Source organism: Nocardia nepalensis, from assembly GCF_048910785.1.
Taxonomy (GTDB): Bacteria; Actinomycetota; Actinomycetes; order Mycobacteriales; family Mycobacteriaceae; genus Nocardia; species Nocardia nepalensis.
In genome coordinates, this window is the sequence record NZ_JBKBET010000037.1 from 229,992 (window position 1) to 287,317 (window position 57,326).

The 57,326-nt window shown below is 64.9% G+C and carries 52 protein-coding genes, 1 tRNA gene and 1 riboswitch (1 of these 54 only partly in view); of the genes, 21 read left to right on the forward strand and 32 right to left on the reverse strand.

Translation table 11 applies throughout. The features are described 5' to 3' along the window. The first annotated feature begins 68 nt into the window (after positions 1–68). Positions 69–1,349, forward strand: coding sequence for an alkane 1-monooxygenase (locus ACHQ4I_RS32695; protein ID WP_420775737.1), 1,281 nt, complete (start codon positions 69–71; stop codon positions 1,347–1,349). Here the strand turns inward: ACHQ4I_RS32695 and ACHQ4I_RS32700 are convergent. Beyond that, positions 1,297–2,181: an LLM class F420-dependent oxidoreductase gene (locus ACHQ4I_RS32700; protein ID WP_420775738.1), complete on the reverse strand. Its 885-nt coding sequence runs from the start codon at positions 2,179–2,181 to the stop codon at positions 1,297–1,299. The genes ACHQ4I_RS32695 and ACHQ4I_RS32700 overlap by 53 nt on opposite strands. Positions 2,182–2,302: 121 nt before the next feature. After that, positions 2,303–2,382: riboswitch (ZMP/ZTP riboswitch) on the forward strand. Positions 2,383–2,411: 29 nt separating this feature from the next. Here ACHQ4I_RS32700 and ACHQ4I_RS32705 point away from each other — a divergent pair. Further along, on the forward strand, positions 2,412–3,557 hold the full coding sequence (locus tag ACHQ4I_RS32705; protein WP_420775739.1) for a phosphoribosylaminoimidazolecarboxamide formyltransferase: 1,146 nt from the start codon (positions 2,412–2,414) through the stop codon (positions 3,555–3,557). 197 nt (positions 3,558–3,754) lie between these two features. On the opposite strand, the gene ACHQ4I_RS32710 is transcribed toward ACHQ4I_RS32705, so the two are convergent. Then, positions 3,755–4,372, reverse strand: a complete 618-nt coding sequence (locus ACHQ4I_RS32710; RefSeq protein WP_420775740.1) for a hypothetical protein — start codon at positions 4,370–4,372, stop codon at positions 3,755–3,757. A 478-nt stretch (positions 4,373–4,850) separates the two neighbouring features. Here ACHQ4I_RS32710 and ACHQ4I_RS32715 point away from each other — a divergent pair, with 478 nt between their 5' ends. After that, the gene (locus tag ACHQ4I_RS32715; RefSeq protein ID WP_420775741.1) at positions 4,851–5,849 is read left to right on the forward strand and encodes a zinc-binding dehydrogenase; all 999 of its coding nucleotides are present in this window, start codon (positions 4,851–4,853) and stop codon (positions 5,847–5,849) included. 67 nt (positions 5,850–5,916) lie between these two features. Next, the gene (locus ACHQ4I_RS32720; RefSeq protein WP_420775742.1) at positions 5,917–6,066 is read left to right on the forward strand and encodes a hypothetical protein; all 150 of its coding nucleotides are present in this window, start codon (positions 5,917–5,919) and stop codon (positions 6,064–6,066) included. A gap of 2 nt (positions 6,067–6,068) precedes the next feature. Here ACHQ4I_RS32720 and ACHQ4I_RS32725 read toward each other — a convergent pair whose 3' ends face one another. Continuing rightward, positions 6,069–6,500, reverse strand: coding sequence for a nitroreductase family deazaflavin-dependent oxidoreductase (locus ACHQ4I_RS32725; protein ID WP_420775743.1), 432 nt, complete (start codon positions 6,498–6,500; stop codon positions 6,069–6,071). A gap of 157 nt (positions 6,501–6,657) precedes the next feature. Here ACHQ4I_RS32725 and ACHQ4I_RS32730 point away from each other — a divergent pair. Continuing rightward, positions 6,658–6,731 (forward strand) — tRNA-Ile (locus tag ACHQ4I_RS32730). Positions 6,732–7,268: 537 nt separating this feature from the next. Here the strand turns inward: ACHQ4I_RS32730 and ACHQ4I_RS32735 are convergent. After that, positions 7,269–7,595, reverse strand: a complete 327-nt coding sequence (locus ACHQ4I_RS32735; RefSeq protein WP_420775744.1) for an EthD domain-containing protein — start codon at positions 7,593–7,595, stop codon at positions 7,269–7,271. Positions 7,596–7,634: 39 nt separating this feature from the next. After that, positions 7,635–7,814: a hypothetical protein gene (locus tag ACHQ4I_RS32740; RefSeq protein WP_420775745.1), complete on the reverse strand. Its 180-nt coding sequence runs from the start codon at positions 7,812–7,814 to the stop codon at positions 7,635–7,637. A 1,048-nt stretch (positions 7,815–8,862) separates the two neighbouring features. Between ACHQ4I_RS32740 and ACHQ4I_RS32745 the strand changes: the two genes are divergently transcribed. Beyond that, complete coding sequence (locus tag ACHQ4I_RS32745; protein ID WP_420775746.1) at positions 8,863–9,222, forward strand: hypothetical protein; 360 nt, start codon at positions 8,863–8,865, stop codon at positions 9,220–9,222. Positions 9,223–10,656: 1,434 nt separating this feature from the next. On the opposite strand, the gene fxsT is transcribed toward ACHQ4I_RS32745, so the two are convergent. Both fxsT and ACHQ4I_RS32755 read right to left on the reverse strand, forming a co-directional pair. Then, positions 10,657–14,013, reverse strand: coding sequence for an FxSxx-COOH system tetratricopeptide repeat protein (fxsT, locus tag ACHQ4I_RS32750; RefSeq protein ID WP_420775747.1), 3,357 nt, complete (start codon positions 14,011–14,013; stop codon positions 10,657–10,659). A gap of 879 nt (positions 14,014–14,892) precedes the next feature. Then, positions 14,893–15,543, reverse strand: coding sequence for a TetR/AcrR family transcriptional regulator (locus tag ACHQ4I_RS32755; protein ID WP_420775748.1), 651 nt, complete (start codon positions 15,541–15,543; stop codon positions 14,893–14,895). Positions 15,544–15,697: 154 nt separating this feature from the next. Between ACHQ4I_RS32755 and abc-f the strand changes: the two genes are divergently transcribed. Continuing rightward, positions 15,698–17,305: a ribosomal protection-like ABC-F family protein gene (gene abc-f / locus ACHQ4I_RS32760; protein ID WP_420775749.1), complete on the forward strand. Its 1,608-nt coding sequence runs from the start codon at positions 15,698–15,700 to the stop codon at positions 17,303–17,305. Between the two features lie 51 nt (positions 17,306–17,356). Continuing rightward, positions 17,357–18,004, forward strand: a complete 648-nt coding sequence (locus tag ACHQ4I_RS32765; RefSeq protein WP_420775750.1) for a CatB-related O-acetyltransferase — start codon at positions 17,357–17,359, stop codon at positions 18,002–18,004. Positions 18,005–18,087: 83 nt separating this feature from the next. Here the strand turns inward: ACHQ4I_RS32765 and ACHQ4I_RS32770 are convergent, their stop codons facing one another. Both ACHQ4I_RS32770 and ACHQ4I_RS32775 read right to left on the reverse strand, forming a co-directional pair. Continuing rightward, on the reverse strand, positions 18,088–18,945 hold the full coding sequence (locus tag ACHQ4I_RS32770; RefSeq protein ID WP_420775751.1) for a hypothetical protein: 858 nt from the start codon (positions 18,943–18,945) through the stop codon (positions 18,088–18,090). A 711-nt stretch (positions 18,946–19,656) separates the two neighbouring features. Beyond that, positions 19,657–19,935 (reverse strand): hypothetical protein, encoded by a 279-nt coding sequence (locus ACHQ4I_RS32775; protein ID WP_420775752.1) that lies wholly within the window; start codon positions 19,933–19,935, stop codon positions 19,657–19,659. A 744-nt stretch (positions 19,936–20,679) separates the two neighbouring features. Between ACHQ4I_RS32775 and ACHQ4I_RS32780 the strand changes: the two genes are divergently transcribed. Continuing rightward, a complete protein-coding gene (locus tag ACHQ4I_RS32780; protein WP_420775753.1) occupies positions 20,680–21,306 on the forward strand; it encodes a hypothetical protein in 627 nt (208 codons plus the stop codon). A 204-nt stretch (positions 21,307–21,510) separates the two neighbouring features. Here the strand turns inward: ACHQ4I_RS32780 and ACHQ4I_RS32785 are convergent, their stop codons facing one another. Further along, positions 21,511–24,063: a serine/threonine-protein kinase gene (locus ACHQ4I_RS32785; protein ID WP_420775754.1), complete on the reverse strand. Its 2,553-nt coding sequence runs from the start codon at positions 24,061–24,063 to the stop codon at positions 21,511–21,513. 700 nt (positions 24,064–24,763) lie between these two features. After that, positions 24,764–25,795, reverse strand: coding sequence for a pentapeptide repeat-containing protein (locus ACHQ4I_RS32790; protein WP_420775755.1), 1,032 nt, complete (start codon positions 25,793–25,795; stop codon positions 24,764–24,766). Positions 25,796–26,535: 740 nt separating this feature from the next. Here ACHQ4I_RS32790 and ACHQ4I_RS32795 point away from each other — a divergent pair. Further along, positions 26,536–27,057 (forward strand): glycine-rich domain-containing protein, encoded by a 522-nt coding sequence (locus ACHQ4I_RS32795; protein ID WP_420775756.1) that lies wholly within the window; start codon positions 26,536–26,538, stop codon positions 27,055–27,057. Here ACHQ4I_RS32795 and ACHQ4I_RS32800 read toward each other — a convergent pair. The 3 genes from ACHQ4I_RS32800 to ACHQ4I_RS32810 form a co-directional block, all read right to left on the reverse strand. Next, positions 27,050–28,822, reverse strand: coding sequence for an SDR family oxidoreductase (locus ACHQ4I_RS32800; protein WP_420775757.1), 1,773 nt, complete (start codon positions 28,820–28,822; stop codon positions 27,050–27,052). The two genes, ACHQ4I_RS32795 and ACHQ4I_RS32800, sit on opposite strands and share 8 nt — an antisense overlap. Before the next feature lie 64 nt (positions 28,823–28,886). Next, the gene (locus tag ACHQ4I_RS32805; RefSeq protein WP_420776072.1) at positions 28,887–29,978 is read right to left on the reverse strand and encodes a PDR/VanB family oxidoreductase; all 1,092 of its coding nucleotides are present in this window, start codon (positions 29,976–29,978) and stop codon (positions 28,887–28,889) included. 11 nt (positions 29,979–29,989) lie between these two features. Beyond that, positions 29,990–30,892 carry a metal-dependent hydrolase gene (locus ACHQ4I_RS32810; RefSeq protein ID WP_420775758.1) on the reverse strand — a complete coding sequence of 301 codons (903 nt, stop codon included), beginning with the start codon at positions 30,890–30,892 and terminating at the stop codon, positions 29,990–29,992. Between the two features lie 484 nt (positions 30,893–31,376). Between ACHQ4I_RS32810 and ACHQ4I_RS32815 the strand changes: the two genes are divergently transcribed. Continuing rightward, positions 31,377–32,774 (forward strand): WS/DGAT/MGAT family O-acyltransferase, encoded by a 1,398-nt coding sequence (locus ACHQ4I_RS32815; protein WP_420775759.1) that lies wholly within the window; start codon positions 31,377–31,379, stop codon positions 32,772–32,774. Here the strand turns inward: ACHQ4I_RS32815 and ACHQ4I_RS32820 are convergent. Next, positions 32,771–33,730 carry an alpha/beta fold hydrolase gene (locus ACHQ4I_RS32820; RefSeq protein WP_420775760.1) on the reverse strand — a complete coding sequence of 320 codons (960 nt, stop codon included), beginning with the start codon at positions 33,728–33,730 and terminating at the stop codon, positions 32,771–32,773. The two genes, ACHQ4I_RS32815 and ACHQ4I_RS32820, sit on opposite strands and share 4 nt — an antisense overlap. Before the next feature lie 79 nt (positions 33,731–33,809). Continuing rightward, positions 33,810–34,244 carry a MaoC family dehydratase gene (locus ACHQ4I_RS32825; protein ID WP_420775761.1) on the reverse strand — a complete coding sequence of 145 codons (435 nt, stop codon included), beginning with the start codon at positions 34,242–34,244 and terminating at the stop codon, positions 33,810–33,812. Positions 34,245–34,423: 179 nt separating this feature from the next. On the opposite strand from ACHQ4I_RS32825, the gene ACHQ4I_RS32830 reads away from it, so the two are divergent. Beyond that, entirely contained in the window at positions 34,424–35,167 is a 744-nt protein-coding gene (locus ACHQ4I_RS32830) for a glucose 1-dehydrogenase (protein WP_420775762.1), read from the forward strand. A gap of 210 nt (positions 35,168–35,377) precedes the next feature. On the opposite strand, the gene ACHQ4I_RS32835 is transcribed toward ACHQ4I_RS32830, so the two are convergent. Next, positions 35,378–35,950: a TetR/AcrR family transcriptional regulator gene (locus ACHQ4I_RS32835; RefSeq protein WP_420775763.1), complete on the reverse strand. Its 573-nt coding sequence runs from the start codon at positions 35,948–35,950 to the stop codon at positions 35,378–35,380. A 119-nt stretch (positions 35,951–36,069) separates the two neighbouring features. Between ACHQ4I_RS32835 and ACHQ4I_RS32840 the strand changes: the two genes are divergently transcribed. Together ACHQ4I_RS32840 and ACHQ4I_RS32845 are read left to right on the forward strand one after the other, a co-directional pair. Continuing rightward, the gene (locus ACHQ4I_RS32840; RefSeq protein ID WP_420775764.1) at positions 36,070–36,363 is read left to right on the forward strand and encodes a DUF2867 domain-containing protein; all 294 of its coding nucleotides are present in this window, start codon (positions 36,070–36,072) and stop codon (positions 36,361–36,363) included. A 75-nt stretch (positions 36,364–36,438) separates the two neighbouring features. After that, the gene (locus ACHQ4I_RS32845; protein ID WP_420775765.1) at positions 36,439–36,831 is read left to right on the forward strand and encodes a DUF6463 family protein; all 393 of its coding nucleotides are present in this window, start codon (positions 36,439–36,441) and stop codon (positions 36,829–36,831) included. Positions 36,832–36,877: 46 nt separating this feature from the next. Here ACHQ4I_RS32845 and ACHQ4I_RS32850 read toward each other — a convergent pair whose 3' ends face one another. The 6 genes from ACHQ4I_RS32850 to ACHQ4I_RS32875 form a co-directional block, all read right to left on the reverse strand. Beyond that, complete coding sequence (locus tag ACHQ4I_RS32850) at positions 36,878–37,558, reverse strand: TetR/AcrR family transcriptional regulator (protein WP_420775766.1); 681 nt, start codon at positions 37,556–37,558, stop codon at positions 36,878–36,880. Beyond that, positions 37,555–39,819 carry an MMPL family transporter gene (locus ACHQ4I_RS32855; RefSeq protein ID WP_420775767.1) on the reverse strand — a complete coding sequence of 755 codons (2,265 nt, stop codon included), beginning with the start codon at positions 39,817–39,819 and terminating at the stop codon, positions 37,555–37,557. Before ACHQ4I_RS32855 ends, ACHQ4I_RS32850 begins: the two co-directional genes overlap by 4 nt. 114 nt (positions 39,820–39,933) lie before the next feature. Next, positions 39,934–40,734 (reverse strand): N-acetylmuramoyl-L-alanine amidase, encoded by an 801-nt coding sequence (locus ACHQ4I_RS32860; protein WP_420775768.1) that lies wholly within the window; start codon positions 40,732–40,734, stop codon positions 39,934–39,936. Between the two features lie 39 nt (positions 40,735–40,773). Continuing rightward, the gene (locus ACHQ4I_RS32865) at positions 40,774–41,601 is read right to left on the reverse strand and encodes a hypothetical protein (RefSeq protein WP_420775769.1); all 828 of its coding nucleotides are present in this window, start codon (positions 41,599–41,601) and stop codon (positions 40,774–40,776) included. A 149-nt stretch (positions 41,602–41,750) separates the two neighbouring features. Beyond that, a complete protein-coding gene (locus ACHQ4I_RS32870; RefSeq protein WP_420775770.1) occupies positions 41,751–42,482 on the reverse strand; it encodes a hemerythrin domain-containing protein in 732 nt (243 codons plus the stop codon). Between the two features lie 21 nt (positions 42,483–42,503). Beyond that, positions 42,504–43,229, reverse strand: a complete 726-nt coding sequence (locus ACHQ4I_RS32875; protein WP_420775771.1) for a hypothetical protein — start codon at positions 43,227–43,229, stop codon at positions 42,504–42,506. 180 nt (positions 43,230–43,409) lie between these two features. Here ACHQ4I_RS32875 and ACHQ4I_RS32880 point away from each other — a divergent pair, with 180 nt between their 5' ends. Together ACHQ4I_RS32880 and ACHQ4I_RS32885 are read left to right on the forward strand one after the other, a co-directional pair. Then, positions 43,410–44,528, forward strand: a complete 1,119-nt coding sequence (locus ACHQ4I_RS32880) for a sensor histidine kinase (protein WP_420775772.1) — start codon at positions 43,410–43,412, stop codon at positions 44,526–44,528. Continuing rightward, entirely contained in the window at positions 44,525–45,181 is a 657-nt protein-coding gene (locus ACHQ4I_RS32885) for a response regulator (RefSeq protein ID WP_420775773.1), read from the forward strand. Before ACHQ4I_RS32880 ends, ACHQ4I_RS32885 begins: the two co-directional genes overlap by 4 nt. Before the next feature lie 260 nt (positions 45,182–45,441). On the opposite strand, the gene ACHQ4I_RS32890 is transcribed toward ACHQ4I_RS32885, so the two are convergent. Beyond that, positions 45,442–46,065, reverse strand: coding sequence for a LysE/ArgO family amino acid transporter (locus ACHQ4I_RS32890; protein WP_420775774.1), 624 nt, complete (start codon positions 46,063–46,065; stop codon positions 45,442–45,444). Between the two features lie 73 nt (positions 46,066–46,138). Between ACHQ4I_RS32890 and ACHQ4I_RS32895 the strand changes: the two genes are divergently transcribed. Further along, on the forward strand, positions 46,139–47,026 hold the full coding sequence (locus ACHQ4I_RS32895) for a LysR family transcriptional regulator ArgP (RefSeq protein WP_420775775.1): 888 nt from the start codon (positions 46,139–46,141) through the stop codon (positions 47,024–47,026). A 4-nt stretch (positions 47,027–47,030) separates the two neighbouring features. On the opposite strand, the gene ACHQ4I_RS32900 is transcribed toward ACHQ4I_RS32895, so the two are convergent. From ACHQ4I_RS32900 to ACHQ4I_RS32920, 5 genes are all read right to left on the reverse strand, one after another. Then, entirely contained in the window at positions 47,031–48,266 is a 1,236-nt protein-coding gene (locus tag ACHQ4I_RS32900) for a cytochrome P450 (RefSeq protein ID WP_420775776.1), read from the reverse strand. A gap of 106 nt (positions 48,267–48,372) precedes the next feature. After that, entirely contained in the window at positions 48,373–48,540 is a 168-nt protein-coding gene (locus ACHQ4I_RS32905; protein ID WP_420775777.1) for a hypothetical protein, read from the reverse strand. Beyond that, entirely contained in the window at positions 48,537–49,973 is a 1,437-nt protein-coding gene (locus ACHQ4I_RS32910; RefSeq protein ID WP_420775778.1) for an amidase, read from the reverse strand. Before ACHQ4I_RS32910 ends, ACHQ4I_RS32905 begins: the two co-directional genes overlap by 4 nt. Before the next feature lie 76 nt (positions 49,974–50,049). After that, entirely contained in the window at positions 50,050–50,490 is a 441-nt protein-coding gene (locus ACHQ4I_RS32915; protein WP_420776073.1) for a MerR family transcriptional regulator, read from the reverse strand. Between the two features lie 2 nt (positions 50,491–50,492). Next, a complete protein-coding gene (locus ACHQ4I_RS32920; protein WP_420775779.1) occupies positions 50,493–51,509 on the reverse strand; it encodes an NADP-dependent oxidoreductase in 1,017 nt (338 codons plus the stop codon). Positions 51,510–51,691: 182 nt separating this feature from the next. Here ACHQ4I_RS32920 and secY point away from each other — a divergent pair, with 182 nt between their 5' ends. Beyond that, positions 51,692–53,011, forward strand: coding sequence for a preprotein translocase subunit SecY (gene secY, locus ACHQ4I_RS32925; protein WP_420775780.1), 1,320 nt, complete (start codon positions 51,692–51,694; stop codon positions 53,009–53,011). Between the two features lie 14 nt (positions 53,012–53,025). Further along, a complete protein-coding gene (locus ACHQ4I_RS32930) occupies positions 53,026–53,895 on the forward strand; it encodes a LuxR C-terminal-related transcriptional regulator (RefSeq protein ID WP_420775781.1) in 870 nt (289 codons plus the stop codon). Positions 53,896–53,974: 79 nt separating this feature from the next. Here the strand turns inward: ACHQ4I_RS32930 and ACHQ4I_RS32935 are convergent, their stop codons facing one another. Beyond that, a complete protein-coding gene (locus ACHQ4I_RS32935) occupies positions 53,975–54,436 on the reverse strand; it encodes a hypothetical protein (RefSeq protein ID WP_420775782.1) in 462 nt (153 codons plus the stop codon). 219 nt (positions 54,437–54,655) lie between these two features. On the opposite strand from ACHQ4I_RS32935, the gene ACHQ4I_RS32940 reads away from it, so the two are divergent. After that, positions 54,656–55,099 carry an SRPBCC family protein gene (locus tag ACHQ4I_RS32940; RefSeq protein WP_420775783.1) on the forward strand — a complete coding sequence of 148 codons (444 nt, stop codon included), beginning with the start codon at positions 54,656–54,658 and terminating at the stop codon, positions 55,097–55,099. 78 nt (positions 55,100–55,177) lie between these two features. Here the strand turns inward: ACHQ4I_RS32940 and ACHQ4I_RS32945 are convergent, their stop codons facing one another. Further along, complete coding sequence (locus tag ACHQ4I_RS32945) at positions 55,178–55,873, reverse strand: TetR/AcrR family transcriptional regulator (RefSeq protein ID WP_420775784.1); 696 nt, start codon at positions 55,871–55,873, stop codon at positions 55,178–55,180. A gap of 121 nt (positions 55,874–55,994) precedes the next feature. Here ACHQ4I_RS32945 and ACHQ4I_RS32950 point away from each other — a divergent pair, with 121 nt between their 5' ends. After that, complete coding sequence (locus tag ACHQ4I_RS32950) at positions 55,995–57,026, forward strand: aldo/keto reductase (protein ID WP_420775785.1); 1,032 nt, start codon at positions 55,995–55,997, stop codon at positions 57,024–57,026. Positions 57,027–57,133: 107 nt separating this feature from the next. On the opposite strand, the gene ACHQ4I_RS32955 is transcribed toward ACHQ4I_RS32950, so the two are convergent. After that, positions 57,134–57,326, reverse strand: partial view of an APC family permease gene (locus ACHQ4I_RS32955; RefSeq protein ID WP_420776074.1) — the end only. Its footprint extends 1,670 nt past the window's final position; 193 of the gene's 1,863 nt are visible here — the last part of the coding sequence; its start codon lies beyond the right edge, outside the window — the gene reads right to left on this strand; its stop codon occupies positions 57,134–57,136.

Genomic DNA, 57,326 nt, shown 5'->3' on the forward strand with positions numbered 1-57,326 from the left:
GGCATTTTCACAAGATCGCCAGTGTGCCGCGAAGAAACGACTATTCTGTGCCTACAAGATCTACAAGGTTGAGCGCATCCGTTTTCGGCAACCGCACTCCAGATGGGGTGCTGTTCTGTTGGACCAGCGGGACGACTATGGCGATCTTTAAAGATACGGAAGCTCGCGACCCTAAGCGCTACCTTTGGATACTGGGTTTGATTGCCCCGGGTTGCGCATTGCTTCCGTCACAACTGGTGGCCCATACGGGCCTGACACTCTTCTGGTGGATCGGTCCGATCATCGTGTTCGTGGTGATTCCGCTGCTGGACTTGGCGGTTGGCGATGACGGAAGCAGTCCGCGAGATGAGGACTACGAGGCATTGTCCAACGATCGTTATTATCGTTGGTGCAATTACCTTTTCCTGCCGATGCAGTTCATCGGGCTGCTGATCGCGGGATATCTGTGGGCACGAACCGAACTGAGCCTAACCGATAAGCTCGGATTGGCCGTGACGCTGGGAGTCGTGTCAGGCATCGGAATAAACGCCGCCCATGAACTCGGCCACCGGGCCGAGCACCTCGAACGGTGGCTGGCGAAAGTCGCGCTGGCGCAATCCGGATACGGGCATTTCTTCGTCGAACACAACCGCGGTCACCACGTCCGCGTCGCCACCCCGGAAGACCCGGCCAGCGGCCGATTCGGCGAGTCACTGTGGGAGTTCCTGCCGCGCAGCATGTGGGGCGGCTTTCGTTCGGCGCTCGTCTTGGAACGCGAACGCCTGTCCCGCAAGGGAAAACGCTGGTTCAGCCCGGAGAACCATCTCCTGCAAGCGTGGTCGATGAGCGTCGCGTTATTCGGCACGATGATCCTGGTCTTCGGACTCGCCATCATCCCGTATCTGGCGATGCAGGCGCTGATCGGTGCGGGATTGCTGGAGACGGTGAACTATATCGAGCACTACGGGTTGCTGCGCCCGCGCCGCGCCAACGGCCAGTACGTGCGGTGCTCGCCACGCGACAGTTGGAACAGCGACCGTCTGGTCACGAACATCTTCCTGTTCCACCTGCAACGCCACAGCGACCACCACGCAAATCCCGGCCGTCGCTATCAAACCCTGCGCCACTCCGAGCAGGCACCACAACTGCCCGCAGGCTACGCCACCATGGTCGTGCTCGCCCTCGTGCCGCCATTGTGGCGCGCGGTCATGGATCACCGCGTGCTGGATCACTACGGCGGCGACATCACACTCGTCAATACGAAATCCGGGGCCGGGCGTCGCCACATACTGCCCCCGGCCCAGCCGGAGATGCCACTCAGTAGTCGAACGCGGGTTCGCCGTGCGCCGAATCCTCGTCGAGCTGGGTAAGGACGCCGCCACCCACCAGATAACGGTCGGCCACCTCGGCGATTTCATCGAGGGCGCGCAGCGTTTCCGATTCCGGGAGGGTCGGCAGGCTGAAGACCAATCGCTGCACTCCGGCCTCGGCGTAGCCGTCGATCAGGGCAGGATCGGCCGCGGCGAACGCGACTGTGACCGGCAGGTCGTTTCCGTCGAGCTGGGCCAGCTGGGCCGGTATCGCGGCGGGATCGGCCACCGCGGCGGGAAGCCAGCCGACACCGTGCCGGATCGCACGTTTGGCCGCCGCCTCGCCGCCACCGATGAAAATCGGCGGGTGCGGGGTTTGCACGGGTTTCGGCCAGGCGTACATCGGGTCGAAATCGATGAAGCGGCCGTGGTATTCGGCGAGGTCGTTGGTCCAGATCGCCCGGATGGCTTCGAGTTGCTCGTCGAGCAGCGCGCCGCGGGTACGTGGGTCGGTGCCGTGATCGGCCATCTCCTCGCGATTCCAGCCCGCGCCGACGCCGAATACGAAGCGCCCCTGCGAGATCAGGTCGAGCGTGGCGACCTCCTTCGCGGTGTGGATGACATCGCGCTGGATCAGCAGCGAAACGCCGGTTCCGAGAATCAACCGCTCGGTGACGGCCGCGATGGCGCCCAGGGTGACGAACGGATCCAGCGCGCGGTAGTACACCCGCGGCAGCTCGCCTCCGCCCGGGGCGGGCGACTTCCGGCTCGCCGGGATATGCGAATGCTCGGGCAGGAACAACGATTCGACCCCCCGCTCCTCCAGCGCCACACCAAGTTTCGGACCGCTGATCCCTTCGTCGGTAACGAAGGTGGTGATACCAATCTTCATGTCCTGAATGCTCGAACATTCACATCTATGTGAAGGTCAATCTGGGCCCTTATGAGGTGGAGCACATCTGCTTCGGAGAAGTGTCCGAGCGATCGCGGTTCTGGTTTCTGTCGATTAACGTGGGACATACCGCGACTGGCGTCACGTGGGCAGACCACGAGGAAGCGCAGTATCGGAGCGTCGTCCGCCTGGGTGCTCCTCATCTCGATCACGGGATAGGAAGTACCGCAATGGATTTGCGATATGGCATGAACCCGCACCAGCAGGCGCGCATCCTCGGCGGCAGTGATCATGTCAGGGTGCTGCACGGGTCGGCATCGATGATCAACTACCTCGATGCGCTCAATGCCTGGCAACTGGTTGCCGAAGCCCGCCACGCTACCGGCATGGTCACCGCGGCATCGTTCAAGCATGTCTCCCCCGCAGGCGTCGCCGTCGCCGGGAAACTCGACGAAACAATATGCCGGACATGGGGATTGGCCGACAATTCGGTCGGCCCACTGACCGCGGCGTATGCGCGGGCCCGCGACGCCGATCCCCGTTCGTCCTACGGGGACATGATCGCGGTGTCCGAACCGGTCGATCTCGAACTGGCCGAACTGCTGGCCACAGTTGTCTCCGACGGCATCATCGCCCCCGGGTACGCACCGGGAACCGTTGCCGCCCTGGGCCGCAAGAAAGCCGGCAGATTCGTCGTCTTCGAGATCGATCCGGCTTACGAGCCGCCGAGCACCGAACTCCGCACGGTCTTCGGTGTCACCCTCGAACAGGACCGCGATCGGTTGCCGGTCACCGCGAACATGTTGCAAGCGGTCGAAGGACAACCGATCGGCCCCGCTGCGACTATCGACGCACTGCTGGGGATGGTGACGGCCCGCTACACACAGTCCAACACCGTTGTGTACATCCGCGACGGCATGAGCATCGGAGTCGGCGCCGGTCAGCAATCACGTGTCGACTGCACCCTGCTGGCCGGAGCGAAGGCCCGGACCTGGTGGGGTCGGCGACACCCCGCGATCCGAGACCTACCGCTGCCCGCGACGACACCACGTCAGCAACGGTTGAACTGGCAAATCGCGACCGCAGCCGGAACCCTCACCACCTCACAGCGCGCTGAGCTCGACACCCTCCTCATCCGATCCCACGACCTCCCCGACGACGCCGAACGGACCGCATGGGCCCATCGACTCAGGGATGTCACGCTGGTCTCCGACGGCTATCTGCCCTTCCGCGACAACATCGACGTCGCCGCCGAACACGGAGTCTCGGTCATCGTCGAGCCGGGCGGTGCACTACAGGCGGATACCATCGCCGAGGCTTGCCGCGAACACCGAATCACCCTCGCACGCACGGGAGTTCGACTGTTCCACCACTGACATTCCGCACGAACGCATGTTCACCGCTGACCCGGTCGAGGAGCGGACCGGCCACCTATCGGGTGTCCGGCCCCGCGAGATGTGCTGAGGCTCAGGGCATCCGGGTCGGGGTATGCACAAGGCGACCCCCGCTCTCATGAGCGAGTGCCGCCTTGTGCATCAGCGCAGTTCACAGTCGGTTAGGGCCGATCTGCTGCTCAGTTCCATCCGTTGGGGAGGTTACCGCCGAAATTCGTCCGGACCCAGGTGGCAATGTTCTCCGTCTGAGCCGGCCAGTCGGTGTGCCATACCTGATTGCCGTTGATCAATGCCGCATCTTTCGTGCTCCACGGCAATTGCATGACCGCATCGATCTTGTCCCAGGAGGGAAAGTGACCGGTGAAGTTTCGCCCGACCCATTCCCCGATGGCTACCGATTGACCTGACCAGTCGGTGTGCCATACCTGATCGCCGTTGAACAAGGCCGCATTCTTTGCATCCCATGGGAGCTTGCAGGCAGCGTCGACGCGCGCCCAGTTGGGTAGCTTCCCCGTGAAGTTTCGGGAGGCCCAGTCCGAGATGCTCAGCGTCTGACCCGACCAGTCGGTGTGCCATACCTGATCGCCGTTGATCAACGCCACATTTTTCGTGCTCCATGGCAATTGCATCGCCGCATCGACCGCCTTCCAGGAAGGAAGGTGGCCGGTGAAGTTTCGCCCGATCCATTCCGAGATGCTCAGCGTTTGACCTGACCAGTCGGTGTGCCATACCTGGTCGCCGTTGATCAACGCCGCATTCTTTGCGTCCCACGGGAGCTTGCAGGATGCACTGATCATCTCTCCTCCTCTGAATCTGCCGGGGGTTATCGTTCCAATGACGCCTCGGACCGCACAGTAAAGGCTGAGCTGGATTTTCCTGATCATTCGATTCTTGATGAGCTCGTGTAGACATTCGCGGCAGACCGCCGCACGCAGCGCCTAAGTCCGATCGCCTTCATGATCGACCGTCTATTCCCAAAGTGGCTGGTCAGAGCACGTCTAGCGGGCCGCACCATCATCTTGGCGTTCGCGCTGAATCGAACGCCACGATCGTACCCTGGGGTCTCGGGGCTCCGGGGCTCGTTTCCGCAGATCGCTGCTCACGGGCCGCGGCGTGCTGTGGAGCAACCCGGCTAGTGACGAGCCCGCTGTGGGGCGCGAGTGGGAGAGGTATTTCCGCGCTCAGCGTAATCATCCCATTCGGCTTGACCTCAACTCGACTTCAGGTTCCAGGCTTGTCTCCGTCGGATCGAGCAAGGAAATATTGGAGGTTGTCATGCGCGCTGTGCACGCTGCGAAATTCGGTGGGCCCGAGGTTCTTTCGGTGCGTGAGGTGCCGGAACCAGTTGCCGGGCCGGGGCAGGTGGTTGTCGATGTGGCGGCGGCCGATGTGATGTTCCTGGATGTCCAACTCCGAAGTGGTTGGGGCACAGAGTTTTTCAAGGTCGAACCGCCGTATGTGCCGGGCGGCGCGGTTGCTGGGGTGGTGGCTTCGGTCGGCGCGGACGTCGATCCGAGTTGGGTCGGCAAGCGCGTCACCACCCAGACCGCCGCGAGCGGGATCGGTGGTGGGCTGCCGATCGGTGGGTACGCGGAGCGGGCCCTTGCCAAGGCCGAGACCCTGGTTCCAGTGCCAGATGGGCTGACTCTGTCGCAGGCGGTAGCGCTCGCGCATGACGGTAAGACCGCGCTCGCCGTCTTCGATCGGGCCACGATCCAGCCCGGTGAATGGGTGCTGATCACCGCGGCCGGCGGGGGGCTGGGCACCCTGCTGATCCAACTCGTCCGCGCCGCCGGGGCGAACGTGGTGGCCGCGGCGCGGGGCAGCGCCAAGCTGGAGCTCGCGTCACGTCTCGGCGCACATGCCGTCGTCGACTACTCCGAACCCGACTGGTCGGCGAAGGTGCGCGCCGCGACCGGCGAGCAGGGCGCACATGTCGTATTGGACGGGGCGGGTGGCGCATTGGGCGCGGGCGCCGCCGAGACCGCGGCGGACGGCGGCAGGTTCATCGGATATGGCGCTGCCGCAGGACAATTCGCCGACTACGACCGGGAAGCGTTGGCCGCGCGCGGGATCGGCGTGCTCGGATTGTTCGACCTGACCGCCAAGGACGATATCGATTGGCACGCATTGGCCGAACGTTCGCTCGCCGAGGCGGTGGCGGGACGGCTGGAAGTCGTTATCGGCCAATCCTTCCCGCTCGAGCAAGCCGACCGCGCCCACGCCACGATCGAGTCCCGAACGGCCATTGGACGCACAGTTCTTACGGTCTGAACGCCCTTCTGCGACAACCTGTCTCACCTACCTGCGGGTAATCCTGGTTCGGCGCTAGGGTGCCCGCGTGGAAACACTGATTGTCGTTGTCGTCGTCTTCGTCGTGCTCGGTCTCGTGGCTCTCATCGTGCAGCTGGCCAGCCGCCCGCCGCGCAGCCGATCCCAGTGGGACCGTGACGACGTCGACGACGACTACGACGGCTGGGAGAGCGACTGAACTCAGCCGACCGGCGTCAGCACCACCACCGCGATCGGCCGCTTGGTCATTTTCTGATACGCGCTGTAGCGCCCCTGGTTGACCTTGTCGACGATCGCCCACCGCCGCGCATAATCCGGATCGCCGGGCAACGTAGCCCGCGCGACCACCGCGATCTTGCGCCGCCCGACCTGAATCTCACACTCCGGCTTCGCCTTCACATTCGCCAACCACCCCGGTGGCCGCGGCGACCCTCCATTCGACGCGGTCACCAAATAATCCGCCCCATCCCGTCCGTAGGTCAGCGCCGAAGTCCGCCGCTGCCCCGTCTTGCGCCCCACCGTCCGCAACAGCAATGTCGGATTGCCGAACAGCAGCCGATGCCCCACCACCCCACCGCTGTTCTCATAAACCCACTGATGCACCTTCAGCACATTCGCGAACACACTCGCCACAGCCCACCCTCCAGCCCGGTTCCACGGTTACGCCCCCACCCTAATGGCACCACGACCACCACCCCGTCGCCCCGCCGCAACCTTCCGCGGCATCCGACTGGTGCCCACCCCCACCCACCCGGTACCATCCCCAACGCTGTCGGTATCCACCGCGCACGGGGCGGTAGCTCAGTCGGTTAGAGCCGTGGACTCATAATCCATTGGTCGCGGGTTCGAGCCCCGCCCGCCCCACAAACCCACTCTGAGCAGGGGTTTTTGTTTTTCTGGAGAGGTTTCGATCTCGTCCACGAATAGATTATCGCGGTAGTATCGGGCGGCTCGGGGATCGTTTCGCTGGACGACATCCGCGAGTTGCGCTACGACTTCGCGACCGAGCTGCGGCGGAAGAACCGTGCCAAGAAGACGATCGACGTCTACCTGGTCCACATCGGGTAATCTGCCGGACGCCCCGGACAAGCTGGTGCCGGTCCCGAGTATCGAGTCTTTGAAGACGCTGCTCGACGGGCGTTCGGGAACCGATTTCGAATCGCGTCGAGACAACGCGATCATCCGACTGTTCGCCGATACCGGTTGCCGCTGTGCGAGGGAGCCTGAAATTACACTCATCGGCATGTGCGGGCGTGCCACGAGATCGCTTGTACCTCAACTACCGTGGTTCGTCGAACGGCCGGAACGCGGCAATACCGGAAGTGCGCGCAGCGGTCCGACCGACCGGTGATCATGGCCAGCCGGACCCGACAGCAACTGGTCGTGATCGAAGGAACTCGGTCAGGCGGTGATGTGTTCTTCTACGGTGAAAGACCGTGTGCGAGAACGATCGAGGAAGGTGCACTCGTCCTCGGCGATCCCCGATCCCGGTGCATACATGACCGCCACCCAGCTCTCATACGCCGCACGGTCGGGAAAACCCAGCTCGGTGATGATGTCCACGTCTCCTGCGGCTGCATCGTCGGACACGACGTAGTTGCGCCGATAGCTCATAGGCGCCGGAGCCAGGCTGGTGACAAGCCGAACGTGATGGTTTTCGTAATGCTCGATCAACTCGTTCCTGCTCAAGCCGGGCTTTTTCACCAGCAGCGCGATGACCTTGAACATCGTGCTCAGTCTCCTTCCTCGACGGTCAATTCTCACACTTCAGTTGCGTGCCTGCATCCCGCCGACCACTCGGGCGACGGCATGCTCCCCGCCCGCGGACAGCCAGCTATGGCCGCCCGCGCGGGCGATATCTCGATCGACGTCGACTCCGGCCACGCCGCCACGCTCGCGCAGCCATGCCCGATCACCGTCCTCATCACATGCGCAGCCCGCTGACATCACGGCGCAAAACCCTGCCATCCGGTCGGAAGGACCGTTCACCATGTCCCGAATCTGGCGCATCCCGGCGACAACGACCGCGGATAGGAACCGTCGACGGTCATGGGTCGACCCCTCGGCAGGTCCGCGAACGGCTCGACATCCACAGTCCGACAACACCACTCGATGTAATACTCCCGAGAGCCTGGCATGGTCGAATACCTGGGCTACCGCCCCAAGATATACACTCTCGTCCTCAGCCGTGCCGCCGCCTTCACCAACGATTCGAGACCACCGGCGACGCACTACCGGGCGGGACAACATCCTGGATCGACATCCACAACACCGACGACGAACTTTCTCGCGACCGGCACGCCACGACCATCCAACCGACGGCAGTTGAGTATCTCATCGAGCCCTCCCGCACCCGACATGGTCGACGCGCTAGGCCGAGCTACCTACATCCTGTACCTGGCCTACCCTGGCTCCGGCTTGCCCTACTGCTGGTTCCGCGGGCCAATCGTCCGCGAGATGTAGCGCAGCACTCGGGTGGCATCAACCCTGTCCCCGCTTGCGTCAGATGACCTGCCGGACAACAGGGCTGAGAGCGTTCAGTGTGGACCGGGCTACAGCGACCGACGGTGAAGTAGCATATGGCGCGTCCCGTGCACCTGAACCGCGTCTTCTATAGCGGTGATCGAGTCGTGACCATAGACTCTGTCGCGTGAGCGAACCGCATCCGCCCACGGGGGGCACCCGTACAGATCATCCTGCACCACAGGAACCTTCGCGACGCGAAGGCTCGGAACCACCGCGCCGAGGAAGGATCAGCGACATCGGGCCCGCCTGGATTACAGCCATCGCCGCATTGATCGCCGCGCTAGTCGGCGCCGCAGGGTTCTTTGCAGGGCGAGTTGGTGCCCCAGAGACTCACACGGCCGCAAGCCCGACCTCTTCTGCGACTACAGCCCCGGCAGCGTCGAGAACGACCACGTCGTCGCCGACCAATAGTACTGAGGCGCCAGCAGGCGTAGAACCTACGAGCGTTCCGGGCGCAGCGGTTGGCGCAGTGCTCGTCCAGAACTGCGCAATTACCCTCGCTAAAGACTACCGATTGCCAATCGGCGGCGGTTCCGAATGTCCATTCCCGACAAAAGGAGACGCAATTGGCGTGTATTGGTGGTATGCGTATTCTCTGGACGCGAGCGGTAAGAACGTAACCCTCGCGAAACTGGAAAACTCGCCAGCCACTTACGAATCGTGCAAGAAGAGTACTAAATACGTCAAGGGGCTGACGTATCCGACACTCGGCGATGTGCTGTGCTATGTCGGAAATGGTGTCGTAGCGGCCCTTGCTTTCACCGCGAATTCTGAAGGCGGCACCTCGCCGGGCTTTGCGGAATTCAACCTGACAATCTGGCAGGGATAGGAACTCGGTCGCGGGTCGTTAGTCGGGGAAGTGGTTGCCGGTTCGGAACCGAGCGTTGACGATGAGCCTCTCGCCAGCTGCGCTTCTGCTTATTGCGGCGTCGTGGACGGTGCCGCACCAGAGGTGAGGAGGATCTGTTGACAGTAGATTGCTGCCCTGTCCGATACGTACGGGCCGACGCTCCAAGGCCGGTTATGCGGATTTCGCCGCCGTTGGCCCCAGTTCTGCTGCTCGGGCTACCCAGCGACTCCGGTCGTTCGGGTGTCGACCATGACGGGACGCGGCGTGATCGCAGCCCGGACGCCGAGATCTTGCGAAATGCCGGAGCAGGTGTTTGCCGATGCACATGTGGCTCCGGCCCGTTCGGGGTCGGACGAACATCCAGTCAGGCTGCCATCACGGCAATCGAGAACGACACACTGAGCACCCGCTGAGGCCAAACGTACTGACTGCGTCGAAACTGCTATGCCCGCTGATGCTCTCGGTGGTTCCGCAGCGGTCAGCGACGACCTGCAGCTTCTGGAGCTTCACCGGCAGTTCGACGTAATCCGGAAGACTGCGGCTGACAAGCGCCTTCTCCCGCTCGCGGAAATTCCGCATGCGCCAGCGTAGGTTGTCGAGAATCCTCGCGTTCCGTCGCGCCGGGTGCAGAATTCAATGTGCCATGGACAGTGGCTCAATCGATCCGCGGGCGAGCGTGAGCGGCGCGACCGTATGAAGTACGCGTCGATCGACGACAAGGGTCTTGAGCGCCTGAAGATTTGTCCGCGCCCTCTACCAGGCTGGCACGGACACTATGGGGAACCTGGTCGAGGTTGCTGTCCCGGTCGTCTCGGCTGAGAGCCGAACCCTCAGCGACGGGAATTCGCCTTTCGCACCTACACGTTCCATGAGCCGCTCGATGGTCGGACTGATCTTCTCCAACTGGCCGGTCCCCCATGGGGCCACCACCTCATTCATTGGGAACGGACCAGAACCGATTGAGTAGCAAGATGGTTGCTCATCTGCGTGGATCAAGAGCGGGGTGGATATGGATCGGCGCCTGAACGTTGATGTTCGACCTCCGACAGGCATCCAGGTGGTCAGCATTTACTCTCTATTTTCATCCGAATACGATCGAAATCTATAGAACGTCAACATATCCCAGGCTCTCACCCTCTTGGAATATTCGACCAGCTAAACCGGTGAAATCGAATGTAATCGAATCCGGTCGAATCGGCTGGTGAGCCGTAGACTGCGAATCCATTGGTCGCGGGGTCGAGCCCCGCCCACCCCACAAATCCCTGTTCAGCGATCCGGCGGAATGTGGGAGCCTGCCCATTGGGTGTCCCGTCGAGGTCGTGAAAGAGGGGCTTTGTGCGGTTGGTAGGCCTGCCAGTCGCGGCCAAAACTGATGTGACCGTGATCTTTTCGTGCTTGGCCGGGCTGAAGGGTTCACTTTCTAGATTCGTGACGATTGCGCAAGCGTGCGAGGTTGCGGCGGTAGATTTGAGTCTCGGGATGGTCGGGGCCCAGCACTCGTTCTGAAACGGTGAGGTTCTGCTCGAGCAGCGTGATCGCCTCCGCGATCCGGCCCATCGAGTGGTAGGCAACCGCGAGGTTGTTGCGAAAGATCAGAGTGTCGGGATGATCAGCGCCGAGCACCTGCTCGGGGTCGGTGAAAGTTTGTTCGTACAAGCTGATTACCTCTTGCGGGCGATCCGCCGCAAGATATGCGCTGGCGAGATTGTTCGCGGAGACCAGGCTGGCGAGATCCTCGGCGCCCAGCATTTGCTCGCGGGCTGTGAGGTTCTGTTGGTAGAGCGTGATCGCCTCTGCGTTCCTGCCTGCGGACTTGTAGGCGTCGGCCAGGCTCTCAGCCAAAGTCAGAGTCTGGGGGTGGTCGGGACCGAGCACCCGCATGTGGTCGGTGAGGTTCTGCTCGTAGAGCGTGATCGCCTCTGCGATGCGGCCTGCGGACTTGTAGGCATCGGCGAGGCTCTCGCTCAACGTCAGAGTCTCGGGATCGTCGGGACCGAGCACTCCCGCAGCGTCGGAGACGTTCTGCTCGTAGAGCGTGATCGCCTCGCCGAGCCGGCCCGCCGCCTCGTATGCGCAGGCCAAAGCGTGGCGGGCGGCCACGAAAGGATTGCGGTCGCGGCCGTACTCCCGTTCGACGTCGGTGAGGTTCTGCTCGCCCAGCGTGATCGCCTCCGCGATCCGGTCCGCACTGAGGTACGCGAGAGTGAGGTGGTAGCGGATTCGCAGAGCGTCGGCATGGTCGGGACCGACCACGCGCTCGGTGTCGGCGAGGTTCTGCTCGTACCGCGCGATTGCCTCTGCGATCCGGCCCGCCGACTCGTATTCGCTGGCGAGGTCGTTGCGGGAGACCACGGTGTCGGGATGATCAGGTCCGAGCACTCGCAGTGAATCAGCGAGGTGCTGCTCATACTGTGTGATGGCGTCCCCGATCCGGCCCACGGACTTGTAGGCGTCGGCGAGGGATTTGCGGGAGACCACGGTGTCGGGATGATCAGGTCCGAGCACTCGCAGTGAATCAGCGAGGTGCTGCTCATACTGTGTGATGGCGTCGCCGATCCGGCCCACGGACTTGTAGGCGTCGGCGAGGGATTTGCGTATGGCCATCGTGTCGAGGTGATCAGTACCGGCCATGTGTTCGGTGCGGATGAGGTTTTGCTCGTAGAGCGTGATCGCCTCGCCGATCCGCCCCGCCGCCTCGTACGCGTAGGCCAGACGGGTGCGGCAGCGCAGAGTGCTGCGATGCTCGGCGCCCAGCACCCGCACACGGTCGGCGAGGTTCTGCTCGTAGAGCGTGATCGCGTCCTCGATCCGGTCTGCGGACTTATAGGCGTCGGCGAGGCTCTCGCCCAAGGTCAGGGTGTCGGGGTGATCGGGACCGAGCACCCGCGCAGCGTCGGAGACGTTCTGCTCGTAGAACGTGATCGCGTCCTCGATCCGACCTGCTGCCTCGTATGCGCTGGCCAGGGCGTGACGGGCGGCCATGAAGCGGGGGTGATCAAGCCCGAACTCCTGTTCGACGTCGGTGAGGTTCTGCTCGCCCAGCGTGATCGCCTCTGCGATCCGGTCCGCTCCCAGATATGCGAGAGTCAGTGTGTAGCGGGTGGCGCGGGTGTCGCTGTGGTCGGCTCCCAGCACCCGCTCGCGGTCGGCGAGGTTCTGCTCGTGCAATGTGATTTCCTCGCCGTTCCTTCCCGTCATCCCGTAGGCGCGCGCGAGGTGGTGGCGCACCCGCAGGGTCTCGGGGTGATCAGGACCGGCCACGCGTTCGGTGTCGGTGAGGTTTTGCTCGTAGAGCGTGATCGCCTCCCCGGTCTGGCCCGCCCACTCGTATGCGTCGGCGAGGTTGGTGCGCGAGATCAGCGTGTGAAGGTGCTCGGCACCGAGGAGGTGTTCCCGGACAAAGACAGCACGCTCGAGATAGTCGATGGCCCGGGCATACTGGCCGTGGTAGGTGAGGAACACTCCCGTGGCGTCGAGGATGTCCGCGGTCGTAGCGGTGTCCACTGTGGTGTGGGCGGCGAGGGCGTCGATATGGGGGAGCAGGGCTCGCCAGGTGGGCCAGCTGATCGGTTCGTCGGAGGCGCCCTGGGGTAGCGCGTCGCGTAAGGCGGTCGTAGCGATGGAATGCACGAATTGGATCGCGTCGGGGCTGCGATCGGGATCAGTCGGGTCAGGGGTGCGGGCGACGGCCTGCACGAGCCTATGGACCGACACCGAATTGGTGACAGGGTCCGGGGTGATCATGCTGTAGGCGGCCAGCACCCCGATCGCTGCGTTGAGCGCAGGAGGATCAGCGAGGTACTCGCACAGCATGAGGGGGATGGCGTCGGGCCCGTACCAAGCCAGGGCGCGCAGCAGTTCGGCAGCGATCGGATCGATGGCGGTGATGCGGTCCAGGGTCACCCGCCAGATCCTGGCGATCGTGCGCTCGGAGTCGGTGCCGACAGCCGCCCGCCGGTACATCTCGCCTGGATGGTCGGCGAGCAGTTGTAGGTAGGTCCGCGGTGTGGTGAGCGGATTCTGCGCCAGATACGCACCGGCCTGCTCGATGGCCAGCGGCAGATGTCCCAGTTCGGCACACAATTCGGCGGCCCCGTCCTCGTCGCGGGGTCCTGCGGTGGTGAGGATGCCGATGAGCAGCCGCAGCGATTCGTCCGGCTCGAGCACTCCCAAGCGCACGACCGCAGTGCCCGGCTGCCAGCCCGAGGAGCGCCGGCTGGTGATCACAACGCGACCGGTTCCGGCTCGGGCGAGCACTTCGGCGATGTCGGTGAGGTTGTCGGCGTTGTCGAGGATCAGCAGCCACCCGGTGTGGGTGGCCAGCCACTGCAGCGCCTGTTCGGCCAGCTGCTCGGCCTTCAGCGCCTGCGCCAGCGCGGGCTGCAGCGCGGCGGCGAAGCCAGCCAGGCCCCGCTCGATGGTGGTGGTGGTGTCGGCGGTGATCCACAAGATCGGGGCATGCCCGTGGGAGCGCGTGGCGGCCCAGTGCGCGACCAGGGTGCTCTTGCCGATCCCGCCCAAGCCGTGCACCGCCTGCACCAGCACCTGCCCTGGATCGGCCAGTGCGGTATCGAGCCTGTCGAGTTCGGCCTCGCGGCCGACGAACTGGCCCGGCCGCACAGGCAGATTGTCGATCCCGGGTGGGGCGTCGACCTCGGCGATAGGTTTGAATGCCTCCGGCGGCAGCTGCACTACCCGAGAGTTGTCGCCGGTCTGGACCACGCCGGCATTCCCGCCGACGGCCGCCGCCCGATCGCCTGAAGCCTGCACGCCAGCAGGGTGCACAGCGCCGGCCGCCGAATCAGCCGGGACGTCGGATCGCTTGCGGCCCAAGCCGAACCATTTCACGCCGATGTCGGCCCGTGCTGGTCGCCGGTGGCGATGTCACCGCGTGCGTCTCTGCCGATGGCGACCGAGCGTTCCCCCTGCGCCGAAACCGACCTTGGTGCCGGGTCAGGCCCTGCCGGATCCTGCTGAGGCGGCAGCGGTAACGGTGGCGTAGATGCTCGGTTATCGCCGGTGCTGATCGAGCCCGCGTCGCGGCCAACCGCCACGCTTCGCGAACCCGACGCGGCGACCGAAGCCGACGGCGCGCGCGACGTGACGGACTGGCGCTGGTACTGCCACAGCGATGTCCCGGCACCAGCCACGGTCAGCACCGCGACCACCACCCACAGCCACCAGGGTCCGCCCCCGGTCGCCAAATTCACTACCACCGCCAACCCCGTAGCCACTACCGCCGCTACCGCGACAGGCGCCACCACCGGTACCAGCGAACCCGATCCCGAACTCATCGCTGCCTCCCCTACATCAGGCCGACCGCCAGCGAACCGCACCCTAGCCGAAACCCCGCTGGCTCACCGTCATTCGAATCAATGACAGCACACATGTGGTAGGGCTGGACGACCGAATCGCTCGAGTCGCTGGCGGTCGGATCTCCGCCGGTCTGCGGCGCAACAGAGTTCGATTCGACGCCGCGAAATAGGCGCGGTCGGCGATCACCACATCGGATTGCGTCGTGGGCCGCCGTCGAGGCGGGCAACCGCGACCGCGTCGAGCAGCGGTGAGTCGTTGGTCTGCCCAGGATGTGAGCAGCACGGCCAGGCCGTGACCGTGCCCGTCGGCGGCCAGATGCACTTTGGTCGTCTTCTATCCACTGCGCGTTCCAACGGGATCAGCTTCCGCCATCGGCGATTCGAAAGCACCGGCTTGTGCGGCCAGCACCGCCGCCGCGGCCGCGCGCTCCGGAAAACCGGCGTCGGCTGGAGTGCGCAGCAGCACCAATTGGTGATACAACGGCGCCGTAGCCGCGATAAGCAGTGCGCGCGTATCGGTTTCGGTCGGGATCTCACCGCGCCCGATCGCACGCTCCACCACGATCTCGCACTGCGTATAGCGGTCCTCCCACAGTTGCCGCAGTGCTCGCGCCGCGTCCTCCGAGCGGAAAGATACCGCGATCAGCGCCATCGCGATCGACGATTCCTCGGTGAAGGAATCCTGGATCTCGCGGTTCAATTCCGTGAGATCACCACCCAGTGAACCGGTGTCGGGTGGACGCCAATCCAGATCGCGTGCGGCGGCGAACACATCGGCGATCAGGCCTCCTACATCGCGCCAGCGGCGATACACGGTGGTGCGGTGCACGCCCGCGCGGGCAGCGACCGTATCGACGGTCAATGCGTCATAGCCGTTTTCGGTCAGTTCCGCCCCAACGGCCGCGAGGACCTGGGCGCGAATGCGGGCCGTGCGGCCGCCCGGGCGTGACCGCGGTGGGGCGGCGCTCTCTGTGACACGGGTCATGGGATGTATCCGGTTGCTCGGCGGGACATCATGTGCGATCATCCTAACGCAACATTCGTAGCACTAGTGAGGTCGCCAATGCTCATTCGAAGTGTTCACCAGGCTCAGCGGTCGCCCCTGATCGTGTCGTCCTCGAATGCTTCGGAGGTAGTTCGTGCCCACTCAGATCACCGCGCTCGCGGTCAGCAAGTCCTTCAACGGCCGCACGGTTCTCGATGCGGTCACCTGTTCGCTCGGCGCGGGTGAACGCACCGGGATCATCGGGGAGAACGGGTCCGGTAAGAGCACGCTGCTGCGACTGTTCGCCGGATGCGAGCAGCCCGATCAGGGTGAGGTCGTCGTACACGCCGAGGGTGGCGTCGGCTATCTCGCTCAGGACGAGCAACTCCCCGCGCACCTGAGCGTCCAGCAGATCATCGACCGGTCGTTGCACGAACTGCGCCGGATCGAGGATCGAATGCGCCATCTCGAAATGGAGATGTCTACCGGCGACGAGTCCCACCTGGGCGAATATGCCGAACTGGCAACGGTTTTCGAGCTGCGCGGCGGTTACGATGCCGATGCCCGCGTGGAGCGAGCCCTGCACGGTCTCGGGCTGGGGGTGGTTCCGCGGGATCGAGCGGTCGGTGGACTGTCCGGCGGGGAACAGGTCCGCCTGCGCATGGCGGCCCTACTCGCCGCGGCACCCGAGGTGCTGCTGCTGGACGAGCCGACCAACCATCTCGACGACGACGCGCTGACCTGGTTGGAGGACCATCTGCGGACTCGTCGCGGCACAACGGTCACCGTCTCCCACGACCGCACCTTCCTCGAGCGGGTGGCAACCACGCTGCTCGAAGTGGATTCCGATCGTCGATGCGTGGTGCGCCACGGCAACGGATACAGCGGCTACCTCGCCGAACGCGAGGCGGCGCGGCAACGCTGGGCCCAGGCTCATCTGCGCTGGCAGCACGAGGCCGACCAGCTGCGCGAAACCATCGCCACCACGGCACGGCGGGTCGCACCGGGGCGCCCGATGAAGGACAACAACAAGATGGCCTACGACCGGGCAGGTGGCCGCGTGCAGCAGTCGCTGGCAGGCCGGGTCCGCAGTGCCGAGGAACGCCTGCGGCGGCTAATGGCCGATCCGGTACCGCCACCGCCGGAACCGTTGCAGTTCAAGGCGGTTCCCCCGGCCGGACGCGCGCAAGGGGTCGTCCTGGATGTCACCGATATCGCGGTAGACGGCAGGCTCTCACCCACGAGTGTGCGAGTGTCCGCGGGAGAACGGCTGCTGATCACCGGCCCGAACGGCGCGGGCAAGTCCACACTGTTACGAGTACTGGCGGACGAGCTCACGCCCGACTGCGGCACGGTTGTCCGGCGCGGGCGGGTCGGTTATCTCGCTCAAGAACCGCGTCCCCCTGTACCCGGTCAGACCTTGCTGTCCGCCTTCGCCCAGGGCCGTTCGGGGCAGCCCGGCGATCACACCGAACGCCTGCTGTCACTGGGTCTGTTCACCCGCGCCCAGCTCACGAACCGGGTGGAGAATCTGTCCACCGGGCAGCGGCAGCGGCTCGAACTGGCACGACTGGTCAGCGAACCATCGGAGCTGTTGCTCCTGGACGAGCCCACCAATCACCTCTCGCCCGGACTCGTCGAGGAGTTGGAAGCCGCCCTGGCCGACTATCGAGGTGCTCTGGTAGTGGTCAGCCACGATCGCCAGCTCCGAGACCGCTGGCGTGGTGCCCGGCTCGATATGCGCGCACTGGCCGCGGCCTGATTCGATCATCGACCACAACCTTCGATCACTCACTCACAGAACGGATTCCACATGCCCGAACAGCCCCCGGTCACCGCGCCCACCTTGCTGCATCCGATGCCCGGACAGCCGCGCGTGGTACTGCTGAAACCCCTGGTCACCTCGCCGCTGATCGAGGTCGGCGAGTACTCCTACTACGACGACCCGGACGACCCCACCACCTTCGAAACCCGCAATGTCCTGTACCACTACGGTCCGGAGAAGCTGATCATCGGCAAGTTCTGCGCCTTGGCCACGGGCGTGCGATTCATCATGAACAGCGCCAACCACCGTATGGACGGACCGTCGACCTTCCCGTTCCCCACCATGGGCGGCGCGTGGTCGCAGCATGTCGATCTGCTCATGGACCTGCCGAATCGCGGTGACACCGTGGTCGGCAACGATGTCTGGATCGGATACGGCGTCACGGTGCTGCCCGGAGTACGGATCGGCCACGGCGCGATCGTCGGCGCCGGCTCCGTGGTGACTGCCGACGTCCCGGATTACGGCATCGTCGGCGGCAATCCGGCCGAACTCATCCGCCACCGCTACAGCGCGGACGACATCGATCGCCTGCTGGCCCTCGCCTGGTGGGACTGGCCGATCGAGCACATCGATGCGAACGTCCGCACGATCATGTCCGGCACCGTCGACGACCTGGAGAAGGCAGTGCCCGCGTAGGCGGTGTAGCCATCATGTGGCCGCGGTCCCGTTCAAGCAGATGCGGCAGCGCATCCTGCGCTTCCTGGTCGAACGCTGCGGATTCACCGTCCTGGCCGTACGGCTTCAGCGAGGGCTTTCCCCTCGACGCCTGGGCACAGGATGCGGGCACCGATGACGAGCTGGCGGCCCACTTGGCCGGGACAATCCCGGTGGGAGTCGACGAGCCGTTGCGCTGGATCCGTCGGCACAACGCCACGGCAGCCACGCCGGTGCGCTTCGCCGGTATCGGCGCTGGTGAGGGTTGTCTCGTCATCGCGCACGTCGAGCTTCAGGGCTCGAGCTACGGCGCGGATGGTGTCGATCGAGTGTTCGGGGTTGTCGATCAATCGGCTGTCGGATGCACACCGGCGGGGGTCACGTGACCACACGACACCACAGAAAGGCTCACTGCGGCGGTAGCGGCTGGTGCTGGCCGGGGTAGACGACGGGTGGTTGGCCCATCGGTGGCTGGGGCCACGAGATCGGGGGCTGGGGGGCGGCTCCTGCGGCGTGCTGCGGTCCCACGCTGGACGCTGCCACAAACAGCGCGCCGATCGCGATGAGCGCGATGAGCGTCGCTGGGATCGACAGCCAACCACCGTCTGCCAGGCACTGTGGAGGCCCCGGATGCGATCGAAGGCGCTGAAAACGTAGCTGATATTGGGGGCCAACATCATGCCGGCTGTGATCCCGCCGGCGACTCGGGCAGTCGCGGGCTTGCTCGTAGTGAGCAGCAGAATCGTGGCTGTCAGGGCAAGCAGGATAGTGATGATCAAAATGACGTCGGTCCAGTAGAACTTGTCGAACTGAAGATAGACCCAAATTCGGCGCACGAGATACAGGATCGCCGCCAGCGCCAATGCGGCCGCGGCTATCGCATCGGCCGCACCACGCCCGCCGCCAGACCGATAGCCCGGCATCGGTTGCCAGACGTGTGGGCCCGTGGGCGCTGCCCATCCCGGACTTGGTGACGGATTGTATGGCGGTGGTCCGGGCTGGAACGGTTGGCCCATTACGCGCAACTCCTTGCTCGCACTGCAACTGCGAGCAGCCTATGTGACACCGGCGGACCGGGCCCGGTTGATCGCGAAAGCAGCTCGAATGGCATCGGACTCGACGGATGGCCGCGCAGAAATTCTGTTGGTCCGAGCCCGGCGCGACAAACCCTCGCCGGGTTGCAGTTCCACCGATACGGAGCTGAGCTCGAGCAGATGCCCGCCGAGAAGCGACGGGCTATCCGATCACCCGAACGAGCATGACGTGCATAGCGATTCGCGGCACACTCGTTCCACCTATCCGCGCCAACGGCGACGGAGCTTTTACAGCTTGATCGCCCGCATGTGTGCGCGGGGCATCGACGGGGGAAGCGGGCTGTTGGGCGGAGGCTTGATCAGTGAGTAGGCGCCCAGCTGGTCTCTATCTTTCATCCGAAACAATCGAAACTGACTGAACGCCATCGCATCTCGACTCCGCATTCACTCGCCGCAGCTACTCGACACGGCGAATGACAGGTTTGATTCTGGCAAATTCACTGCAATAGGGCATGCTCGCCGATGCTCGGCGTAGCGGCACAAAAGAAATCCGGCGGCGAAGGGCCGATACGGACGAAGCAGTGATCTACCGAGACCGAATCAGGAGGCGGGCTTGGGCTGGTTCAGGTCCCTGACGCCGGTGATCGAATCGATGATGTTGAGGATGGCGGAGGTGCCGTGATCGACGGCCGAGCTGCCGGAGTCGAGCATGGCGGAACCGGAGGACGAGCCACCCGAACCCGAGGAAGAGCCGAAGTCGGCCGAGCCCGAGCCCGCGGAGCCGGTGGCGGCGGGGGCCGCGGAGGCCATCGCGACCGGGCCGAAGAACAGGGCGGCGGCGGAGACGGCAGCGGCGGCAGCGACCTTGCGAGAGAACATGTATGGAGCTTCCTTTCACAGATTGATAACGACGCCATCGCGTCGTGCACCACAATGTTATGAAGAAGTTATCTGCAAATCCACTTCCTCTTGCTGTGCAAATAATCACGGTTAACAATTGGCAAACGGCATATTTTGTCGAGGTAACACAATTTGATCTTTAATTTGATCTTCATTGCGGATGCGAATTCCATGATCAATTCGGTTGATTCTTCGACAGTGCCGCGTAACTGCATGCGGCGGACCCGATCTCGCAGCGGACCTTCGATCCAGACACGGCGAGACCTCGAGCCGGCGACACGCTCCGGGTCCTGCTGGCATGACGGCGATCCGGCGTTACCGGGCGAGCTGTCGCGCCGCGCGACGGCGCGACACCCTCAGGACCAGGGCTGCATCAACGACGGGTGAATCGTGTAACAGGTACAATCTGCGCTTCCGCCACCCGCATCGGGTTGCCCTCGCGTTCGCGCCTCTGGCCCAACCGCTGATCACCCTGCTCAACGAGGCCATCGCACGACGACGTCTTGCGCAAGCCGGCTGAGCGGCTCGCAGTCGACGGCCGGTACCGTACGACGCGATTTACAGTGGGCATTGCAGCTAAACTTCAGCAACTATCGGGTAGAACCAGTCACCATCAGGTAGAACCAGGTCAGGTCAGCAGCGCATCCAGGTGAACTCCTCAAGGAAGGCACCATCCCGCCCATTCAGCACACTGTCCGTTAACGCGCGGTCACTGCGGCGACGATGGCAGCCCTCGCATTGTCCAGCGTCGTTCTCCCCGCGTGCACTTCTGCGTCGATCGCGTCGGCGCAGGTGCTACACGCCTCGCCCGCCGCGACAGCGCAAACCGAGCTCTACACGGAGATGCGGACGCTATGGGGTCAGCATATGGGCGGGACCTGGTCGACCGTGGTCGCGTTCGCCGACGACCCCCTCGCACTGCCATCCAGTCTGACCCGACTGCTGCGCAACCAGGTCGACATCGGCAACGCGTTCGCGCCGTACTACGGCCAGGATGCCGCCCGGCAGCTCACCGGCCTGCTGACTATCCACATCTTGCAGGCGGTGCCAGTCCTTGCCACCACCAGGATCGGCTACAAACCGGCACTCGACACGGCAGTCGCGGCCTGGCATGCCAACGCTCGAGATATCGCCGACTTCTTCGCGGCGATCAACCCCAACTGGTCGCAGCAAGACATGCGTGAGGCGATGAGCATTCACATCGACCAGACGGTCGCTTACGCAGCCGCCGTCATCAGCGGCAACTACAGCGACGCGACCGCCAAATTCGACGAGGCCAAGGCACACATGATGGATCTCGCCGACACCCTCAGCCAGGGCATCATCACCCAGTTCCCGGACAAGTTCTAATTCCCGAACCTGCGGACGGGGCTCGTTTCAGGGCGATGGCGTCGAAGCGTTCACGAGCGTCGGGGCCGAGGTGAGTTCGCTGGACGTGGTGGCGAGGTGTGATTACCTCGGTGTTGCAACAGACTTCACAACCAGCGGACCGAACCTACGGGGGTCACGCCACCTACCTGCCGCTTGTGTCCTCGCCGCGGCGATCGCCAGTATTCACGACCAGATCCCGATGGCGGTCATAGATAGCGCGCTGGTCAGGACGAGCAGCGCGTAAACGATATATAGACCCCATGGTCGCCCGTCGGTTTTCGGTGGAGCGATAGATGTTTCCCGCGCCGGCCGTTCGTCAATGTGAGCGTTCAGGAACGGCAGCCACCTACTGACCATATGACCACGCTCGAAGTATTCGCTGTGGGCGAATAAGAAATGCTCCTGTTCGAATCGGGCGTGCTTGGCCGAGAATCCGACGACACCGGACGGTCCGGTGCCGGGCACAAACCATCCGACTCCACGTGTCCAGACATCCTCGCTGCCGTATTCGTTTCGCACCGCTTGCACTTGACCTCGCTCGATTATGAGGTCCCAGGGAAAGCGTGTAGGAAGGATGGATCCGCACAGCAGTACCTTGTTGAAACGAAGATACGGATAGCGGAGCAACGCGTTACCCAGAATGTAGGTTCCGAAGCTATGGGCGACGATTGACGGCTGCTTTTGTCCGGTGACGGGGGCGTCGTCGAACTCTTGTTGGTATGTTTCCCTGAACCATCGAACCTTTGCTAGGCGTGCCCACGGCATCAGGAACCGAAGCACTGAGAAGTAGCCGAAATTCCAGCGGTCTGCGTGGGCACCCATGCCTACTCTGCCGGCAACCTCTGAAAACGCGCGTTGCCAGGCGGCTTGAGTGCGTATCCCGTGGAGCGCAACGACGACGGCGCCTTCGGATAGAGGCTGGCGTTTAGATAGCGGAGCTAGTTGATCGTGTAGTTCGCCGATGCTGGCGTATCGGTGCCGGGGCTTCTTTGCTAGGCCACGTTCCAGGGCTGACCGCAGTCGTTCGGGTAGGTCGTCGAGTATTGCCGTATCGGGCTGCCAATCCGCTGGAAGGGCAAGCGGCAGTTTGGATTCGGTTATGAGCTCGTAGAGTATTGCCGCGACCGCGTAGATGTCTGCTCGCTGCCCGAAGCGGTGGCCCGCGATTTGTTCGGGCGCCGCGTAGGCGAGATCTCCGACAAGGTCTCCGGTCTTGGTGAACAAATCGACTGCCGGGTTCTCGTGCCGGGCGATGCCGGAGTCCAGCAACGTGACGTGCAGGTCTGCACCGGAAACAAGAATATTGCTCGGCTTGATTTCACGGTGTACGACACCGGCGCCGTGGATGTGTTTGAGCCCATCGCAGATTTGCATGACGATCCATATAATCTGCTCAAGGCTCAGATCGCGTTGGGCCGATAGCGTCCCGAGGTCGGTGCCGTCGACGATCTCGCTGACAATGTATGCGGGCTCGTGGCGGTACGCTTTCTGCACGTCGAAAACACGAACGACGTTGTGATGCTGCTCGATGTTCAGCCACACCCGTCCCGCGCGTTCGAGACGGCTGTGCATGTCTGGATTGTTTGTTCCAATGATTTTGACCGCAACCAGTTTGCCGCGCATCGGATCGTATGCTCTGTATAGGTCACCGGATAGGCCTCGTGCCATACGTTCCAGAAGGTAATAGCGGTCACCGATTCTTTGCCCGGTGCGGTCGCCTTCGTAGGTCGTTCCAGATGGCCATGCAGTTGCAGGGGGCTGTATTGCGGTCTCCGGCGGGGGTTGCCCGTAGGGTATCTGTGTGGGTGCTTGCTCGAAGGGAACATGCGTTGTTGCTGGAGTAGCCGGCATTGGCGTGCCGTCCCACACAACCGTTGTCGCTGAATTGAGCGCAGCTCGAGCTGCGTCGGCGAGTTCTCCGCAGGTCGAGTAGCGGTCATCGCGGTTTTTGGCGAGGGCTCGTTCGATGACTGTGTCGAGATCTTCGGGTACGCCGATGGCCTGCGCCGCGGGATGCAGGCTTGGGCGGGGGATCTCGCCATGGAGATGTCCGGCGATCTGTTGGCCCATACTGCCGGAGTAGGGGACTTCGCCGGTCAATAGGTGGTAGAGCGTGCAGCCGAGCGCGTAGACGTCCACGCGCTGATCCAGCTGATAACTCAGCAGCTGTTCTGGCGCGGCGTACTGGATGGTGCCTATTACCGTACCGGTTTGGGTTAGCGCGCCCAGCTCATCAGACGCCTTAGCGATGCCGAAATCGGCGAGCATCACACGTTCCGGCTGATTGTCCGTCATACGTGAAAGCATGATGTTGGCTGGCTTGATGTCGCGATGCAGCACGCCCTGGCTGTGAGCGTAGTCCAATGCCTCGGCGGTCTCGCTGATGATCCAAACTGCCCGTCCGGGCGGGATCGGCCCGTTGCGAACAACCGCGTAAGCATCGGTTCCGTCGACGTACCGCATCGCGATCCAGGGCTGACCGTCTTCGCCGCCGATATTGTAGACCGTGACAATGTTCGGATGATCCAACCGCGCCGCTATCGTCGCTTCCCGGGTGAAACGAACGAGGCTCTCGCGATCATGGAACTCTGTTTTCAGCAGCTTCAACGCAATCTGCCGTTGGAGCGCTCTGTCGGTGGCCAGGTACACCACGCTGGCGCCGCCCTCGCCTAGCGTTTTGACAATCTCATAGCCGGCGAAGACATCGCCAGGCTTGAAGGCCCACGTCCTCGACATCAACTTTCCTCACCTATGTGTTCTCGTTCTATCCAAGCACCAGCAGACCCCGTTATCGATGACGAACCGACGTTTGGTTTGATAACTCGTTGTTGCACAATCACAACATGAATGATTCAACGAGACCAGAACACAGCTGTTTCAGTCATTGATGATGGCGTCGATTAGAACACTCGATCCAACCATTGATTGCCCCGGGACTTGCAGCGTCATCTTCTTCAGTTTCATTACCCATTACGTCAATCCACGCTACTACCGTTGTCATCGAGCCGGATTGTTTTGTGTCAAAAGCAGGCCGCACGGCTGGTCTCTCTCTTCCCCCCGGATTGTCAGCTCAGCGGCTTGAAGCCGGCTCCCTGGCGGCGACGTCGTCGGGGAGGATGCGTAACCGGATCGAGCCGCTGAGCAGACCCAGGCCGACGGTTACGGGCCGTCGACCTCGACTATGCCCAAGCCCGGTGCGGGTTCCGGTCGGCCCAGTGCGACCGCGAGCGCCACACCGCAGGACCAGCCCACGAGTGTCGGCCGATTCACGCCGGTCGCCTGAACGTCTCGTGTCGTCGTTGTTTGGGAGCGAGGGAACGTGTGCAGAATTTGCTGCAAGCCGCCGTTTGCGAGCCGGGTGTGGGGCGACGGGTCCGCTCATATGGTGGAGCCGGATGCGATGCTGGTCCAAGGGGACCTGCTGTGAGCGGTCGGCTTATCGGGGAGCGTTCGGGGCGGCGGGGAAGGCGATGGGGCGGCTCGGGGGTGGTGTGAATCCGTCGGGCCAAAGTGTCGTGTTGTCGTAGAAGATATTCGTGAGATTTGCTTCCTCCAACTTGGCGCTGGTCAGGTTGGCGCCAGGGAGATAAGCATCGGTCATGTTTACACCGCGGAGAAGCGCACCAGTGAGGTTCGCATTTTCGAGCCATGCGCTGGTGAGATCTGCACACGTGCGCTTACCGTCCGACTCTATGATGCAATTGAACACTGCTCGCGTGAGATTCGCGCCAGCAAAGTTAACCATTGTGAGATCTGCACCGGTCAGCTCTGCATCAGTGAGGTCGGCGCATGTGGGTGACGGATCAGTCTCATAGACACAGCCGAGGTCCGCATCGCGAAGGTTCGTGCAGCTGATCGTGTTGTCAGGAAGCAGATCACATCCCAGGTCGGATTTAGAGAGACTAGCGCCTCGAAGATTCGCGCCATGCAGGTTCGCGCCGAGGAGAACGGCACTGGACAAATTCGCTAGACGGAAGTCTGCGCGTGCCAGGTTCGTACTGCGGGTCAGAATATCAGTGAGGTTCGCCTCGGCGAGTGTTGAATCAGCGAAATTGCCGAAGAGCCTCGCGTGGGCCAAACATGTTCCAGCCAAGTCGATCTCGTCAGGATCATTCATGATGTTCCGACGTCCGACCACGGTCAATGCGGCCTGGATGTCCGGCGGCGCCTTTTGAGTTGCGGCCCGCTCGACCGGAGCACAATCAGATCTGCTCGCATGCGTTCGAAGGAAGGCGGTCAGGACGCCGAAGATGACGGTGTGGTCGGGCGGCGAGTCCTTCGCAAGGCGTTCGAGCAAGTAGACGCCCGCTATGCGGGTATCCACCTTGTCCGAGGCAAGTTGCTCGACGGCTTTCTGGAACCGATCGGTAACCGCGACCTGTTGGGATAACCCGTACTGATCCCGCGTGGCTCGCAAGGATTCACTCGAGAACCACAGCGCTGCAATGGCGGCGACCGTCGTGGTCACCGCGGTGACCGTTGTCCAGCCGGACCAGGCGAAGATCCTACGGATAACACGGCTCAGCCGCTCGAGGCGAGGCTGTGGCGAAGGGGGCTCTGGTGATGGCGGACGTAGCGTCCGCCCGCGTCCAGCCACTTGACGGCGTGCTGGTGTAGACATGCCCCCCGACTTCCTGCCCCTCGAAACAATTGTGGCAGTGAGATTATCGCGTCAGACTGACATATCTCTTCGTGGTGCGTATACGGATGAGCTCACGAACCGCCTCCGCCGCAGCTGCTCCCGCCGCCACAGCTGCTGCCGCCACCTCCGCAACTGCTGCTACCGCCGCTACAACTGCTACCACCGCCGCAACTGCTGCCGCTGTCGTGCCCATGCCCATGCCCGTGGCCATGTCCATGACCCCCGCTACCGCTGCCGGGGTCATAACCACCGAAACTCCCCGACTCGAACCCTGCGGCCCCGTAAGTCCACGGGGAGCTGTCACTGTCGCCCGGCCCCCCGTAACCGCGCCGCCCCGGCGGCAATGGTCGTCTCGTCGCGCGCGTGATCAGGACCGCGATCAACGCCGCGACCCCACCCCCGATCACGAGAACCGCCAGCAGCACAACGAAGAAGACCAGCATTCCCGAATGGTATCGCCCGTGACCGACTCGGCGCCCGCTGAAAAGCACCCCCGCTTCGGCCGTTGCGCCCGCCGGGTCCTGCCTCCCGCAAGGAATTCCCAGATCGCCGTACAGTGAATCGTGGTGCTTTTGCGTCCTAGAAACCGTTCCCGCCGGATCGACCTCCGTGCTGTCGACAAGGCGGTAGCCGCACTCGAGTTCCCCGACGCGGTCTTCAAGACCAGCCCGTGGCAACCGCGCGAGTTGGTGGAGACCGGCCTGCGGCAATGGTTGCGCTGCTGCGGCGCCGCGATGCGTGACGGTCAGGTGATCGGAATGCCGTCACATGCGGTCGACGAGGCCTGGCACGGCTTCATTCTATGCACGCAGATGTATGCCGCGTTCTGCGCCGCCGCATACGGCCGGTTCCTGCATCACTTTCCGGAAGGCGTGCCGACACAGGGGATTTCGCACGGCTCCATGGCCGAACAGCTCGGCCGCACCGTGGTGGCCTGGTCGATTGTCGCCGCACCCGAAGAGATGTGTGTGCTCTGGGATCTCGACAGTCAGGTCGGCGTCGAGCATCCGTGGGGCATCGGCGCCCAGCGAGTGGCGGCCATCGAAGCCGAACTCGCCAGGACGCCTTCGGTGATTCGACTCAGGTGAGCTTCACCCGCGCGGCGAAGAACCGCACGACCGCCGGAGCGAACTTGTTGAACTGGTACTGCAGCCGCGCCTCCGGGGTGACCGGCACGATGCTGCGATCGCGTTCGACCGCCCGGACGATTTGCGCCGCCACCTTCTCCGGCCCATAGCGCCGCGCCCGGTACAGCTTGTCGTACTGCTCCTGCTTGCGCTTCTCCTCCGCCGCGCTGACACCGGAAAACCTGGTAGTGGCAACGATATTGGTGTGCACGATACCCGGGCAGATGGTGTGCACCGAGACGCCGCGACCGGCCAATTCCGCACGCAGGCAGTCGGAGAACATGAACACCGCCGACTTACTGGTCGAGTAGGCACTGAACCCTTGCTGCGGACTGTAGGCGGCCATGCTGGACAGGTTGACGATATGCCCGCCGAGTCCGCGCTCGGCCATCGCGGAACCGAAGGCACGACAGCCGTTCATCACACCGCCGAGATTGATCCGCATGACCCGGTCGAACTCCGCCGACGGCGTATCGAAGAACCCACCGGCCTGCCCGATTCCGGCATTGTTGATCAGAATGTCGGGCACACCGTGCGCGGCGAGCACCTCTGCAGCATGCGCGTTCACCTCGTCCTCGATGGAGACATCGAGCCGATAGGCATGCGCCACACCGCTTTCGGCGTTGATCAGCTTCACCGTCTCCTTGGCCGCGTCCAGATCGATATCCGACAGCACGATTTCCGCGCCGAGCCGCGCGAACGCCAATGCCGTCTCACGGCCGATGCCGCTACCGCCGCCGGTGATCACCACCAGCTGATCCTCGAACGGCATTCGGCTGCGGCCGATTTCGGCGCGGCGCAGACCACGCGGCGCCACATCGCCGTTGACCGCGTCGATGAGTTCGGTCGTCGCGGTGGCGAGCAGTTCCGGATGGGAGAACGGCATCCAATGCCCGGCGGGCACATCACGACGCCACAGCCGCGAAACCCATTTGCGCTCATCGTCGTAACCAGCGGGCCGCACCGCGACATCGCGTCCGGCGACGATCAGCTGCACCGGTACGTCGGTGCGGCGCTCACGCGGGGCGAGCAACCGCGGCAGGATATTGGCCCGGTAGATGAGCAGGCCCTCGACCGCGTCGCGGCGGAAGGTCGGGCCGAGAACGATATTCGACGGCGCGGTGTCGTTCATGATCGATACGATGCGCTGCCAGCGCTTTTCGTGCGCCACCACCCGGAAGACCTGGTTGAGCCCGGGCGTCATGGAGAAGACCGTGTATCCCGACGACAGCGCCTGGGTCAGCGGCTGCCACAGATTGCGCGGTGTCGGCCGGGACAGCCTGGCGCGCAACCACTTCGCGAGATGGTCGAGGTTCGGCCCGGAGACCGAGGTGAACGAGGCCACCCGCGCCGCAGCCTGCGGTTCGCATACCGCCTCCCACACCTGTACCGAACCCCAGTCGTGCGCCAGGACGTGCACCGGCCGGTCCGGGCTGACCGCGTCGGCGACGGCGAAGAAGTCGGTGGCCAGCGCGTCCAAGCGGAAGTCCTTTGCGCGCCGGGTGCGAGTGGACTCCCCGTGACCGCGAGTGTCGTAGGTGACGACGTGGAAGCGTCCGGACAGCAGCGGCACCACCGCGTCCCAGAGGTGATGGGTGTCGGGCCAGCCGTGCACCAGCACAATGGTTTCCGCACTCGGATCGCCGTATTCGAAGACGGCGATATCGAATTCGCCGCTGCGCACCGTCCGCCGCGTCACGGCCACGTCCAGGTCGGTCGTCGTCATTGACGTATCTCCTCGGGATTCCTACCCACAGGCGCGGTGCCCGTGGTTCGCTTGCTCCGGCCGCTCATAGATCCAGCACCAATCGACCACCCCGGGACCGCGATACGCAGACCAGCATCTCCCCCGCCGCGTGATCGGCGGCGGTGAGCACGGTCTCGCGATGCTCGGGTTCGCCGGACAGCACCCGCACCTTGCAGGTGCGGCAGAAGCCCTGACGGCACGAGTACGGCCGATCCGGGCGACTCTGCAGAATCGTGTCGAGCGCGGACTTATCCGCGGGCACCTCGACAACCGCACCGGTGGAGGCGAATTCGATCTCGAACGCGACACCGTTCACGATCGGTGGCGGCGAGAAGCGCTCGGAATGCAGCTCCACACCGGGCATTTCGCGCACCGCGGCGGCCACGGCGGTGGTCATCGGCACCGGTCCGCAGCAGTACACCGCGGTATCGGTGGTGACACCGGCGAGCAATGCCGCGGCGTCGGGCAATCCGTATTCGTCGTCGGTGCGCACGGTGACCCGGTCGCCGAACCCGGCGATCTCGTCGAGGAACGGAAGCGTGTCGCGGCTGCGCCCGGTGTACACCATCGACCACTCGATGCCGAGTCGCATCGCCAGCCGCGCCATCGGCAGAATCGGCGTGATACCGATTCCGCCCGCGATGAAATGCAAACGGGCGGCCGGTGATCCGTGACCGGGCACGGCGAACGGAAAGGCATTGCGCGGCCCACGCACTACGATGCGCGAACCGACCGCGAGCTCGTCGTGCACCTCGACCGACCCACCGCCGCCGTCCGGAATCCGGCGCACCGCGACACGATAGGCCCGGGTGTCGGCCGGATCACCGCACAGCGAGTACTGCCGCAACCGACCCGATGGCAGCTCCAGATCGAGATGCGCGCCCGGACGCCACGGCGGAAGTTCTTGCGCGTCAGGCGATTCCAGCCGCAGGCTGACCACATCCTGATCGTGCGCCTCGACGCGTCGTCCGGTCAGCACCAGCGACAGCCGGTGATCGTCGGCGCGCGGCGACAGCTCACGGCGGTTGACGATGGTGGTCCAGCGCATCCGCGCCGAGGCGACCGCGTCGAGCACCCGGACCGCCCGATCCTGATCACGCCTACCGAACAGGTCGGCGGGCACCTGCTCCGGCATCGGCCGCCAGGTCAAGACGCGACCGCCTGCGCCGCAGGGGATTTGGCCAGGTACGCCACGGCCTGTGCCGTCGAACCGACCGTTTCCGGGTCGTAGCCGGGCTTGAACGTCGTCAGCGCGCTCCACAGCAGCGACGGCACACCGGGCAGCGCACCGCGCCACATCGAACCGAATACCCGCGTGATCAAACGCGGATAGCCGAGGTCGGGCAGCGAAGGATCCTGGCGCACCATGAACTTGGTGCCACGCACCAACAGCGTGATGAAAATCGGGAAGACGATCGTCATGATGGCCGCGCGGCGCACATAGCCCACGCCGAAGTACACGGCCACATCGTGGGCCACGTGCCGGTGCTCGACCTCCTCGGCCCCATGCCAGCGGAACAGGTCGGCCACTCGCGGGTCCGCGCCGAACTTCTCCAGATCCGCATTGAGCACCCAGTCCCCGAGGTAGGCGAAGAAGTGTTCCAGGCAGGCGATGAACGCCAGCCGCTCCACCATCACCTGCCGTTGCGCCACCCCGTCGACATCCTTGGGCCCGAGCGTCTTGCGGAACAGGTATTCCGCCTGCCGCACGTAGGGTTCCGGATCGATGCCGTTGGCGGCGAGCACCTCGTGCAGCACCTTGTCGTGCGTCTCGGCGTGCATGGACTCCTGGCCGATGAAGCCGAGCATGGCCTCACGCAGCTTCTCGTCCTTCACGTACGGCAGCGCCTCGGAATACGCGGCGCAGAACATGCGCTCGCCCTCGGGCAGCAGCAGGTTCAGCGCGTTGACCAGATGCGAGGCAATGGGTTCCGTGGGCATCCAGTGCAAAGGGGTATCCGCCCAGTCGAATTGCACATTGCGCGCATTGAGAGCGACCTCACCGGGATCGACGTCCGCTCGCTGCTGTGTCCTACGAAGTAGCTTCATCGATACTCCTCGATCTCACCGGCCGCGCCACAGCCCGTAACGAGCCACGACCGCGACGTTGCATGTCTTCCTGCATGGCCGTAGCAATGATCATACACATATATGAAACCTCTGGTAACACACATGTGCGCGGCAGCGGATTCGATCGCCATAGCCGCACCATAGCAACCAACTTGAACACCGTTCAAGCTGTGTGTCCGACGCCGGGATCTCGCCCGGCCGGATGCGATTTGCACATCCCGACCGCACTACGCGCGCGCGAACCGCAGCCCCGGCGGGCCGCCGCAGCGTCGCCGACCGCAATCGCACGACGCGCAGTCCCCGATTGTGTCGGCGTGCACATCCCCCGCATTCGCACTGACACGGCAGCGACACCTCAAATGGACTCAACGCCGCCAGTCCGCCCGACAATAGAAGGCTCTACTGTGACCGATATCCCTCCATTAGCCAGGTAAACTAGAACACGTTCTAGTAGTCTCTGGCTATGGAGCGACTAACCGGATTGGATGCCAGCTTCCTGTACCTCGAGACCGGGACCCAGCACCTGCACGTCTGTGCACTGCTGATCCTGGATCCCGCCGCAGGGGGCGCGCACTACACCTTCGAAACATTCAAAGCAGAACTCGGCCGACGACTGCCGCTGATCCCACAGATGCGGCGGCGAATCCACGAGGTGCCGTTCAATCTCGATCATCCGGTCTGGGTGGAAGACCCGGATTTCGATCTTGACAACCACATTCGCCGCATCGAAACGCCACGCCCGTTCGGACGCCAGGAACTGGCGGACCTGGTCGGCGAGATCGCGAGTGTGCCGATGGATCGCAGCCGCCCGCTGTGGGAGATGAACGTGGTGGAGGGTCTCGAGGACGGCAAGGTCGCGGTCATCTGCAAGTACCACCACGCCGCCGTCGACGGCATCACCGGTACCAACATGATGATGCATCTGTGCGATCTGGAACCCGGGCTGAGCAAGCCCGAACCGGCCGCGGAATGGCAGCCCGAACCCCAGCCCAGCGACTTGAAGTTGGCGGCCGAGGCGGTGGTCAATCTGCCGAATAAGCTCGGCCTGGTCGGAATGGTGCCGAAAACCGTTGGCATGCTTGCCGGTTTCGCGCAGCGACGTCGAAATAACCAGGGGGGCATGGCATTACCGCTGACCGCACCGCGCACCCCCTTCAATGGCGCGATCAGCCCGGATCGCGCGGTCGCCTTCACCGAAACCGATCTCGGCGCGATCAAGGAGATCAAGACCGCCTTCGACGTGAAGGTCAACGACGTGGTGTTGACCATCGTCGCGGGTGTGCTGCGCGCCTACCTGGAGAAGCACGACGAACTGCCCGACAAATCCCTGATCGCCTCGGTGCCGGTTTCGGTGCACGACACCTCCCGCCATACCGCGGGTATCAACAAGGTCTCCTCGCTGTTCTCCCACCTCGGCACCGATATCGCCGATCCGGTGCAGCGGCTGCGGCAGGTGGCCGAGGCCAACCGCGACGCCAAGAAGGAACATGCCTTCGTCGGCGCGGATTTCCTGATGGACTGGTCGAAGTACGCCCCGCCGAACACCTTTCAGCTGGCCGCGCGGGTCTACTCATCGCTGAAACTGGCCGAGCGCCATCCGGTGGTGCACAACCTGGTGGTTTCGAATGTGCCCGGCCCGCCGATGCCGCTGTACTTCCTCGGCTACCAGGTCGAGGCCATGTATCCGTTCGGGCCGGTTTTCCACGGCGCGGGACTGACGGTCACCGTCCTGTCCAATAACGGTGATCTGGACTTCGGCTTCATCGCCTGTAAGGAATTGGTGCCCGATCTGCAGGCAATCGCCGACGCGGTCCCCGGCGTCGTCAATGAATTGCTGAGCGCGGCACGCGATCTGGGCTAACCCACACCGCTGCCCTGTTCGCCATCGCCGCCGAACAGGGCCGCATTCGAAGCCTTTGCCAGCCTCGCGGCGACATCAGCGCAAGCCTGCAGCAGTACCGGCACGAAGCGGTCGGCCTCGAGCACGCAGGACGCGTGACCGGCCTTGACCAGATGAATGCTCGCCCCGGGAATCATGGTCGCCATCTCCAATTGCCGATAGACCGGAATCGCCCGGTCCCGCGTCGTGATCACGACGGCGGTCGGCATCGACAGCGTGGAAAGCCAAGCGGTCGAATCGAATCGGCCGACCTCGGCGATGACCTGTGCCATGGCCCAGCCGCTGCTGCTGCGGAATTCGTTGAGCGCCCAGCGATTCAGCTGTCCCGGCGCCCAGTTGTGTTCGGGTAATTCGGGCAGCTGCCCGACATGTTCCTCCGCACGTCGGTACGAATAGGGGCCGATGGCTCCGGCAAATACGCCGAACATTTGATGAAAAGCACGCTCGCGCAGCTTTTCCTGGAATCGATACGGTGTCGCGCACAGCACCAGACCGCTCACCCGATCCGGATGCCGGTGCGCGGCGAGCAATGCGACGACCCCGCCGAGGGAATAGCCGGCCAGCATGGCTTGCTCGACGCCCAGCGCATCGGCGACGGCGATGACGTCGTCGGCGCAATCCCGCACCGAGAACCGCGCCGAACGGATGCCGCGGCCGTGCCAGCGCTGGTCGAAGACGATCACCCGATAGCGCTGGGCCAGCGCGTCGAGGGCGGGGAACCAGGTGAGGTAGCCGGTGCAGGCCGTGGCATGCAGCAGGATCAGCGTCGGCGCGCCCTCCGGCCCTGGGATGTCGACGACGTATGTGCGGCCCCGGCCCGGCAGGTCGACGAGCCGTCCGCCGGGCACCTCCGCGATATCGGGCACGCCCGACCGCCGGGAGAACCGCCGCATGGCCACCACGCCTGGATTCGTCATCGTCGGCCTCCTCGGCACCCTTCGGGCGGCGTTACTAGAACGCGTTCTACATCGATGATGCCACAGGACCTGGCAGAACTCAGGCCAGGGCCCGGACGATGTACTCGGCGATGCAGGCGGGCTTATCGCCGCCCTCGCGTTCGATGGTCGCCTGGATGACGGTCTGCAGGCCGCCGGGGACCTCGTCGACGCTCACGATCTGGGCGCGGCCGCGAATGCGGGAACCGGCCGGAATGGGCGAGGGGAAGCGAACCTTGTTCAGGCCGTAGTTGATTCGCGCTGACGCGTCCTTGATCGAGATCAGATCCGCCATCAGCGGCGGGAGCAGCGAGAGGGTGAGATAGCCGTGGGCGATGGTGGTGCCGTACGGGCCGTTCGCGGCGCGCTCGGGGTCGATGTGGATCCACTGGCGGTCCTCGGTCGCGTCGGCGAAGGCGTCGATGCGGTCCTGGGCGACCTCGATCCAGCGACTGACGCCGAGATCGGCGCCCGCTGCGGTCCGCAGTGCTTCCATGGTGAAAATGGTCGGTTCACGCCCATCCGTCACCTGACCAGGGCCCCTCATCGAATCGCTATCGCTCATAGGTCGCACATTAGCGCCGCATTCCACTGGTCGATACCGAGGCGGGAACGGATCGGGGATCCTCTGTAACGTGTTTCAGTAGAGTTCGGCGGGATCGATAGGAGGCCGCGATGGGGCGGTTGACGGGCAAGGTGGCGTTGATCAGCGGCGGTGCGCGCGGTATGGGCGCCGCACACGCGCGAGCACTGGCGGCCGAGGACGCGCGGGTGGTGCTCGGCGACATCCTCGACGACGAGGGCGCCGCGCTGGCCAAGGAAATCGGTGACAACGCCGCCTACGTACACCTCGATGTCCGCGAGAAGCAGCAGTGGCAGGACGCGGTCGCCGAGGCGGTGCAGCGGTTCGGCTCGCTGAACGTTCTGGTGAACAATGCGGGGATCGTCAATGGCAACCTGCTCGTCGATTTCGAACTGTCCGAGTGGCAGAAGATCCTCGACATCAATCTCACCGGCACCTTCCTCGGCATGCAGGCCGCGACGCCCGCGATGATCGAGGCGGGCGGCGGTTCGGTCATCAATATCTCCTCGGTCGAGGGCATGCGCGGCAGTCCCGGCCTGCACGGCTACACCGCCACCAAATTCGCCGTCCGCGGCCTCACCAAATCCACCGCACTCGAGTTGGCGCAGTACGGAATTCGCGTGAACTCGGTCCACCCCGGCCTGATCCGCACCCCGATGACCGAGGGCATCCCGGAGGACTTCCTGCAGATCCCCCTCGGCCGCGCCGCCGACCCCGCCGAGGTCTCGGCCCTGGTGATCTTCCTGGCCAGCGACGAATCCTCCTATTCGACCGGCGCCGAATTCGTCATCGATGGCGGGCTCACCGTAGGCGTCCCGCACAAAACCTTCTCCTGATCACTCCACGTTTCGAAAGTGGGTGCGGGGGCGTGCGCGCAGCGAGCGGGCGGCCGCTGCGCTCCGCCCGAGATGCGCTACTGGACAAGTGATCACGTGGAACTAGTGGCGGAAGCTTCTCGGGCGACGCCGCCACCAGTTCCACCTGATCGGCTGACCAACCTGGGGAGCTATTGGGGGTTTCTTGTCACCGGCCCGGCGGGGGCCTCGTCAGGGTGCTGGTGTCGGGGTCGGGGGGCGGTTGAGGACGATCGCTGATGCGCGGGTGCGGACTTCGTCGCGGGTGCGGCCGTTGTGGTCGGCGGCGAGGAATTGGTTTCCGATGGCCAGGCAGAACGCGAGTAGGCTGCGGGCCTCGATTTCGTCGGGGTCGGAGCAGAAGGTGCCGATCATCTCGCGCGCCAGATTCATGCGCTGGTTGTCGACCCGGCGCAGTCGTGCGGCGACCGCCTCGTCGTGGCGGGCCCAGTTGCGGATCGCGAGGTCGACCCCCAGCAGACGATCGCTGGACAGGGTCAAGCGGCCGGCCAGGGTGATCTTGTCGCGGGGGTCGTCCTCGCGTCGCAGGGCCTCGAACACTTCGTCGATGCTCTCGCGCTCCCACGTGTCCAGCATCGCGGTCAGCAATGCGTCGCGGTCGGCGAAGTAGCCGTAGAACCCGCCCTTTGTCACGCCGAGCGCCTTTGCCAGTACCTCGATGCGGACCGCATCTACGCCGCTCGCGGACAGTGTCCGTAAGCCCTGCTCGACCCACGCCTCGCGCGGCGTGCGGGCCACACCCATGACATGACTCCTTTCACATCTCCACATCTATACGCCACCGTATAAAAGCGTCTAACCTCCATGTTATACGTTGCCGTATAACAGCCGGGCGCTCGACGACCGCCGGGAAGGACACATCAATGAGACTCCCTGTTACCGAGCACACCCGCCGCCCATGGCGGATCCACGACATCGCGCTGGCGAACAAGACCGTCCACACCGTCTGCCACCTCGGGTGGGTGCCGGTGGGCGACGGAGAGTACGAGTTGCGGATGGCGGCCCTGGTCAAACCCAACGGCCTGTTCGGTCGGTTGTACATGGCGGGGATCAAACCGTTCCGGTACTTCATCGTCTACCCGGGCATGACCCGGCAATGGGAACGCGCGTGGCTCGACCGCACCCGTCCGGACACTGAGTCACTTTCGGGCAGGTGAGGTCATGGCAAACGCGCAAAGTATCGAACGGGCCTGCCGGAGTGGGACATTCGCGGCGGAGAACGGAGAGTTCCAATGATCAAGTGGGCTGGTTGGCTCATCACCGTGTGCGGAGTCGGACACACGCTGGGCTCCTTGGCGCAGACGGTCCCCCACTACGCCGAAGACTGGTTCAGCTGGGCATTGTGGGACAGCGACCTCGTGGCGATGAGCCACACTACTGCCGCGTTCTGGTACTCGGCGTTCAGTTTCGGCCCGCCGCTCATATTGGTCGGCCTGACCGTGCTGTGGTTGGGCCGCCGCAGGATTACACCGCCACCGTTCATCGCGTGGAGTGTTGCGTGCTGGACCCTGATCACCGCAGTTCTCGCCGGACCCTCACCATTGCTGCTCCTGCTGCTCGCGGCCGTCCTGCTGCTAGTCGGTGCCCGCCGTGGTGATACCGCGCGCGACGCCATCGCAACGTAGGGCGGACTCAGCGGGACCTCTGGGTATCCGTCGGCGGCCCTCGTGATCAGGGCTGCCGACGGTTTTCCTCGAGCCACCGCGCGACGCCGTCAGGGGTCACCTCTTCGCCGAGTACGTTGTCGATGACGGCGCGTCCGACGCAGATCGAACGCAGGACGCGGTCGGTGAACTCGTCCAGATCTCCCCATGGCAGATAGGGTTTCGCGATCAGCAGTGAGGCGACGCCATGGGCGCTCGACCACAGTTCCAGCACCACCGGGACCGGATCGCCGGGGGTGATCACGCCGAGATTCATGCATTCGGTGACGGTGGCCGCGAAATGTGCGAAGGCACTGCTGGTCAGCACCTGATCGACCGCGCCAGCGGTCTCGCCGGGCGCCGTGGCCAGCCGGTACTGCTCGGGATGCTCTCTGGCGAAGCGCACGTAGGCCTGTCCCTGCTGGCGCAGCCGCTCCATCGGCGACTCGTTCGGATCGGTGGCCGCGATCATCACCGCGTCCAAATCCTCGAACACCTGGGCCACCACCGCCTCGATCAACTGATCCTTATCGGCGAAATGGCGGTAGATCGTTGGTGGGGTGACGCCGACGATTTTGGCGATCTCGCGGATGGAGACGGCATCGACGCGACCGGAACTGGCCAGCAATTCCCTCGTGGCATTGATGATTTCGGCGCGCAGCCCCTCACCGGTGCCGCGCGCCGAACGCTTCCGACGGGTGAAGCTCACGCGCGCTCTGCCAATGCGGGATTATCGGATTCGGTTGCGCCAGGCACGGATTCGTCCTCGCGCAACCCGATCTTGGCGTGCAGCCGGGCAAGTGGTGCGGGCGCCCACCAGTTCGCGGTGCCCATCATCCGCATGAGTGCGGGCGCGAGGAGACCGCGAATAAGCGTGGCGTCCGCGAGCACCGTCAAGGTCAATCCCAGGCCCATCATCTGGATGAACGATACCTTCGAGGTGACCATGGCGGCCATCACGATGGCCATCAATAGTGCGGCGGCGGTGAAGATCCTGCCGGTGCGCGCGACGCCCAGCGCGACGGCGCGGTTGCTGTCGGCGGCCGTGCGTCCCGAGGCCAACCACTCCTCGCGGATGCGCGAGAGCAGAAATACCTCGTAGTCCATGGACATGCCGAAGGCGAGACAGAACATCAGGATCGGCATGGTCGGGACCAGATATCCGGTCGCATCGCTGCCGAGCAAGCCGGACAGGTGTCCGTTCTGGAAGATCCAGACCATCGCACCGAACGCCGCCGTCAGCGAAAGCGTGTTGAGGGCGAGGGCTTTCAGCGGCAGCAGCACGCTGCCGGTGAACAGGAACAGCACGACGAAGGTGGCGAGCACGATCAGCGCACCGGCCAGTGGCAGTCGTGCGCCCAGTGCGTCTAGGGCATCGACGTTGACCGCCGCGGCACCGCCGAACAGCGCGGGAGCCGGGCTCGGCACATCGCGCAGCTGCGCCAATTGCGTCTTGCCCGCGGCGGTGAAGGGATCGGCTGTTGTTGCGACCGTGAGGAATGCGCCGGTGTCGTTGATCATCGGCGGAGGCCCGGCGGATACCCTCAGGCCGCCCGAGTACACGCCGACGCCGGAGAGCACTCCGGCCACGCCCTGCACTTTCGACAGCGCGGCGGCGTAATCACCGACGGCGGCGGGGTTTCCCCGATAGCCGTCGAGCACCACGGAGACATTGGTGGCGGCATTGGCTTGGAAGTCGCTGCGCAATGCGTCGCCGACCGTGCGGCTGGAGGCGGATGCGCTGGTATTGAGCACCCGGTCGTCCGGATAGCCGAATTTCACGCCGAGGAACGGGGAGCCGACCGCGAGCAACAGCACGATGATCACGATGGCGACCGGCGCGGCGTAGCGCATCACCCGCTGTACCGTGCCGTACCAGAAGGTCTGCTCGGGTGCGAGATCCGCGCGCGGCGTCCGGCCGAGCAAGCGCCCCAGCGGCTTTCGCAGGTCAGCGGCGTTCACCCGATGGCCGAGCAGCATCAGGACCGCGGGCAGGATCAGGATCGAGGCGGCGGCGGCCGCGGCGACCACCGCGACGCCCGCGTAGGCGAAGGACTTCAGGAAGTACAGGTTGAATACGCCCAGCGCCGCCACCGAGAGCGCGACGGTCAAGGCCGAGTAGAGCACCGTACGTCCTGCGGTCTGTACCGCGCGCACCACGGCCGCCTCGACCTCGAGACCATTGGCGAGTTCCTCGCGGTAGCGGCTGACGATGAACAGGCTGTAGTCGATGGCGAGCGCAAGACCGAGCGCAGTGGTCATATTCAGCGCGAAGATCGAGACATCGGTGAAGACCGTGAGGGTGCGCAGAATCGCCAAGGTGGTGAGGATCGCGAAGATGCCGACGGCCAGCGGCAGGAAGGCCGCGACGAGGCTGCCGAATACCAGGATCAGCACGATGAACGACAGCGGGATGGCCACACCCTCGGCGACCGCGAGATCGTGGGTGATCTGTTCGTTCACATCGTGGTAGACCGAGCTGAGTCCGCCTTGGTCGATGGTGACCCCGTCGTTTGTTCCGATTACCTGGTCGGCGATCTCTCCGGCGATCTTCTGAGCGGCGGTCTCCTCGCCCGGGATGTAGCCGAGAACCAGTGCGCTCTTGCTGTCCTTGCTGCGCAGTGCGGACGACAGTGGCTGCGGTGTGTTCCAGTAGGACTGGATGCCGATCACGTCGCCGCGCGATCGCAGGGTGTCGACCAGCTTCGCGCCAGCGGCCTTGGCGGCCGGACTGTCCGCGCCCGCATCGTCGCGAACCAGCAGGATGAGGTTGGGTTCGGCGCCGCCGAAGTTATCGGCGATGAGCTTGGAGACCTGTGACGATTCGGCATCGTTCGAGGTGAACCCGCCGGTCTTCATATGCGAGGTAACCGAGGCGCCGAATACGCCGCAGAGCACGGCCAACAGTGCCGCGGCCAGCAGAATCGTGCGCGGATGCCGGGTGGCCAGATGTGCGATTCGTACGAGCATAAGTGACTCCCCTGTTCGACCGGCCCCGAGGTAACAGCGTTAGCGTAACGCCGTTACCTCAGCGGGTATAGGTGCGTCCGGCAAACAGATAGTGATCCCGATCACGGCGATCCACTACCCGAGGAACGCGATGATGGCCTCGGTGATGGCGTCCGCGTAGCGTGCCCGGCCGTCCGGGGATTCGATCAGCGCGGCATCGCCCGGGTCGCGCATATTTCCGCATTCCACCAGCGCGACCGGGCGCTCCGAGAGATTCAGACCCGCCAGATCGGCGCGCGGATTCATACCATCGGAGCCCACATACGTCGAAGGGGTGATGCCGGACCGAATCATGGTGTCGCGCAACGTCGTTGCCAGCAGCTGTGACGGCTCGCCCTGTGCGGAATTCAGTGGCGGTTCGGAGTAGGCGACATGGAAACCGTGCGCGCCCGCGGGGGCGCCGTCGGCATGGATCGAGACGACAGCCGCTGCGCCACTGCGGTTTCCGATGGCGGCGCGTTCGTCGACGCAGGGGCCGACGCCCGCATCGTCGTCGCGGGTCATGACGACGCGGATGCCACGGGCGGCCAAGGCATCGCGGACACGGTTGGCGACGTCCCAGGTGAATTCGTGCTCGGCGTATCCGTCGATGGCCGAGGTGCCAGTGGTGTTGCACGCCTTGGTTTTTCCGCGACCGTCGGGCACCGGTCTATTGATCTGCGCGGGCTGCGCGGCATTGCCGCCATTGTGTCCGGGGTCGATGACGACGACGCGGTCATCGGCGATGAAGCGCGCCGGGGTCGTTTCCGGTCCCGCTTCCGTCGGCGGCGTCGTGCCCGTTGCCGTGGGGTGCGTGGGCGCGTCCTGTGCGCATCCGCCGAGCATCAGGCCCCAGGCACAGATCGCGGCGGTCACCTTCCAGCTTCGCGGTCGCATGACTTCGACCCTGCCACAGGGTTGCGAGCGGTTCATCAGCTACCGGAACGCAAGCGCGCCGAGCGTATCCGCGTGCCGGTACTGGAGGTACTTCTTGACCGTCTCCACGTCGACGGCCGCGGTGGCCGTGGCGACCGTGACCACGACGAACTCCTTCTGATTTCCGTCGCGCCATTTTCCGGTGACGAAGTGATCGATGTAGGTGCCCGAGCGCAGATGCAGATCCTCGTCGCTGAACTTGCCGAGCGCGGCAGAGGCTTGACCCTCATCCGACATGGCGATGACGAATTGGGTGATCTTCAGCCCGCCGCCCTCGGCCCGGTACACCAGTTCGGCGGCGTACTGGCAGCCCAATCCGGTGAGCTTGCCGTCCACCTCGAAATCGCGGCAGCTGGTGTGGTCGCGGCCCTCGACCCAGTCCGCGTGCAGTTGCACACTGTCGAATTTGAAGTTCCAGTCACCGGCGAAGTCGTTGTAGGTGAGTTTGCCCGAGGACGGCTGACCGGGACGTGATGTCGTCGTGGTCGGTCGTGGGGTGGTTTGGGTGGCCGAGCGCGGCGCACTCGTCGCCGGGACGACGGTGGCGGTGGTATCGGAGGCCTGCGATCGGCCCTTATCGCGGCCGGTGAGGACGACCAGGCCGACGGTGACCACGGCGAGCAGCACCACCAACCCGAGCACCGCCGCCACGATCACCCCGGTCTTGGACTTCGGGGGCCGCGGCGGCTGGCCCGGCATCGGCGTGCCCGGATATCCCGGATAGCCGGTCTGATTCCAGCTCGTTTGCGCCGAATAGTCCACCGGCTGCCCCCACGGCGCCGGATCCTGCCGCGGCGGCTGCTCCCCAAAGCCGTACGGATAATTCACTGCCTGCCCACCTCTCACGCCTGGGGCGGCGACCCCCACCCTGCACAGCCGAACCAATCACGTACTGATCGCGATCCGATCCCCCGGCGTTGCAGCGTTTCGGCAAGCTTAACGCGTGGACAGCGGGCCTGGCTGGCGAGCGATGGACCCTAGGTGCCGATCACGTACCGGAACGCGGCCGCGTGCCGACGTTCGAAGCGGCGGCGGTTGAGGCGCAGGAGCAGTCGCTCGGGCAGTTTCGCCTTCGCCGACAGCTCCTTGCCCGCCGAGCCGGTCAGCCCATGGAATGCCCACGGCACGAGAGTGGGCGCCAGGCGCAATGAATACGACCGGCCGATCGCGCGCTCGATCCGCGCATACGACTGCGTGGTCAGCATCCGCTGCACCATGGGCAGTGCCGCGCGCTCCTCATGGGCCATGTGGTGATCGATGACCTGCCTGAGCGCGTCCAGTCGTGCATGGATGACCTCGGCATTCTCGGCATCCGGCCGGGCGAGCATATTCGCGAACCCGGTGCCGCACTCGGTGACGGCCGGAGCGAGCTCGGAATGTTCGCGTTCCATGGCGGCGATGACGGCTCGATCGGCGTCGGTGCCGCGCTCTTGGACGGCCGCGGCGAGCACCGGCCAGTAGTGATCGTCTTCAGCGGTGTGATGGTGATGGAGCAGGTCAGCGAACAAGGCCCAGTAGCGGACGAGCGCACGCCATGTCTCGGTGTCCGTCGGTGGTGTGAGCGCCGCTGCGGAGACCAGGTCGGCCATATCGCGCCGGAGCGCGAAATGCATGACGTACATGCCGGTGTGGTCGATCGGTCCGTCGGCGACACATGCCTGGCCCGGCAGATCGATCTGAGCGGCATGGTGAATCACGGTGTCGCGCATTGTTTCTCCTTTAGATGGGGATCAGTTGGGGGATTCGGTACGCAGCCAGTGCCATGCGATGGCGCCGACCCACAGTTCGAAGCCGAGCGTGCTGATGGCCAGCACCGGGAACAGTCCGGAGTGCACGAGTGTGGCGCTGCCGGCCATGCTCAGCGGGAGCACGGCTGTGCCCGCGCGGCGCAACCACCGTGTGCTGCGCCCACCGCGCGCACTCGGGTCGCGGGTGCGGCGCAGGCTCAGGACGATCGCGCCGACGAACAGCAACCGAGGCAATGCCGACAGCGCGAGCCCGAAGGGGGCGACCGAGTCCCATCCGGCGAGAATCCGCGGGTCGGCGCCGGCTGCGGCGGTTTCGATCGCGACGTCGTGCAGCATGCCCGCCAGCGGCCAGACCAGCGCGAGCAGCGTGCCCGACGCCACCGCGACCGTCGCCAGCGCTCCCGATCCGTCGGTTTCGCGCAGCCGCGCGTGCACCATGCCGAGGAATCCCAGCAAGAGCATTCCCGAGGCCATGAGGGCGAAGTTGCCGAGCCGATAGAGCTGCTGCGCGTCGAGGACGTGGGTGCCGCGTTCGAGCGGGGCAGCGCCGGGTGATCCGGCGCTGGGCAGGACGAAAACCGCCATTGCCGCCACAACCGTGAACTGGCATGCGGTGAACGCCAGCCCGAAGCGGGCGCTGGCGCGCAGCAGCGCGGCCGCCGCATGGTCACCGGGTGCCAGCTTCGGACCGAGATACGTTGCGCGCATTGGCTTTTCCTCTGTGCTCGGCAGTCGAGCCGGATCGAATCCGGACAGCCGAAGAGTAGGAGTTGCCACATGCCGCGCACATCGACCCGCGGGCGGGAAGATGCTCGGCCCATGAGCTGGTTAGGCACTCATCCCGTGGGATGACGACGGCCGGTTCCGCGCTCGCTTACCCTCGCTGAGATGAACCTGGCCGAGCGATCGCGCACCACGCCGCAGGATGCGGCGCTCGCGGCCGCGATCGTCGTGACCGGGCTGGTCCAGACCGCGTTGTTTCCCATAGCGGCCCGCGGTGTCGGCGAGGTGTATGTCCTCGGAGCGATGCTCCCGCTGGCTTGGCGTCGGACGTACCCGATCACCTCCGCGGTGGTTTCGTCGCTGTTCTGGCTGATCCCGCTCGACGGTTTCCCGTTGCTCGGATTCGTGGCGGTGGTTCTGCAGTTCTACGCACTGGGGGCGTGGGGCCGCCCGGGTGTCGCCGTGCCCGCGGTCACCGCATGGGCGGCGGTCGTCGCGGTCGTCGGCACGGTGCTCGGCCCCGAACCGCCGGTGGCGACCATCGGTGCGGTGCTGGTCGTCGTCGCTCCCGTGGTGGCGGGCCGGATTGTCGCGCATCAACGTCGCCAGAACGCGGAGATCCGCGCGTTGACCCGAGAGTTGCGATACGAACGCGGACGCGCGGAGGAGGCCGCCGTCGCCGCCGAACGTGCCCGCATCGCCCGCGAACTGCACGATGTGGTCGGCCACGAACTGACCCTCATCGCGATTCAGGCGGAGGCGGCGGCCTCGGCGCTGAAGGTCGCACCCGCCAAAGCGGTTGTGCCCGTGGAGGCGATCCGCTCGACCGCGCACCACACGCTGGCGCAGATCCGTCAAGTCCTGAACGTGCTCGCGCCGCTGCCCGACGAGGGTGTGCCCGGCGACTCGGATCTGGTGAATCTGGCCGACAACGCCCGGGCGGTCGGGATCGCGAACAGTCTCACGGTCACCGGCACACCGCCGCCCGAGTGCCGGAACGCGGTCTTCGCGGTCAATCGCATCGTGCGCGAATGTCTCACCAATGCGGGCAGGCACGCGCCGGGGGAACAGGTCGACCTCGTCGTCGACTGGCTGCCGGATCGGGTCACCCTGTATTCGACCAACCGCATGACGCAAACCGAGGAGCCGCGACCCGGCCGGGGACTGACCGGTATCCGGCACCGAGCGCAGCTGCTGGGCGGCACATTCGATGTGTGCGCGGATCGAGACCGGTTCGATGTCAGGGTCACCATCCCGTTCGATGTCGGCGCGGGTGCGCGATGACCCGCGTGCTGGTGGTCGACGACCAGGATCTCGTGCGCCAGGGATTGCGCACGATTCTCGAACTGGGCGGTATCGAGGTGGTCGGCGAGGCCGCCGACGGCGAGGCGGCGGTGGCGGCGGCGACCGCACTGCGACCGGATGTCGTGCTGATGGATCTGCGGATGCCGGGTGTCGACGGGGTCGAAGCGACACGTCGGATCGTCGCACTCGGCGCGGACATCCGCGTGATCGCACTGACCACGTTCGACCACGATCAGCATGTCGTCGACGCCCTGCGCGCGGGCGCGTGCGGATTCCTGCTCAAGGACGTCACCGCAGACGGCCTCGTCGATGCCGTCGGCCGCGCCGCCACGGGCGAACCAGTGGTGTCCCCTGTTGTCCTGGCCCGAATGATGGATCACTTCTCGGCGCGTCCGCCCGCGCGCACCCGGCTGCCGCGCGGCTTCGCCGATCTCAGCGTTCGCGAGACCGAGATTCTCGCACTGATCGGGGCCGGGCGGTCCAATACCGAGATAGCCGAGGAACTGTTCATCAGCATGGCGACCGTGAAGACCCATATCCGGCACATCTTCGCCAAACTGGAATTGCGTGATCGAGCACAGGCCGTGCTGGCAGCACGCGACGCGGGACTCGAACCGCGCCGTCGGGTGTGAGATGCGCCAGTGGTCACCGGCCCGGCGATCGCCCGAGCCGCGATCCAGTACTCACCACGATCAGTGCCCCGCTTCCGGGGCGATGATCGGGTGTCGCGCGGTCAGTCGACGCGCCTGATTGTAGGAGCGCACAGTAGTCGTCACCAGCAGGTGAACAGCCCGATTACCCCGAATTTCAGAGCCGCTGCATGTCGAGGGTGGCGCGGGTGCTCCCGCGACACGACATCGATCCCTGTCGAGAACCAAAGTTCAGCAGACTCCTAGCTGGTGAGCAGTAACCCCAGCGCAAGTGCGAACATCACCGCCGCTATCACCGAATCCAGGACCCGCCATGCGCTCGGGCGGGCGAAGAGCGGCCCGAGTTTGCGGGCGCCGTAGCCGAGCGAGGTGAACCAGACGATGCTGGCGACCATCGCGCCCGCGCCGAGGAACCAGCGGTCGGGGCTGGTGTAGGTGCTGGCGAAGGAGCCGAGTAGCAGCACCGTATCCAGGTACACGTGCGGATTGAGCCAGGTCAGCGCCAGGCAGGTGAGGACGGTCGCGCCGAGTGCGACGGTAGCGCCGGTCGATTCGGCGGTCAGCGACGAGGCCGAGAAGGCCCGCCGCGCCGCGAGAATCCCGTAGCCGATCAAGAAGGCCGCCCCGGCGTATCGGATGACCGTCAACACCGCCGGAGCCGACTGGACGACGACCCCCAACCCGCCGACTCCGGCGGCGATCAGCACCATGTCCGACACCGTGCAGACCGCGACCACCGCGAGCACATGCTGCCCGCGCAGACCCTGGCGCAGGACGAAGGCATTCTGCGCGCCGATCGCCACGATCAAGGAAAGTCCGAAGCCGAGTCCCGAGATGGCCGCCAGAGCCGCCGATGATGCCGTCACATAAATCGACGCTAGAACCAGGCGCTGCACCAGACCAGCTAAAGATTCTGAAGCACCTTTAGGATCTCTAAATATGGACCTGCAGCTGGATCAGCTTCGCGCGCTCAACGCGGCGGTCACCGAGGGCACCTTCGACGCGGCCGCGCGCAGCCTGCGCGTGACGCCGTCGGCGGTCAGCCAGCGCATCAAGGCGCTCGAGGACGCGGCCGGGCGCATTCTGCTGCAGCGCACAAAACCGGTGCGCCCCACCGAATCCGGACTCGCGGTGCTGCGGCTGGCGCGGCAGATCGAACTGCTCGCCGGTGACACCGCACGCGAACTCGGCGATGCCGATCGACCCGCGGATCGGCCGATCCGGCTGCCGATCGCGGTCAATGCCGACTCGCTGGAAACGTGGGTGATGCCCGCGCTGCGGCGCACACCGGCCGGTGTGTGTTTCGAGATACATCGCGAGGACGAGGAGCACACGACCCGGCTGCTGCGCGACGGCACGGTGATGGCGGCGATCACCGCCACCGCGACCGCGGTCCAGGGGTGCCGGGTCGAGAAGCTCGGTGCGATGCGATATCGGCCCATGGCGAATCCGCGGTTCGCGCGAACCTGGTTCGCGCAGGGCCCAACGGCCAAGGCATATGCCGCCGCGCCGGTGGTGCTTTTCGATCGCAAGGACGATCTGCAGGACCGGCAGCTACGGCGTCGGTGCAAGCAGCCGGTCGATCCGCCGCGCCACTATGTGCCGTCGTCGGCGGGGTTCGCGGAGGCCATTCGGATCGGACTCGGGTGGGGGATGTTGCCGGATCTACAGACTCGCGGCGGTCGGGCCGGGCGTGATCTCGTGCCTATCGATGGGGATTCCTACATCGATGTTCCGCTGTATTGGCAGCAGTGGAAAGTCGACTCTCCCGCGCTCAGTGGGGTCGCTGCCGCGATCGCCACGGCCGCGGCCGAGGCGCTGCGTTGACGGTTCAGCCGCTCCACGCCGGCGATTTGGGGAATGTCACCGGCAGCGCCGTCAGCGCCCGGTGGAACGGACCCGGTCGCCAGGTGAGCTCGGCCGGCGGGGTTGCCAGTCGCAATTCCGGTAGTGCGTCGAGCAATTGGTCTATGGCCTCCTGAGCAATCAAGTACGCCATGGACTTTGCGGTGCAGGCGTGCGGGCCCGCGCTCCATGCCAGGTGCGAGCGGTTGCCGGTGTGCTCGCCGTGGATTTCTGGGTCGTTATTGCAGGCGGCCATGCTGATGAGGACGGGCTGGTGTGCGGGCAGCCATGTTTCGTCGATCAGGATCGGTTGCCGCGGATAGGTGATGCAGTAGTTGGCCAGCGGCGGGTCGGTGAAGAGCACCTCGTCCAGGGCGTCGCGGGTCGACAGGCTGCCGCCCAGAAAATTGTCGGCGACACGGTCGTCGGTGAGCATCAGCAGCAGCGAGTTGGCGATCAGATTCTGGGCGGGCTCGATGCCAGCACCGTAGAGCAGCATCACATGTTCGAGTACCTCTGCATCGTCGAGGCCGAGGGGGTGCAGTAGTAGTCGCGTCGTGATGTCGTCGCCGGGTTCGGCCTTCTTGAGCGCTATCAGCTCGGTCAACGCCTCGTGCACGAGCTCATCTCCCTTGGCGGCATTGACCGTATCCATCATCGCGGCCAAGCCGAGCGCGGTGCGTCCGCCGATCTCGGGTGGACAGCCGAGGACGGCATTGATCGCGGTGAAGGCGAGCGGAAGTGCGTACTGGGCGATCAAATCCGCCGAACCGGTCTCACAGAACGCATTGATCAGCGGAACGGCGATCTGCGCCACGGTGGTGTGCAGCGCGTGCAGGTCGACCGCCTCGATGGCCGCGTTCACCGCCTCCCGGTATCGGGCGTGCACCGCGCCGTTGCTGTGCAAAACCGTTGGGCGCCAATCCATCATGGGCAGGACGGGACACTCCGGCGGAATATCCTTTTGCCAGGTGCGTGGGTCGCGCGGAAAGCGCTCGGGATCGTGCAGGATCCGCACCGCGGCGCGATAGCCGACCACCAGGGTCGCGGGTGTGTCGGGAGCCAGGTCCACCGGCACCAGCGAGCCGTACTTGCGACGCATCTCCCGATAGGCGCGGTGTGGATCGGCGGCGAACTCCGGGGTGTAGAGCGGAGCGCGTTCGCCGTCGGTGTCGATCGGAGAGCCATGCTGAACAGGACAGGATGGGGACTGGTGGGTCACGAAACCAACTCCAAACGGTGGAACAAATTCGACGCGTGTCTACGCCGAATACCGTGGAGGTAGAGCCGAATTCACCGCCCCACCCCTGCGGCGTACGGATGCCGAATCAGTTCGGCGGCGCTCCCCGGTACGGCACGTAGCCGCCACTGGGATCGATGTATCTGGCGTCCTCGACCGAGTGCAACAGACCTGCCATCCCCTGCAGAACCTGCTCCAGCATGGCGATGGCCGCGTTCTCGTCGTCGGAGGCAGGCCACCTCGGATCGGTGCTCATGGCAATACCTTTCGGCTCAGTGCGGGTGTCAGGCGATGGTGATCGGTGCGCTGCTGGTAGGCATCGCCCGCGCGCAGTACCGTCGCCTCGTCGAAGTGTTTGCCGCTGATCGAGATCGACAAGGGAACGCCATCTGCGGTCAGCCCGATCGGGACGGCGATGGTGGGATTGCCCAGCGAATTCCAGTACGGCGTATGCAATCCGGCGAGCACGCTCACCGGGTTCAGCTGCTCCATGGCGTCGATGCGCGGGGCGCCCAAGTGTCCGGTCGGGGTGACCACCAGGTCCACCTTGGTGAACAGCTCGGCCATCCGCCGCTGGGCGACGTGCCGAACGCGTTGGGCCTGAACGTAATCCGCGCCGCTGACGGAGGTACCCGCGGCGAAGACGACGCGACTGCCGCGGGCGTAGTCCTGGTAGCGCGAGCGCAGGGTCGGCCGGTGGTAGGCGGCGGACTCGGCGGCCAGCACGATCAAGGTGGTCGCCGTTGTCTCGACGTACATCGGGACCTCGATCGGGACGATGGTCGCGCCCGCTTCGCGTAGGGCATCGACGGCCGCCGAGAACCGTTGCGGCTGTTGCGGATCCCGTCCGTCGCCGACGAAGCGGTCGAGATTGTCTACGCCGATGGTGATTCCGTGCAGATCACCGGTGAGCGCGGCCGTGTAGTCGGTGACGGGTTCGTTCGAACTGTAGGGGTCTTCGGCATCGTGACCAGCCAATACTTGTAGCAGCAAGGCGCAGTCGGCCGCCGTGCGAGCCAATGGCCCCGCATGATCGAGGGTGTAGGCCAGCGGCACCACACCGGATTTGGGCACCCGGCCGAATGTCGGCTTGAACCCGGTGATTCCGCAGAAGGCCGCGGGAATTCGGAGGCTGCCGCTGGTGTCGGTGCCGACCGCACCCAGAAACGCGCCGGTCAACAGGCCACTGGCAGAACCGGAACTGGATCCGCCCGCCCACCGCTGCGCATCCCACGGATTCCGGGGTATCGGAAACGGCTTCTCCGGATCCGGAACCCCGATCGCGAACTCCATCGTGGTGGTCTTCCCGACCACGATCCCACCGGCCTGTTCGAGCCGCCGCACCACCGCGGCATCCCCCACCGACTTCCCCCACGCCGGATCCAGCACCAGGCTCTGTGCCGTGGTCGGACCCGCCGAATGCGCGAAAATATCCTTGACCCCCAACGGAATCCCATCCAGCGGGGCCAACCGCTCCCCCGCCGCGATCTTCCGATCAACCTCGGCGGCCCGAGCCCGAGCCTGCTCCTGGAACCGAGCCAGAAACACCCCGAACGTCTCATCATGCGCATCCGCGGCCGCCAGTGCGTTCTCCACCAACCGCGCCGCACTCACCTGCCCCCGCCGCAGACCCGCCGCGGCCTCCACGATTGTCGTGAATACCGTTGCCGTCGAATCAGTTTCAGTCATCGCATCCCCATCCATCGCACACGGCCGATCCTGCCACGACGATGCGCCCTGCGGGCGGATTCGGAATACCCGCCCTTCACAGTCTCGGGTGCTCCCGCTGACGCGGGTTGGGGATAGGAGCGTCGCCGTAGTCGTGCGCCAGCCAGGGCATGCGGTCGAGCAGCCGATCGCGCAGCTCGGTCAGTCGGGTGATGCGCTCGTTCAGCTCGGCGACCCGCGGCGGTCCGACGGCCGCGTATCCGGTGGTGCAGCGCGGTTCGAAGGGGAATACGGCGGGCAGGTCGTGATCCAGGTAGGGCAGGAAGGCGCGGACGTCGCCGATGGTGAAACCGATGTCCAGCAGTTCGCGGATGTTGTTCACCTGTTTGATCGCGTCTTCGTCGTAGACGCGGTACCCGGAGGTGGTGCGGTCGCAGGTGAGCAGGCCCTGCTCTTCGTAGAAGCGCAGGGCGCGCGTCGTGGTTCCGGTGCGTGCCGCGAGTTCACCGATCAGCATCTGGTTCCCTTTCGTCCGCACGGTCAACGCGCGAGGCGTACGACTACCTTCCCGGTGTAGTGGCCGCGAACCAGATCGAGCAGTACCCGTGCAGCGTTCTCCAGCCCGTCGATGACGGTCTCGGTGTAGACGAGTTGCCCGTCGGCCAGCCAACTCCGCAGTCGCTGCCCGAATTCCGGCGCCAGGTTCAGATGGTCGTGCAGGGTGAATCCGCGCAGCGTGAGCCGCTTGCCGATCAGCGGCAGCACATCGCCGGGACCCGCATCGGGCACACCACCGGAACGTTGCCGGGCGAGCGCGCCGCACAGCGCGATGCGCCCGCCCACGTTCATCACCTCGATCGCCGCGCGCAATTGGGCGCCGCCGACATTGTCGAAATACACATCGATTCCGTCCGGTGCGACGGCTCGCAGCTGCTCGACCAGGGGTTCGTCGTGGTAGTCGAACGCCGCGTCGAATCCGAGCTCATCGATGACATGACGCACCTTCCGCGCCGATCCGGCGCTACCGACGACACGACGCGCGCCGAGCAGTCGCGCGATCTGACCGGCCATGCCGCCGGTGGCGCCTGCCGCGCTGGAAACGAAGACGGCATCGCCTTTGCGCAGGCCCGCCACGGCCGTGAGCCCCGCATAGGCGACCAACCCGAATCCGAGATAGGTCGACGGCGATGGGTACGCGTCCGGATCCACCATGTGAACCGCACTCGCCTCGGCCACCGCGTACTCACGCCACCCGAGCCGATGCAGGACCAGCGCACCCTCCGGCACCGCCGGATCCGCGGAGGCCACGACCTCGCCGATCGCGTCCCCGAACATCGGCGCACCAACAGTGAACGGCGGCATGGGAATTCCCGGATAGGCACCGATCTGCATCAGCATTCCCGGGTCGAGTGACATGTACAGATTCCGCACCACCACCTGCCCCGGCACTGGATCGGGCACCGGCTGCTCGACCAGTCGGAAGTCGGACAGTTCCGGAAACCCGTCGGGTCGTGCGGAAAGGTGGACAGCGCGTGCGGCTCGGGTCGTAACAGTCATGAGAGCGACGCTAGGGATTGACGTATGCGTGAAGGTCAAGACGCACGTTGTTTTCCCTCCATCGGGGGAGGTCGGATTACACCTCGCGGCCGACGTGGGTGGGCGCGAACATCCGTAGCTTCGGAGGCCTCAGGGGCAGCACCAAACGCCCTGTCCTGCACCCACATTCATCAGGAGGATCTGTGCTTTCCGCCTTTGTGCCGGCTGTGCGGACCCCGGACTTGCGGCGGAAGATTCTGTTCACGCTGGGACTGATCGCGTTGTATCGCCTCGGCGCGGCGCTTCCCTCACCCGGCGTCGATTACAAATCCGTCCGCAGCTGTATCGGGCTCGTCTCCAGTGGTGAATCGGCCGGTATCTACCAGCTGATCGACCTCTTCTCCGGCGGCGCGATGCTGCAACTGTCGGTGTTCGCGATCGGCATCGTGCCTTTCATCACCGCCAGCGTCATCACCCAGCTGCTGACCGTCGTGATCCCGCGATTCGAGGAGCTCCGCAGCGAGGGGCAATCCGGACAAGCCAGAATCACGCAGTACACCCGGTACATCGCGATGGCGCTGGCGGTCCTGCAGGCGACGACCCTGGTGGCGCTGGCCGCACGCAGACAGCTGTTGCGCGGCTGCCCCCAGGACATCCTGGCCGATACCTCGATCTTCGGCATGATCATCATCGTGCTGGTCATGACCGCGGGCGCGGCCCTGGTCATGTGGTTCGGCGAGCAGATCACCGAGCGCGGCATCGGCAACGGCATGTCGCTGCTCATCTTCGCGGGTATCGCCGCCCGCATTCCCTTGCAGGGCAAGCAGATCTACGACAGCCACGGCTGGATGACCACCGCGCTGATGGGCGTCGCCGCCCTGGTCGTGATCGTTGCGGTCATCTTCGTCGAGCAGGGCCAGCGCCGGATTCCGGTGCAGTACGCCAAGCGCGTGGTCGGCCGCAAGATGTACGGCGGCTCCTCGACCTACCTGCCGCTGAAGGTGAACCAGGCGGGCGTCATCCCGGTCATCTTCGCGTCTTCGCTGCTGTATCTGCCGAACCTGTTGGCGCAGTTGACCCAGAAGAGTTCGGGTAGCTCGGCCAAGTGGCAGGAGCTGATCCAGAAGTATCTGGTCAACCCGAGCAACCCGGTCTATGTGGCGTGCTACTTCGCCCTGATCGTGTTCTTCACCTACTTCTACGTCGCGATCACCTTCAATCCGGAGGAGCGCGCGGACGAGATGAAGAAGTTCGGCGGCTTCATTCCGGGCCACCGTCCGGGCAAGCCGACCGCGGACTACCTGAACCGCGTCCTCAGCCGGATCACTCTCCCCGGCTCCATCTACCTCGGTGCTGTCGCTGTGCTGCCGAACCTGTTGCTGCGCTTCGGCTCCGGCGGCCCAGCCCAGAACCTCGCGTTCGGCGGTACCTCGGTGCTGATCGTGGTGAGCGTCGGCCTCGACACGATCAAACAACTCGAGAGCCAACTGATGAACAAGAACTACACCGGGTTCCTGCGCTGAAGCAGACTGTGCACATGGCCACGACCACACCAACACGCCCGCTGCTGTTGCGGCTGGTGTCCACGCTCATGCTCGCGATCAGTGCCACCGTGCTGTCGGCGGGCAGCGCGCACGCCATTACCCCGATCGCCGGTCGCAACGCCACGGTGGGCTTCGACCCGCAGGCCGCGGATGTCGACATCGTGGCCGCGCCGCGGGACTCGACGATATCGGTGCTGCTCGCCAATGATCAGATCGTGTTCCGTTCGGGTCTACGGGCAGCCATCGATACCCAGCCGGACCTGCGATGCGTCGCGGAGGTCGGCGACGGCGCCGCCGCCATCCAGGAGATGCGACGGCTGCGACCCGATATCGCCATCCTCGATCTCGACATGCCCGGTCTCGCCGACCCGGCCGCCATCGAGACAGTCGCGGAACTCGGCGGCACCAGCCGAATTCTCACCCTCGCCGCCGACGACACCGACGAAAACCTCTACCGCGCACTACGTCTCGGCGCCAGCGGCTTCCTCACCAGAGCCCTGCCGTCTCTGGACCTGGTCTCCGCCATCCGAACCGCCGCACACCGCGACGCACTGATCGATCCACGCCTGACCCGCCGCCTGATCACGCGCCTGACGCACGGCATCGAACCGTTCCCCGCCGCACCCGAACTCGCCGCGCTGACCCCTCGCGAACATCAGGTTCTACTCCTGATGGCCAAGGCCTACACCAACCCCGAGATCGCCGCCACCCTCGGTGTCGGCGAACAGACCGTCAAAACCCACGTGTCCAACGTGCTCGCAAAGCTCGGCGTACGCGACCGCGTACATGCCGTCGTCTACGCCCACACCCGCCGCATCGTTCCCGACGGCCCGCTCATCGCTGCTCACGCGGACCGCACCTGACCCATCCCAGCTCACGACTCCGCAACTGCGTCAAGCGGACATTCGCCGCAGGTGGCGTGGATGGCAAGCACGCCAGGGCTCAGGATAGGAACGTCGCCGAGGTGACGGCGACGTCGGCGTAGCTGTAGTACCAACCGTTCCAGGTGTCGGCGACATTCACCTGGATCGCATGGCCACTCGCCGGACCATCGGTGATCTTCCACAGGCCATTGCCGTATCCGGTCGCCGTGCTGAGGCTGCCGTCCGACCATGCGAATGTGGCCGTACTGGTCGCGCCGGGCGCGTTCCACGGAATGGTCAGACCGAACTGTCCGGCGTCGATACCCGGAAGCAGCGAGCTGACGCACTCCCGCAGGGTGGCCTCACGCCGGATGTTCTGCCCAGCGCTGCCGGTGCCGGGTATCAACCGGCCGGTCATCAAGCTGCCCTGCCGACAGCCACCACTGCCCTCGCTCGGCGGGTAGGCCTGGCTCTGCGGCGCAACCAGCGCGGGTAGGGCACATAGAACCGCTGCCACCAGCACACTTCGACGAACAGACACGGCACTACCTCCCTGCGACGGGGACAGCAGACGCGGCCGGGCAGGCTCGACGCTGATGAACTCGAGGCGCTGCCGACTCGATCAGCAGTTTAGCGGTCTCGACACGTACTCGATCAGCTTCGAACCGTCCGATCGGCACGCATGCGCAACTAATGGTTGCACATCTGCAAATTGTGGGCTAGCTTGATACGCAACCAAACATTGCATATGGAGGTAATAATGGTAGACATCCTGCACAAGGTCGGCATCAAATCGTCGGTCGCCGAGGTCTATTCGGCCCTGACCACCACCGAGGGGCTTTCCGGCTGGTGGGCGACCAACACCCAGGGCAAAGGCAACGACGTCGGCGGTGTGCTCCAATTCCGCTTCGACGCCGGTGGATTCGATATGAAGGTGCTCGAGCTCGATCCCGGCAAGCATGTGCTGTGGGAAGTGGTCGACGGACCCGAAGAATGGATCGGCACCCGCGTGGACTGGGACCTCGATCAGGTCGACGACTACGCCGTCGTGCTCTTCAAGCATCAAGGCTGGAAGGAGCCGGTGGAATTCATGCACCACTGCAGCACCAAGTGGGCGGTCTTCCTGCTGAGCCTGAAGTCGCTGATCGAAACCGGTAAAGGCGCTCCGGATCCGCACGATGTCAAGATCGACAACTGGAACTGAGGTTCCGTTCGGGCGCTGATCGGTTGTCCGGCAGTGCATTTCGACCATAACGCCCGCCGCAACGCACTGACATACCGTTCACGGCCCGGCCGTTTCCTCAGCACGTGTGCCGATGTGCGGCGCAACGGTTGCGCGGGCGTCGGCGCCGTAGCGGAGTCCGTCGATGAGTAGATCGACCATGCGCTGGGCGTGGCCGGATCGGTCGTCGGCGGCGGGGAGGCACAGGTTGGCGACCGCGCGCAACAGGTCGTTGGGGTCGACATCGGCGCGGATCACACCGGCGGCCGCCGCGGAGTCCAGCAGCGATCCGAGGGCGGGCCGCAGGCGCTGGTCGAAGTAGACGGGCAGCGGGTCGAAGGCGGGGTCGCCCGAATGCAGGGCCGTGGCGAGCCCGCGTTTGGTCGCGATGAAGCGGGTGTAGTGCCGCAGCCAGCGCGTGAGCGCATCGCCGGGTTCGTGCTCGGCGGCCAGGGCGGGGGCGGCGTCGGCGCAGGCGTCGACCTCCTGCTGGAACACGGCCACGACCAGGTCGGAGCGCTGTGGGAAGTGCCGGTAGATGGTGCCGAGGCCGACTCCGGCCCGGGCGGCGATCTCGCGCACCGGGGCATCGACACCAGAGTCGGCGAATACGGCCTTGGCCGCGTCGAGCACCGCGTCGATATTGCGTTGCGCGTCGGCGCGCACCCGACGTGCCGGGCGGCTCGGCGTCGCCTTGGCCGTTGGCGTCCCGGATTCGGCCGGATCGTCGCCGTGCTCGATCGGTTTCTCGCCCACGCAGCTCCTCCTCTTGCATAACTGGAACAACGTTCCGTATAGTTCTGGAACGTTGTTCCGCTTCCTTGATGGTACGGCACCGAAGCCGTGCCGACCTGTACTCACCTCTGGGAGATCAGTTATGCAATACCGCACGCTGGGCCGGACCGGGATCAGAGTCAGCCCATATTGCCTTGGCGCCATGATGTTCGGGGCCGTCGGCAATCCGGACCACGACGATTCGATCCGGATCATCCACAAGGCCCTCGACGCCGGGATCAACTTCATCGACACCGCCGACATGTACTCGGGCGGCGAGTCCGAAGAGATCGTCGGCAAGGCGCTGAAGCGCCGCCGGGACAGCGTCGTGCTCGCCACCAAGGCCAGGCTTCCCATGGGAACCGACGACCCCAACCGGCAGGGCACCTCGCGGCGCTGGCTGGTGCGCGCACTCGACGAGTCGCTGCGCCGACTGCAGACCGATCACGTCGACCTGTTCCAGATCCACCGACCCGAGCCGGACACCGACATCGAAGAAACCCTGTCGGCCCTAACCGACCTGGTGCGCGCGGGCAAGGTCCGCGCCATCGGCACCTCCTCCTATCCCGCGTCCGACATCGTCGAGGCGCAGTGGGTCGCCGAACGGCGCGGCCTGCAGCGCGTGCGCACCGAGCAGCCGACGTACTCGATCCTCAATCGCGGCATCGAACGCGAGGTGCTGCCGGTCTGTCAGCGCTACGGGATGGGCACCCTTGTCTATAGCCCGCTGGGCGGTGGCCTGCTCACCGGCCGATACCGCAAGGGCCAGCAGACCGACAGTCACCGGGCCGGATTCGGCTTCGAACACCTGAGCGACGAGCGTCGACTCGACGTTGTCGAGCAACTAGTCCCGCTCGCCGAGAAGGCGGGTCTGTCGATGACTCACCTGGCGATGGCGTTCTCGATCGCCCACCCGGGCGTGACCTCGGCGATCATCGGACCGCGCACAATGGCACAGCTCGACGACCTGCTCGCCGGTGCCGAGGTCACCCTCGACGACGAAATCCTCGACCGGATCGACGAGATCGTCCCCGCCGGTACCGATGTCGGCATGCTCGACATGGCCTACAACCCACCTGCCGTCTCGACCGTTAGCCTGTGGCGCCGTCCAGCCGACGAGCGCGCCGCCGCCTGAGTCGCACGTCCGCCGCAGCTTGAGCAGCTCGCCGAGCGTAGTGATATGGCGGTCGAATGCAGCGTGGGCGACCACCATTCGACTGCGCTCGGCGGAGCTCAGCGGCGCTAGCTGTCGACGTGCATGTGCGGACGCTCGGCCGGATTCGGGACGGCTCGGCGAATGATCTCCCTGGTCACCGGGGCGACCTCACCCTCCCCCACGAACAGGAATTTCAGCAGGTTGACCAGCGGATTGCCTTCTGTCCATTCGAAATACACGTGCGGCTCCAGGCCGGTGCGGTCGCGGATGGCGAGCAGG

Coding starts and splice junctions, on each gene's coding strand:
- ACHQ4I_RS32700 (WP_420775738.1), bottom strand. CDS start 2,181: ATGAAGATTGGTATCACCACCTTCGTTACCGACGAAGGGATCAGCGGT.
- ACHQ4I_RS32705 (WP_420775739.1), top strand. CDS start 2,412: ATGGATTTGCGATATGGCATGAACCCGCACCAGCAGGCGCGCATCCTC.
- ACHQ4I_RS32710 (WP_420775740.1), bottom strand. CDS start 4,372: ATGATCAGTGCATCCTGCAAGCTCCCGTGGGACGCAAAGAATGCGGCG.
- ACHQ4I_RS32715 (WP_420775741.1), top strand. CDS start 4,851: ATGCGCGCTGTGCACGCTGCGAAATTCGGTGGGCCCGAGGTTCTTTCG.
- ACHQ4I_RS32735 (WP_420775744.1), bottom strand. CDS start 7,595: ATGTTCAAGGTCATCGCGCTGCTGGTGAAAAAGCCCGGCTTGAGCAGG.
- ACHQ4I_RS32740 (WP_420775745.1), bottom strand. CDS start 7,814: ATGTCAGCGGGCTGCGCATGTGATGAGGACGGTGATCGGGCATGGCTG.
- ACHQ4I_RS32755 (WP_420775748.1), bottom strand. CDS start 15,543: ATGACCCGTGTCACAGAGAGCGCCGCCCCACCGCGGTCACGCCCGGGC.
- ACHQ4I_RS32765 (WP_420775750.1), top strand. CDS start 17,357: ATGCCCGAACAGCCCCCGGTCACCGCGCCCACCTTGCTGCATCCGATG.
- ACHQ4I_RS32770 (WP_420775751.1), bottom strand. CDS start 18,945: ATGCCGGGCTATCGGTCTGGCGGCGGGCGTGGTGCGGCCGATGCGATA.
- ACHQ4I_RS32775 (WP_420775752.1), bottom strand. CDS start 19,935: ATGTTCTCTCGCAAGGTCGCTGCCGCCGCTGCCGTCTCCGCCGCCGCC.
- ACHQ4I_RS32780 (WP_420775753.1), top strand. CDS start 20,680: ATGGCAGCCCTCGCATTGTCCAGCGTCGTTCTCCCCGCGTGCACTTCT.
- ACHQ4I_RS32785 (WP_420775754.1), bottom strand. CDS start 24,063: ATGTCGAGGACGTGGGCCTTCAAGCCTGGCGATGTCTTCGCCGGCTAT.
- ACHQ4I_RS32800 (WP_420775757.1), bottom strand. CDS start 28,822: ATGACGACGACCGACCTGGACGTGGCCGTGACGCGGCGGACGGTGCGC.
- ACHQ4I_RS32805 (WP_420776072.1), bottom strand. CDS start 29,978: ATGCCGGAGCAGGTGCCCGCCGACCTGTTCGGTAGGCGTGATCAGGAT.
- ACHQ4I_RS32810 (WP_420775758.1), bottom strand. CDS start 30,892: ATGAAGCTACTTCGTAGGACACAGCAGCGAGCGGACGTCGATCCCGGT.
- ACHQ4I_RS32815 (WP_420775759.1), top strand. CDS start 31,377: ATGGAGCGACTAACCGGATTGGATGCCAGCTTCCTGTACCTCGAGACC.
- ACHQ4I_RS32820 (WP_420775760.1), bottom strand. CDS start 33,730: ATGACGAATCCAGGCGTGGTGGCCATGCGGCGGTTCTCCCGGCGGTCG.
- ACHQ4I_RS32825 (WP_420775761.1), bottom strand. CDS start 34,244: ATGGAAGCACTGCGGACCGCAGCGGGCGCCGATCTCGGCGTCAGTCGC.
- ACHQ4I_RS32830 (WP_420775762.1), top strand. CDS start 34,424: ATGGGGCGGTTGACGGGCAAGGTGGCGTTGATCAGCGGCGGTGCGCGC.
- ACHQ4I_RS32835 (WP_420775763.1), bottom strand. CDS start 35,950: ATGGGTGTGGCCCGCACGCCGCGCGAGGCGTGGGTCGAGCAGGGCTTA.
- ACHQ4I_RS32840 (WP_420775764.1), top strand. CDS start 36,070: ATGAGACTCCCTGTTACCGAGCACACCCGCCGCCCATGGCGGATCCAC.
- ACHQ4I_RS32845 (WP_420775765.1), top strand. CDS start 36,439: ATGATCAAGTGGGCTGGTTGGCTCATCACCGTGTGCGGAGTCGGACAC.
- ACHQ4I_RS32855 (WP_420775767.1), bottom strand. CDS start 39,819: ATGCTCGTACGAATCGCACATCTGGCCACCCGGCATCCGCGCACGATT.
- ACHQ4I_RS32860 (WP_420775768.1), bottom strand. CDS start 40,734: ATGCGACCGCGAAGCTGGAAGGTGACCGCCGCGATCTGTGCCTGGGGC.
- ACHQ4I_RS32870 (WP_420775770.1), bottom strand. CDS start 42,482: ATGCGCGACACCGTGATTCACCATGCCGCTCAGATCGATCTGCCGGGC.
- ACHQ4I_RS32875 (WP_420775771.1), bottom strand. CDS start 43,229: ATGCGCGCAACGTATCTCGGTCCGAAGCTGGCACCCGGTGACCATGCG.
- ACHQ4I_RS32880 (WP_420775772.1), top strand. CDS start 43,410: ATGAACCTGGCCGAGCGATCGCGCACCACGCCGCAGGATGCGGCGCTC.
- ACHQ4I_RS32885 (WP_420775773.1), top strand. CDS start 44,525: ATGACCCGCGTGCTGGTGGTCGACGACCAGGATCTCGTGCGCCAGGGA.
- ACHQ4I_RS32895 (WP_420775775.1), top strand. CDS start 46,139: ATGGACCTGCAGCTGGATCAGCTTCGCGCGCTCAACGCGGCGGTCACC.
- ACHQ4I_RS32905 (WP_420775777.1), bottom strand. CDS start 48,540: ATGAGCACCGATCCGAGGTGGCCTGCCTCCGACGACGAGAACGCGGCC.
- ACHQ4I_RS32910 (WP_420775778.1), bottom strand. CDS start 49,973: ATGACTGAAACTGATTCGACGGCAACGGTATTCACGACAATCGTGGAG.
- ACHQ4I_RS32920 (WP_420775779.1), bottom strand. CDS start 51,509: ATGACTGTTACGACCCGAGCCGCACGCGCTGTCCACCTTTCCGCACGA.
- ACHQ4I_RS32930 (WP_420775781.1), top strand. CDS start 53,026: ATGGCCACGACCACACCAACACGCCCGCTGCTGTTGCGGCTGGTGTCC.
- ACHQ4I_RS32940 (WP_420775783.1), top strand. CDS start 54,656: ATGGTAGACATCCTGCACAAGGTCGGCATCAAATCGTCGGTCGCCGAG.
- ACHQ4I_RS32950 (WP_420775785.1), top strand. CDS start 55,995: ATGCAATACCGCACGCTGGGCCGGACCGGGATCAGAGTCAGCCCATAT.